This window comes from Mesorhizobium sp. WSM4809, from assembly GCF_055811655.1.
Genome location: NZ_JBVVQW010000007.1, coordinates 56640 through 110966, shown reverse-complemented (window position 1 = coordinate 110966; position 54327 = coordinate 56640). Strand labels below are relative to the sequence as shown.

Below are 54327 nucleotides of genomic sequence, written 5' to 3'. Positions count from 1 at the left end.
AAATCGCCATTCGCGTTTTTCGCGCGGCCAACGAACTCGGCCTCAAAACCGTGGCGATCTGGGCCGAGGAAGACAAATACTCCCTGCATCGCTTCAAGGCCGACGAGAGCTACCAGGTCGGACGCGGGCCGCATCTGACCCGGGACATGGGGCCGATCGAAAGCTATCTGTCGATCGAGGAGGTGATCCGCGTCGCCAGGCTGTCGGGTGCCGATGCTATTCATCCCGGCTACGGATTGTTGTCGGAAAGTCCCGAATTCGCCGACGCCTGTGCCGAAGCCGGCATTACCTTCATCGGGCCGAAGCCGGACACAATGCGGCGGCTCGGCAACAAGGTCGCGGCGCGCAATCTCGCCATCGAGGTCGGGGTGCCGGTGATCCCCGCCACCGATCCGTTGCCGGATGACATGGAGGCGGTCAAGAAACTGGCCAAGGGAATCGGCTATCCGGTGATGCTGAAGGCGTCATGGGGCGGCGGCGGCCGCGGCATGCGCGCCATCCGCGCCGAAGCCGACCTTGCCCGTGAAGTCACCGAGGGCAAGCGCGAGGCGAAAGCCGCCTTCGGCAAGGACGAGGTCTATCTTGAAAAGCTGATCGAACGCGCCCGCCATGTCGAGGTGCAGGTGCTGGGCGACACCCACGGCAATGCGGTGCACCTGTTCGAGCGCGACTGTTCGATCCAGCGCCGCAACCAGAAGGTCGTCGAGCGAGCGCCGGCGCCCTATCTCGAAATGTCGCAGCGCGAGGAGCTTTGCGGCCATGCGCTGAAGATCGCCCGCGAGACCAGTTACATCGGCGCCGGCACGGTCGAGTTCCTGCAGGATGCCGACACCGGCAAATTCTATTTCATCGAGGTCAATCCGCGCATCCAGGTCGAGCACACCGTCACCGAGCAGGTCACCGGCATCGACATCGTCAAGGCGCAGATCCACATCCTCGACGGCTTTGCCATCGGCACACCGGAATCAGGCGTGCCGGCGCAGAAGGACATAAGGCTGAACGGCCACGCGCTGCAGTGCCGCATCACCACGGAAGATCCCGAACACAATTTCATCCCCGATTACGGCCGCATCACCGCCTATCGCGGCGCAACAGGCTTCGGCATCCGCCTCGATGGCGGCACCGCCTATTCGGGCGCTGTCATCACCCGCTTCTACGATCCGCTGCTGGAGAAGGTGACGGCGTGGGCGCCGACGCCGGCCGAGACCATCGCCCGCATGAACCGGGCGCTGCGCGAGTTCCGCATCCGCGGCGTCGCCACCAACCTGACCTTCCTCGAAGCGATCATCAACCATCCGAGCTTCGCCGACAATTCCTACACGACCAAGTTCATCGACACGACGCCGGAACTGTTCCAGCAGGTCAAGCGCCAGGACCGCGCCACCAAGCTCATCAACTATCTCGCCGACGTCAGCGTCAACGGCCATCCCGAGACGCGCGGCCGGCCGCAGCCGAAGGCCGATGCGGCCGCACCCGTGGTGCCTTACCTCAACGGCAATGTGCCCGGCGGCAGCAAGCAGAAGCTGGATGTGCTCGGGCCGGAGAAGTTCGCCGCCTGGATGCGCGATCAGAGGCAAGTGCTGGTCACCGACACGACGATGCGCGATGGCCACCAGTCGTTGCTCGCCACCCGTGTGCGAACGCATGACATTGCCGGCATCGCCGGTACCTATGCGCGTGCCTTGCCGCAGCTTCTATCGCTGGAATGCTGGGGTGGCGCCACCTTCGACGTCGCCATGCGCTTCCTCACCGAGGATCCGTGGGAGCGGCTGTCGCTGGTGCGCGAGGCGGCGCCCAATCTGCTGTTGCAGATGCTGCTGCGCGGCGCCAATGGCGTCGGCTACACCAACTATCCCGACAATGTCGTGCAGCATTTCGTCAAGCAGGCAGCAAGCGGTGGCATCGACCTGTTCCGGGTCTTCGATTGCCTGAACTGGGTTGACAACATGCGCGTCGCCATGGATGCGGTCGGCGCCGAGGGCAAGCTGATCGAAGCGGCGATCTGCTATACCGGCGACATCCTCGATCCGGCGCGGGCGAAATACGACCTCAAATACTATGTCGGCCTGGCCAAGGAATTGCAGGCGGCCGGCGCCCACATCATCGCCGTCAAGGACATGGCCGGACTGTTGAAGCCGGCGGCGGCACGCGTGCTGTTCAAGGAGCTGCGCGAGGCGACCGACCTGCCGATCCATTTCCACACCCACGACACGTCGGGCCTGTCGGCGGCGACGGTGCTGGCGGCGGTGGAAAGCGGCGTCGACGCCATAGACGCGGCGATGGATGCTTTCTCCGGCAACACCTCGCAGCCATGCCTTGGCTCGCTCGTCGAGGCGCTGAAGGGCACAGAACGCGACCCCGGTCTCGACCCGCAATGGATCAGGAAGATCTCGTTCTACTGGGAAGCGGTGCGCAACCAGTACGCCGCCTTCGAAAGCGACCTCAAGGGGCCGGCTTCGGAAGTCTATCTGCACGAGATGCCGGGCGGGCAGTTCACCAATCTGAAGGAACAGGCGCGCTCGCTCGGACTGGAGACGCGCTGGCACGAGGTGGCGCAGACCTATCACGACGTCAATCTGATGTTCGGCGACATCGTCAAGGTGACGCCGTCCTCCAAGGTCGTCGGCGACATGGCATTGATGATGGTCAGTCAGGACCTGACCGTTGCCGATGTCGAAAACCCGGACAAGGATATCGCCTTTCCGGACTCGGTCGTCTCGATGCTGCGCGGCGATCTTGGCCAGTCGCCAGGCGGGTGGCCGACGGCGCTGCAGAGGAAGGCGCTGAAGGGCGACAAGCCGATCACGGTGCGGCCCGGTTCGCTGCTCAAGCCAGCCGACCTCAAGGCCAACCGCAAGGAAATCGAGGAGAAGCTCGAGCGCAAGCTGTCGGAGTTCGAATTCGCCTCGTGGCTGATGTATCCGAAGGTGTTCACGGATTTCGCCGGCGCGCAGGAAACCTATGGGCCGGTCAGCGTCCTGCCGACGCCGACCTATTTCTACGGCATGAAGCCGGAAGACGAGATCTTCGTCGACATCGAGAAGGGCAAGACGCTGGTGGTGCGCTGCCTGGCCATCGGCGATGTCGACGAGAAGGGCATGGTCACCGTGTTCTTCGAGCTCAACGGCCAGCCGCGTCGTGTCAAGGTGCCCGACCGGGCGCATGGCGCGTCCGCCGCCAAGGCCCGCCGCAAGGCCGAACCCGGCAACGAGGCGCATGTCGGCGCACCGATGCCGGGCGTCGTCTCGGCGCTTTCGGTGGCTGCCGGCCAGGCTGTGAAGGCCGGTGACGTGCTGCTTTCCATCGAAGCGATGAAGATGGAGACGGCGCTGCATGCCGAGCGCGACGGCACGGTCGCCGAGGTGCTGGTCAAGGCAGGCGACCAGATCGATGCCAAGGATCTGCTGATCGCTTTCAATTAGAGTTCGCAAAACGGACTGGCTGTCGGCTTCTGGCGGCAGCCCCTTGTGGCTTGGTCGATAACGGCTTGACCCGCCGCCGCCGGTCGGGCATCGAACCGGCTCAAATTTTGCCGCAGTCGTCCGCGAGTCGCGGAGCCGATGCTTTTGGAGAAAAATATGGCCGACGATATCACCGATACCAGCCAGACTGTTGCCGCCGGCCAGCTGCGTGCCTTCATCGAGCGCATAGAGCGGCTCGAGGAAGAGAAGAAGACGATTTCCGACGACATCAAGGAAGTGTTCGCCGAGGCCAAGGGCACCGGCTTCGACACCAAGGCGATGCGCACGATCATCCGGCTGCGCAAGAAGGACCAGGCCGAGCGTCAGGAAGAGGAAACCATCCTCGATCTATACAAGGCCGCACTCGGCATGGTGTAAGACTAGCCGGCCCCGGCACCGACGCGGTTGCCGGGAGATACGGTTTGAGCCATGAGCGAATTCGACTTCGGCGCCCGCCGCGCCTCTGAATTCCGCCAGCGCGGCTTCTGGACGCTGTTCGCCGAGCGGCATCCGGAAGAAAGGGCTCTGATGGCGAGGCGCGGACCCTGGTTCTGGCAGCGTGGGCTGCCCGACTTCGCCTTGGTTCTTTCCATGTATGTCGCGCCGGCGCAGAGCCAGGTCGGCGTCTTCTTCGGTCGCAACGAGAAGTTCGGCGCCACGCAGGCGTGGTCGCGGCTGAAGCCGTTTCAGCCTGATATCGAAGCCAGGCTGAAGCTCAGGCCGGAACAGAGTTGCGAGGACCTCGGCATCAATTCGATGTGGCGGGTGAACTGCTATGCCGAGGACAACTGGCCAGCCATGGCCGACTGGCTGGTGACCGAATGCTCGCGTATCGAGCGCGCGGTAACCGAAGTCCTGAGGCAGGGATAGACATCCGGTGTTGCCAGAGGGTATCGGCTCCTTTTTCCGCTCACGCTGGCAAGGCCAGGTGCCGCTCGACCGGCTGTTCTGGCGCGACCTTGTCCTCGTCGGCACCGCGGTCAGCATCGCCGCATCGGTGCTGGCGCTCGTTCTGCTCGGATTGAAGTTGCCGCTCGGGCTTGTGCTGGCAGTGCATTTCGCGTCGGTGCCCTACAGCCTGTTCCTGACCTTGGCGGTGTGGCGGACCACCGAAAAGATTCCCGGGGCCAAGGCCTGGATGATGACGCTGGGCGCCACGCTGTGGCTGGTGGCGATGATCGTGGTCTGATCGTCTGCCCAGAGGGGGCAATGGATACTTAAACGAAAAGGGCGACAGATGCCGCCCTTTCATAGTGTCGAACCCGGATGGCTCAGGCCGAAGGCTCGAATTTCAGCGCCACCCCGTTGATGCAATAGCGCAGGCCGGTCGGCGGCGGACCGTCCTCGAAGACATGGCCGAGATGGCTGCCGCAGCGGGCGCAATGGCATTCGGTGCGAACCATGCCGTAGCTGCGGTCGACGGTGTTTTCGACCGAGCCCGGCACCGGGTCGTTGAAGCTCGGCCAGCCGGTGCCGCTCTCGAACTTCAGCTTGGATTCGAACAAGGGCTGGTCGCAGCCGGCGCAGGAAAAGGTGCCGGCGCGCTTCTCGTAGAGCAAGGCGCAGCTTCCCGGCCGTTCGGTGCCGTGACCGCGCATGACGGCATACTGCTCCGGCGTCAGCCGGGCGCGCCATTCGGCGTCGGTGCGAGTTACAGGGTAGGTATGGGTGTCCATGTGATCTCCTCAGCCTTGCCGGCTCGTTGTTGATTGCAACCGGATATTCGCGTCAAGATAGGCATTTGTTACACGACTGCCCAGTGTCTGACGTTCCAAGGTTGAATTCCCCCTTCTTCAGGCGTCTGCGCCGCCCCTCACCTGCCTGCCGGCATCCTCTCCCGTAAACGGGGCGAGGGGCCCTGTCGTCCGCGATTTCGCCAATTGTCAGCGTTGCAAGAAAGGCGCCGGCGTAGCGGCCAGGCCCTCTCGCCCCGTTTACGGGGAGAGATGTCCGGCAGGACAGTGAGGGGCGGCGCCAACTTTCACGATTGATGGTCTCTGAGGTGATGGTTCCGCACCTCTGACAACTAATGCTTCCTTGAAAGCTGCTTGGTCGCGCCTTCGAGCCCGGCCAGCGTCAGCGGGAACATGCGGCCGCCGAAGATGTCGCGGATCATCGCAATCGAATGGGTGTAGCCCCAGTTCCTGGGGTCTTCGGGGTTCAGCCATACCGCGTTCGGCCATTGCTGCAGCAGACGGCCGAGCCAGACGCTGCCTGCCTCCGGATTCCAGTGCTCGACCGAACCGCCGGGGTGAGCGATCTCATAAGGGCTCATCGAGGCGTCGCCGACGACGATCACCTTGTAGTCCGGACCGTATTTGTGAAGGAGGTCGGAGGTCGGAATCACCTCGGCATGCCTGCGGCGATTGTCCTTCCACACGCCCTCATAGAGGCAGTTGTGGAAATAAAAATATTCGAGTTGGCGGAATTCGGCGCGGGCGGCCGAGAACAGCTCCTCGACGCTCTTGATGTGGTCGTCCATCGAGCCGCCGACATCGAAGAACATCAAAAGCTTCACCGCGTTGCGCCGTTCGGGCCGCGTCTGCACGTCGAGATAGCCATGTTCGGCGGTGGCGTGGATGGTGCCGGGCAGGTCGAATTCCTCCTCGGCGCCCTCGCGCACCCAGCGGCGCAAGCGCTTCAGCGCGATCTTGATGTTGCGGGTGCCGAGCTCGACGGCATCGTCGAAGTTCCTGAACTCACGCCTGTCCCAGACTTTCACGGCGCGACGGTTGCGGCTTTCATGCTGGCCGATGCGCACGCCTTCGGGATTATAGCCATAGGCGCCGAACGGCGAGGTGCCGCCGGTGCCGATCCATTTCGAGCCGCCCTGGTGGCGGCCTTTTTGCTCCTGCAGCCGCTGTTTCAATGTCTCCATCAGTTTCTCGAAACCGCCCAGCGCCTCGACCAGTTTTTTCTCTTCGTCGCTCAGGTGCTTTTCGGCGAGGCGGCGCAACCATTCCTCGGGGATGTTGGCGACATCGACGGCATCCAGCCCGCCCAGTGCTTCGATGCCCTTGAAGACATGCGCGAACACCTGGTCGAAGCGGTCGATATGGCGTTCGTCCTTCACCAGCGCCGCACGGGCGAGGTAATAAAAACCTTCGACATCATAGTCGACCAGCCCGGCTTCCAGCCCTTCGAGCAGCGACAGATATTCCCGCAGCGAAACGGGAACACGCGCAGCCTTCAGTTCGAGGAAGAAGGGGATGAACATTGTCTATCTACAGCAGATCATACTCGATGAAGCCGGTGCGGCGCGCGACATGGTCGTAGAGTTTGCGCGCGGTGGTGTTGGTTTCGTGCGTCATCCAGTAGACGTTCTTGACGCCGACTTTGTCGGCTTCCTGTCTCACCGCCTCGATCAGCGCAGCGCCGATGCCCTTGCCGCGCACGTCAGGGTCGGCGAACAGGTCCTGCAGATAGCAATTGTTTTTTTCCGACCAGCCGGAGCGGTGGTAGAGATAGTGGGTGAGCCCAACCGCCTTACCGTCCAGCGTGGCGATGAAGCCTTTCGGCTCGAACTCACCTTCGGTGAACAGCCGCTTCCAGGTGACGGCATAGACCTCTTCCGGCAGCTTCGTCTCATAGAAGGTGAGGTAGTCGGTCCACAGCCGCCGCCAATCGGCGTGGTCGGACTGCGCGAGCGGGCGGACGATAATCTCAGACATGTCATCTCCTCTGAAGGTTTGGCCGAGGCTGCCTGCCTGTTCGGCTGCGGGCAACGGTCCACAGGAGGGAAAGCGCTGCTGCTGACCTATTGCTGCCTTCGTGCCATGAACGCCAGCCGCTCGAACAAATGCACGTCCTGCTCGTTCTTCAGCAATGCGCCATGCAACTTGGGCAGGGCGTTCTTCGGATCGGCGCGCAGATCTTCCGGCGCGATGTCGTCGGCGACCAGCAGCCTTATCCAGTCGAGCGCCTCGGAAGTCGACGGCTTCTTCTTCAGGCCGGGCACGTCGCGGATTTCGTAGAACTGGGTCAGCGCCGCGCGCACCAGGTTCTGCTTGATGCCGGGATAGTGGACATCGACGATTCGGTGCAGCGTGTCGACGTCGGGAAAGCGGATGTAGTGGAAGAAGCAGCGGCGCAGGAACGCGTCCGGCAACTCCTTCTCGTTGTTGGAGGTGATGATGACGATCGGCCTGACGGCGGCGCGGATGGTTTCGCCGGTCTCGTAGACGAAGAACTCCATCCGATCGAGTTCCTGCAGGAGGTCGTTGGGGAATTCGATGTCGGCCTTGTCGATCTCGTCGATCAAAAGCACGATCTTCCTGCCGGCGGCGAACGCCTCCCAGAGCTTGCCGCGTTTGATGTAGTTCCTGATGTCGTTGAAGCGCTCGTCGCCAAGCTGGCTGTCGCGCAGCCGCGAGACGGCATCATATTCGTACAGGCCCTGCTGCGCCCGCGTCGTCGACTTGACGTGCCATTCGATGAGGTCGACGCCGAGTGCAGCAGCCACCTGGCGGGCGAGTTCCGTCTTGCCAGTGCCTGGCTCGCCCTTGACCAGCAAGGGCCGCTCCAGCGCGATCGCCGCGTTGACGGCCACCATCAGATCCTTGTCGGCGACATAGGCCGCCGTGCCTTCGAAACGCATTCTTGCTCCTCGGTTGGTCATGGCAACCGTAAGGACGCGGCTCACCCTGTGCAAGGGTGCGCCGGCCGCGGCGAATGGGCTTGAACCCTGATGGAAACATATGCCCGTCTCACTGGCGCTTAGCCGGCCGGCAGCCTATATTGGGCGGGACGGTCTGTGCTTCCCGGCAGGAGAACATTTTCCCCGGGGCCTTAACGATCCTTAGGGAGCTGTCCCTGGGAAGACCCGTGGGTTTTCTCACACGGCGCCCACCTACTTTGTAGGTTCCCGGGATCGCTCTCTCCACCGGTTGTGTGGATCGTCACTTACTGCCACGCGTCCCGCATTTCGGTGGATGATTGCGGTGGAAAACGTCGCTCCCAAAACTCCATCCAGATCTGACCTTTTCTACCCTGGCTGAATGACCTCTCTCAAAGACCTGAAAAAGCAGCTTCGCCGTGAGGCCCTCGGACGCCGCAACGCGCTCGATGAGTTCTGGCGGGTGGAGGTCGCGCTTGAAATGGCGGAGACGGCGCGCGATCATCTCCACGTCGAGCCGGGCCAGATCGTTTCCGGCTTTTGGCCGATGCGTTCGGAAGTCGACGTTCGGCCGCTGATGTTTGCCTTGCGCGAAAAGGGCGCACGGCTTTGCCTGCCGGCCATTCTCGACAAGACCACGATCGTCTTTCGCGAACTGGTGCGCGGCGCGCCGATGGTCGAGATGGGTTTCGGCACGGTCGGCCCCCACGAGGAAGCCGAGGTGCTCGACCCCTCGGTGATGCTGGTGCCGCTCGCCGCTTTCGATGGGCGCGGCCATCGCATCGGCTACGGTGCCGGCTATTACGACCGCGCCATCGCCAAGCTGATCGACAGGGGCCGGCCGCCGCGGCTGGTCGGCATCGCCTTCGACTGCCAGGAGGTGGCAATGGTGCCGGATGAGGAACATGACGTCGTCATTGCGGAAATACTCACCGAGAGCGGGTTGCGCCGCTTCGCGCCAAAATTGTAGATAAGTACAAGGGACGCATGATCTTCACTGGCGTCATGCAGCTTTCGCTGACCTTCGGTGCGGGATCATATGAGACTTCTCTTCCTCGGTGACATGGTTGGAAAGACAGGACGCACGGCGGTGTGGGAACAGCTGCCCGGACTGATCTCCGACTTCAAACTCGATTTCGTCATCGTCAACGGCGAGAACGCCGCCGGCGGCTTCGGCATCACCGAAGAGATCTTTCGCGAGACGATCGCGGCCGGTGCCGATGTCGTCACCACCGGCAATCATGTCTGGGACCAGCGCGACGCGCTCGCCTTCGCGCCGCGCGAAGAGCGCTTCCTGCGTCCCTCCAACTTTCCCAAGGGCACGCCCGGGCGCGGCTCCGGTGTCTATATCGCCAGGAGCGGCGCGCGCGTGCTGGTCGCCAACATCATGGGCCGGGTGTTCATGCATCCCGAGCTCGACGATCCGTTCCAGGCCGGCGAACGCGAGCTTGCCGCCTGTCCGCTCGGCGAGCAGGCGGATGCCGTGATTATCGACTTCCACGCCGAGGCGACCTCGGAAAAGATGTGCTTCGCGCATTTCGTCGACGGCCGCGCCAGCCTCGTCATCGGCACCCACACCCACCAGCCGACGGGTGATCACCAGATCCTCAACGGCGGTACCGGCTATATGTCCGACGCCGGCATGTGCGGCGACTATGATTCCTCGCTCGGCATGGACAAGGAGGAGCCGCTCAACCGGTTCCTGTCGAAGGTGCCGAAAGGCCGCTTCGAGGCGGCGACCGGACCGGCGACTTTGTGCGGCGTCGGCGTCGATATTTCAGACCGCACAGGGCTGACCGAGCGGATTGCGCCGTTTCGTCGCGGGCCACGGCTGGAGGAAACCGCACCGTCCTTCTGGTCGTGACATTGATATAGGCACGCTTAGTACCTAACTGCCGGCGACACTGCTCTAGATCGTTAAAAGAGGGGACGACCTCCATGCAGCTCATCGAATTCCTGGCGCCGCATTTTCAATTTGTTTCCGACCCGACGGCCTGGGTCGCGCTGCTGACGCTGATTGTGCTCGAGGTCGTGCTCGGCATCGACAATCTGATCTTCATCTCGATCCTGACCAACAAGCTGCCGGAAGCACAACGGGCCCGTGCCCGCCGGCTCGGCATCTCGGCGGCCCTGATCATGCGGCTGGTGCTGCTGGCCACCATTTCGATCATCGTCCAGCTGACCACGCCGGTGTTCACGGCCTTCGGTCACGGTTTTTCCTGGCGCGACCTGATCCTGATCGCCGGCGGCCTGTTCCTGGTCTGGAAGGCGACGAAGGAGATCCATCACACCGTCGATCCCGACGACCACAAGGATACGATGATGGGCGAGACGCTGCAGATCAGCCTTGCCGGCGCGATCTTCCAGATCCTGCTGCTCGACCTGGTCTTCTCGATCGATTCGATCATCACCGCCGTCGGCATGACCGACGAGATCGCCATCATGTACATCGCCGTGATCGTCGCGGTCACCGTGATGATGCTGGCGGCCGGGCCGCTGGCCAACTTCATCGCCAAGAACCCGAGCATCGTCATGCTGGCGCTGGGCTTCCTTCTGATGATCGGCATGACGCTGATCGCAGACGGCATGGGCTACCATGTGCCCAAGGGCTACATCTATGCGGCGATGGGCTTTTCGGCATTGGTCGAGGGGCTCAACATGCTGGCGCGGCGACGTAAGAAGTCGGGCGGCGGGCATTGAGGCAGACCCTGAATACCTAATGTCCTGGCACGCCCTTCGGGTGACGGTCGCCGATCAGGCCGAGCGTCAGGCCCTGTTCCAGCCACGCCTTGGCGCCGGCCAGCACCAGCGTGAAGCCGCCGGTTGAGCCGACGGCCTCTTTCACCTGCTCGTCGCCATCCCCGGCGAAGCCAAAATTGCGAACCTCGAGAAAGGTCGTCTCGTCGGGCATTTCGGTGAAGGTCCAGACCACCGCGGTCGGCGGATCGCTCCATTGCATGACGATCTTTTCATTCGCGACGATCTCGCTGACGTCGACGGTCGTCGAGACACCGTACATGCGCCACTCCCAGAGGACTTGCTTGCCGCTGTCCAGCCGGCCGCTGCCATGGGTGAACCAGAATTTCGTGGTTATGGCCGGATCGACGATGGCCTCGAACACATGGGCGACAGGCCGCCGGATCAGCATGCCGGCTTCGGCGGTTGGCTTTTCGCGGATGTCCATCGGATGCTCCTTTCGGGGTTCGGCGCTCACCAGGCGTCCGGTTCGCGCAGCATGTGAATAATGTTGGCAGGGTTGGTGATCCAGCCGCCGCGGAAGCCCTCGCCCAAGGGCTCAATGGCGTCGCAACGCACAACACCGGCCTTGGCGAAATGATCCGCAGCCATGGGGAAATCCTTGGTGAACAGCTCCAGCCACACCTCGGCCTGGCTCATCATCGGCGCCTCATCGATCCACAGGCGGTTGGGGCCAAGCTCGAAGCCGATGGCCGGTGCTTTGTCTGTGAACGGCTTCAGGCCGACGACGTCGCGGTAGAAGGCGATCGTCGCCTCATATTGGTGCGGCGGTACCTTCATGGCGATGTTGATGCCGCCGGTGATTTTCGTGGTCATAGCTGGCTCCGTTGTCGTGTTCGGCTGTTGTCGCCTTTGCTCAGGCTGGTCATGCGAGATTGATCTGCCAGGAGACCCCGAACCTGTCGTTGAGCCATGCGAAACGGCGGCTGAAGCCGTAATTGTCCGGTGGCATCAGGAACGCGCCGTCCTTGCCCAGCGTCCCGACAATTCGGTTCAGCTCTTCTTCTGAGGAACAGTCCACATAGAGCGAGACCGATGGCGTGAACGTGAAGGCGTGGTGCACGGGGCTGTTGAAGACCATGACTTCCAGCCCAGCGATCGACACCCGCGCCAGCTTGACCGTTCCTTGCGGGCCGTCTTCGCCGGGGCCGTAATTCGTGACGTCAAGCACGCTGCTGCCGGGAATGGTCTCGCAATAGAGGATCATTGCCTCTTCGGCCTTGCCCTCGAACATCAGGAATGGCGATACTTTCGTCATCGCAAGGTCTCCATCTTCCTTCTGTTGCTCGGATATCGGGTCGCTCAAACATTGGTCTCGTTGGCGGGTTCGCCCTTCATCTCGGCGCGGTAGTAGCCGTCGCGCAAATTGATGCCGTATTCGACATAGGCCTTCATGCAGGCCAGCATCTGCGACCAGCCCTCGCAATTGAGGTAGGACTTTTTCAGGCCGACCGCGCCTTCCGGCCAACCGCTCTCGGCGATGGTGACGAAGGTGCCGCCATCGTCCAGCGGCTCGAAATTCATCTCGATGCGGGTCTTGTAGGCGGGTTTGCCGTCGGCGTCGGTGGCATCCCAGCGCAGCACGATGCGGCTGTCCTTGACCACTTCGTCGACCTCGACCGGCACCTTGCCCCACCAGACGACGCCGGCGCCAGCTTCCAGCGGGGCGCTGGCGCCGCCGATCGTGGTGAAGTAGCCGCTCAGTTTCTTCGGTTTGACGACCGCGTCGAAGACGTCGGCGACCGGCTTGCCGATGCGTCCGGAGACACTGAATCCAAGTGACATATCCACAACTCCTTCCCTTGATCGGCCCAACAATATGTTATAGAAACATAACATGTCAAGCCAATCGCAAGACGACAATGTTTTCAAGGCGCTGGCGCATCCGCGCCGGCGTGAAATGCTGGATCAGCTGAAGGACACGCCGAAGACGACCGGCATGCTGTGCGAGGCCTTTCCCGACATCGATCGCTGCACCGTGATGCTGCATCTCAAGGTGTTGGAGGAGGCCGACCTGATCGTTGCGCGGCGCGACGGCCGCGAGCGCTGGAACCATCTCAACGCGCTGCCGATCAAGCAGATCCACGACCGCTGGATCAGCCAGTATGCCGGGCATGCCCTCAGCATCATCGACCGGCTGAAGTCGGACCTCGAGGCATGAGCGGCCGCAGCAGGTCATGTCTTACGCCGCATGCGCGGTGCGGCTGGACGAATTGAGCCGATTTATCTATAAGCCGGCCATTCCGACAGAGAACGCCGTGCTTCCACGAGGTGCACCTGAGACGCTCTGAAATTTTGAATTCGGGCATTGCGGAAACGAGGTCAGATCACTTCGCTTCGGGATGCTCTAGCCGAGAAGACGACAGGGGTGCCATGGCTGGCCATTCACAGTTCAAGAACATCATGCACCGCAAGGGCCGCCAGGATGCGGTGCGGTCTAAAATGTTTTCCAAGCTGGCGCGCGAAATCACCGTCGCCGCCAAAAGCGGGACGCCCGATCCGTCGATGAACCCGCGCTTGCGCCTGGCGATCCAGAACGCCAAGGCGGTGTCGATGCCGAAGGACAACATCCAGCGCGCCGTCAACAAGGCCTCGATGGGCGATGCCGAGAACTACGAAGCCGTGCGCTACGAGGGCTATGGCCCGGGCGGCGTCGCCGTCATTGTCGAGGCGCTGACCGACAACCGCAACCGTTCGGCATCCAATGTGCGCGCCGCCTTCACCAAGGCCGGCGGCGCGATGGGCGAAACCGGCTCGGTGTCGTTCATGTGGGACCGTGCCGGCGAGATCTACTATCCGGCATCGGCCGGCAGCGCCGACAAGATCATGGATGCGGCGATCGAAGCCGGCGCCGACGATGTCGAATCCGACGAGGAAGGCCACACCATCTATTGCGGCTTTGAGAACATGGGCGAAGTGTCGAAGGCACTGGAAGGCGCGCTCGGCGAGGCTGAATCGGTGAAGCCGATCTGGCGGCCGCAAAACAACGTTCCGGTCGACGAGGAGCGGGCACAGTCGCTGATGAAGCTGGTCGCCACGCTTGAGGACGACGACGACGTGCAGAGCGTCTACGCCAACTTCGAAGTCGACGACGAGACCATGGCCAAGCTCAGCGCGGCATGAGCGGAGCTCAGCCCATGAGCGAGCAGATCCTCCCCGCCATCCGCATCACCTACTGCACGCAGTGCCAGTGGCTGCTGCGCGCCGGCTGGATGGCGCAGGAACTGCTGTCGACCTTCGGCACGGACCTTGGTGAAGTGACGCTGGTGCCCGGCACCGGCGGCATCTTCACCATCTCCTGCAATGACGTGCTTGTCTGGGATCGCAAGCGCGACGGCGGCTTTCCGGACGCGGCCAAACTGAAGCAACTGGTCCGCGATGTCATTGATCCGGACCGCGACCTCGGCCATTCGGATCGAAAAACAAAGGCCTGAAGATCGGCACCGTCACTTGCGTCGCAACGCTCCGAAGGCGGCGCCGATGGCGATGCCCATAGCGATGCCGATTGGCAGATCATCCAAGGCGGTGCCGATCGCCGTGCCGACACCAACTCCGATTGCCATGCCGAAGGCCATATTGGAGTACTGATCCTTCATCCGTGCCTCCCCATCCCATCATTAACGCGTGGCGAACCAGAAGGATGCCAGCGCGGCTATGCCGCTGATGGTGCGGACATGGTTCCACATCACCCATTCATTGAGGTAGCGCGACTACAGGCTTGCGCCATTGCTGCTGGCCGGATCGACGGCGGCGAGCGCATCGTTCAGCGGGACGTTGAAGATCATCGTCACCACCACGATGCCGATGAGATAGAGCAGGCTGCCGGCAATCAGCCAGAGCGAGCCCGGCTGGCTCCAGCCCATCACCGCGCCGATGGCGACAAGGACGCAGACAAGCGCCGTGCCGAACAGGGCGGTCATGAACAGCGGCGTCACCGCGGTGACATTGATCGAATTCATCGCGGCGAGACCGCCGGCAGCGGGCATGCGGGCGAGACCCGGCATGACGAAGCTGGAGAAAGCAAAGAAGACGCCGCCGACGACGCCTGAGCCGATTGCGGCGATGAAGATGAGGGTGGGAAGAAGCTTCGCGATCATGTCAGTTGCTCCAGATGCCGGTTGCGGCGGTTTGCGTTGCGTAGGCGGAGAAGTCTCTTGGCTGGCGACCAAGCACGCGCTGGATGCCGTCGGTGAGCGACTCGTTGCGGCCGTCGAGCACCTGGGTGAACAGCTCATTGAGCAGCCAACCGAATTCGGGTGGTAGGTCCTGCGACGCGACAGCGGCAGTGAATTCGTCATGCGAGATCCTGACAAAGCGGATGTCGCGCCCGGCCGCCTTGGCAATCTCGGCGACCGCGTCTGCGAAGCTCAGCAGCCGCGGCCCGGTCAACTCATAGAGTTGGCCGACATGGCCTGGCTCCGTCAGCACGGCAAAGGCGGCGTCGGCGATGTCGTCGGCATCGACAAAGGGCTCGCCGACATTGCCGATCGGCAACGCCACTTCGCCTTCAGCCAGCAACTCGGTGAAGAAGCCTTCGCTGAAGTTCTGCGAGAACCAAGCGCAGCGCAGGATGGTCCAGTCGGCGCCCGAGGCCTTCAGCATCTCTTCGGCGCGCTGGGCTTCCGTTTCGCCGCGCCCCGACAGCAGCACCAGTCGGGTGACACCGTTTTGCACCGCGAGCCTGGCGAAGGCGTCGACGGTTTCAGCGGCGCCCGGCACGGCGATGTCGGGATAGTAGCTGATGTAGACGGCGCTGACGCCTTGGATTGCCGGTCCCCAGGTCGCTGGGACTTCCCAGTCGAAGCGCGGTGTACCGGAGCGCGAGCCGATCCGCACCGGCAGGTCGTGCGCCGTCAGCCGCTCGGCGAGACGGCGGCCGGTCTTGCCGGTGCCGCCGAGGATCAGAATTGGTTTGGTTGTCGGGTCAGTCATAACCGTTTCCTCTGTTTAAAATATGAATAATCCTCACATTTGCAAAATGTGATAAACCCTCGTATTTTGCGAGTCAAGCGATTTTGCTGGCATTGGAGTCAGTCATGGAAGACACGGCCGCGCCGGTTTCCCCGCGGGAGCAGATTGCTTCGCCGCGCCGGGCGCCCAGCCAGCAGCGCAGCCGCGAGCGGGTCGAGCGCATGCTGACTGCCGCCTCAGCGCTGATCGCCGAGCAAGGCAGCGACGCCATGCGCATGGGAGAGGTGGCGGAACGGGCAGGGGTGTCGATCGGGTCGCTCTATCAGTTCTTTCCGGACAAGCGGGCGATCATCTGGGCGCTGGCCGAACGCTACACCGCCGAAAGCCAGTCCTGCATTTCGGCAGCACTGGCTGGTGTCAGCGACGCCGAAGGGCTGGGCCGGGCGTTTTCGGAACTGGTCGATATCTATTACCGGCTGTTCCAGGCCGAACCGGTGATGCGCGACATCTGGTCGGGCACGCAAGCCGACAAGGCGCTGCGCCAGCTCGAACTCGCCGACAGCCGGGCCAATGCCGAGTTTCTGACCGCGGTGCTGAAACGGCTGCGGCCGGCAGCCGATCCGGTGGCGCTGGAAACGACGGCGTTCCTGATCTGGCAAATGGGCGAAGCCGCCATGCGGCTGGCGATCTCGGTCGATCGGCTGGAGGGCGACAGGCTGGTCGCCGCGTATAAGCGCATGGCGTTGCGAGAATTGCTGGCCGAGTAGGACAGTGCACTAGCGGCCAAAATAGTCCTTCAGCATTTCGCCGCGTTCATCTTCTGTGCACATCGCCATGCGGCCGAGATTGAACCGGCCGCGACAAAGCGCGACGACGGACAATGCGCAGTTCACCGTCTCGTCATCGGTGGAAGTTGCCAGATCCCGCAATGCCAAATGCAGAAGCGTTCGCCACGCTGCCCTGTAATGCGGTTCGATCCAAGCAAGAATCTTCGGGTTCCGGTCGTCGAGTAGGCGCGCTTCTTCGATGGTTGCGGCCAGACCATAGGCACCCCAATAAGCCGGAACGTGACCTTCGGAGATGCGAACGATTTCAACGACCGCTGCGTAAGACGCGTCTCCAACATCCCCCTGATGATGCAACTCATTCCAAAGCTCGTCCCAGACCGTTTTGTCATCATAGCGAAGGGCCAGTGTTCGCAAGGCCGGTCGAGGATCGTAGGCCACCTTGTATCCGCCTTTAAGGCTGGAACATCGATCGTCGTCGAGAATAAACATCTTGCCCTCCGAGAACCATTGCGTTCCACCAAGGCTGCCCCGTGGTCAACAAAAACCCGCCACAAGGGCGGGTTTTTGATCTGCGTAAAGGTCGTCGAGCTTAGATGCCGAAACCTTCGAAACGCTTCTTGAACTTCGACAGGCGGCCGCCGCGGTCGAGCAGGGTCTGCTGGCCGCCGGTCCAGGCCGGATGGGTGGTCGGGTCGATATCGAGGTTCATCGTGTCGCCTTCCTTGCCCCAGGTCGAACGGGTCGTGTATTCGGTGCCGTCGGTCATGACGACCTTGATGGTGTGGTAATCGGGATGGATGTCGGTCTTCATGGGTGCGGTTCCTGGCTTGCCGGCGCTGCCGACGGGCATAAGCCTGCGTCGATGCGCCCCTTTTTAAAACTCGAAGCCGCAGCTATTGAGGAGCCACGGCTTCTAAAACGGTCGGCGAGCCTATACATCAGCCGGAATTGAATCACAAGGCCGCGGCAAGCGCATATTGAGGCGCAGACCCCAAGGGCGGCTGGAGGAAACATCGGGATGGCGCAAATCACCAGCGCAGACGAGCGCCGGCGTTCGCTCAAGCCGCTCCGGCGCCTGTTCCCCTACATCACGCACTATCGCACACTGGTCGTCGGCGCCATCATCTCGCTGGTCATCGCCGCGGCAACCACGCTGGCGCTGCCGCTGGCGGTGCGGCGCATGATCGATCATGGTTTTTCGTCGTCCAGCACCACCTTCATTGCCGAATATTTCGCCGCCCTGGTGGCGATGGCCGCCGTGCTGGCGGCGGCGTCGGCCGGCCGCTACTATTTCGTCATCACGCTGGGCGAGCGCGTCGTCGCCGATATCAGGCGCGATGTGTTCGCCCATGTGACGACGCTGTCGCCTGCCTTCTTTGACACCGCCCAGTCCGGCGAGATCGTGTCGCGGCTTGCCGCCGACACGACACAGGTCAAGTCGGCGGTCGGAGCGACGGCCTCGGTGGCGCTGCGCAATGTCATCCTTGGTCTCGGCGCGGTGGGGATGATGGTCATCACCAGTCCGAAACTGTCGGGCCTGGTCATTGCAGCGATACCCGTGATCGTCCTGCCGCTGGTCGCTTTCGGCCGTTCGGTGCGGCGCAAATCACGCCAGGCGCAGGATACGCTGGCCGATGCCACCGCCTATGCCAGCGAGCAGATAGGCGCGGTGCGCACGCTGCAGGCCTTTACCAATGAGAAGCTGGTCACCGGGCATTTCTCGGCCGCGGTGGAAGCTGCTTTCGAGGCGGCACGCTCCTCGATCTTCGCGCGCTCCTTCCTTACCTTCTTCGCCATTTTCACCATCTTCTCGTCCGTCGTGGCGGTGCTGTGGTTTGGCTCGCGCGACGTGCTCGAAGGCTCGATATCGCCCGGTACGCTCGGCCAATTCCTGCTCTATTCGGTGTTCGCCGCCGGCGCGTTGGGCGCGTTGTCGGAAGTCTGGGGCGAGCTTGCGCAGGCGGCGGGCGCCGCCGAACGGCTGACCGAAATCCTGGCCGAGAAGCCGGCGATCCAGGCTCCCGCCGATCCGAAGCCGCTGCCGGCCGTCGCCAAGGGCGCGATCGCCTTCGACAATGTCTCCTTCTCCTACCCGGCAAGGCCGGACCGTGCCGCCGTGCATGGCTTGAGCTTTCAGGTCATGCCGGGCGAGACGGTGGCGATCGTCGGGCCGTCAGGGGCCGGCAAGAGCACGGTGTTTTCGCTGATCCTGCGCTTCTACGATCCCGAAACAGGCAAGATCCTGATCGATGGCGTCGATGTGCGCGAGGCTGATCCCGTTTCGGTCCGCCAGCGCATCGCGATCGTGCCGCAGGACGTCACCATCTTCGCGGCAAGCGCGCGTGACAATATTGGGTTCGGCCGGCCGGGAGCCAGCAAGGCCGAAATCGAGACGGCGGCGAAGGATGCACTTGCCGACGAATTCATCCTCAAGCTGGAAAAAGGCTATGACAGCCAGGTCGGCGAGCGCGGCGTGACGCTGTCAGGCGGCCAGCGCCAGCGGGTTGCGATCGCCCGCGCCATCCTGCGCGACGCCCCGATCCTGCTGCTCGACGAGGCCACCTCCGCCCTCGACGCCGAAAGCGAGACGCTGGTGCAGACGGCGCTGGAACGGCTGATGCAGGGCCGCACCACGATCGTCATCGCCCACCGCCTGGCAACGGTGCTGAAGGCCGACAGGATCCTGGTCATGGATGGCGGCTCGATCGTCGAGGAAGGCACGCATCAAAGCCTTGTCGCCAAGGGCGGCATCTATGCGCGGCTGGCCAAGCTGCAGTTCGAAACCGGCGCCAGTGCTTTCAGGGGCGCGGCTGAGTAGGCAGAAACATCTGCCGCTGTGCCGGCAAGCCGCTATACGGCTCCGTATCGCTGCTTCAGATGGTTCACGAAATAGGTGGCGTTGAGCTTTTCGCCGGTGGCGCGTTCGAGCAGGTCCGGCGTCGACCAGCGTGATCCCTGCGACCAGATTTTTTCGCGTCGCCACTCGTTGATCGCCTCGAAATTGCCTTTGGCGAGATCGTCATCGGCGGCAGGATGATCCCGCGTCAGCGCTGCCCATTGCTGCGCCGCCATCATCGCGCCCAGCGTATAGGAGGGGAAATAGCCGAAGGCGGCCCCTGGCCAATGCACGTCCTGCATCGGTCCGTCGGCGGGGTTGTCGATGGTGGAGAGGCCGAGATAGTCACGCATCTTGGCGTCCCAGGCTTCGGGCAGATCACCCACCTCCAGCCGGCCCGCGACGAGTTCCTGCTCCAGTTCGTAGCGCAGGATGACATGCAGGGGATAGGTCACCTCGTCGGCATCGACACGGATCAGGCCGCGCTCGACGCGATGCACATGCGGCAGGATATCGTCGAGCGACCAGGCTTCGCCGAGATGCTTTTCGACCACCGGCAGCGCCCAGTTCCAGAAGGCCGGGTTGCGGCCGAGCTGTTTTTCGACGAACAGGCTCTGGCTTTCATGCACGGCCATGCCGCGCGCCTTGCCGAGCGGCCAGTGCGACCATGCCTTCGGCAGGTTCTGTTCGTAGAGCGCATGGCCGGTCTCGTGCAACACGCCCATCAGCGCCGACAGGAAGTCTGTAGTCTTGTAGCGGGTGGTGATGCGCACGTCGCTCGGCACGCCGCCGCAGAAAGGATGGTGCGACACCGACAGCGATCCGTGCGTCAGGTCGAAGCCGACCGCCGCCATCATGGCAAGGCCGAGCTCGCGCTGCCGGTCGATCGCATAGGTGCCTGAGAGCGGCTTCAGCGGGCGCTTGCGCAGCCGTGCGTCCTGGATAGCCAGCGCCTCAGGCACGAAGCCTTTCAGAAAAGCCTTCAGGTCGGTGAACACAGGCGTGATGTCGGCGGTGCGGTTCCCAGGATCGTATTGCTCCATCAGCGCGTCATAGGGGGCTAGGCCGAGCACATCGGCACGCAGCGCCGCCTCCTCGCGCACCAGCGCCACGACGCCCTCCAGCGCAGGCTGGAAGCCCGCCCAGTCGTTCTTGGCGCGCAGGCCGCGCCACAGTTGCTCGCAACGCATGCGCGCGGTCGTCTGGCGTTCGACGAATTCGACCGGCAGGCAGGTCAGGTTGGTGTATTGCCGCCGCAGTTCCGAGACCGCAGTGCGCTGCTCTTCACCCAATGCTTCCTGCTCGGCCGCGGCGATCCAGTCCGCTATCTCCGGCGCCGTTGCCCTGGTGTGATACATGCCGGCGAGTGCCGACATCGCCTCGGCACGTTTCTCGCCACCGCCGACAGCCATGTGGGTGGCCTCGTCGGCGCCGAGGATGGCCAGCGCATGCTCAAGCGCTTCGAGCTTGTGGCCGAGGTCATCGAGTTTCTGAAAGGACATGGTGGCTTCCGTGATTGGGGACGGCGCGAAAAGACACCAACGCAAATGCGTTGGCAACCCTCGGATGCCGTCCGGCAGATGCACCTTGCGCAGGCGAGGCCGCGCATGAAATGCTGCCGGCAACACATCAAGGGGGAAAAAAATGATCGGCAACATCCTTGTCGGGCTGGTGGCCTTGATCCATGCCTACATCGTCTATCTGGAGATGGTGCTGTGGGACACGCCGCGCGGACACAAGGCTTTCAACCTGACCCCGGAATTCGCCAGTGCCTCGAAAGTGCTCGCCGCCAATCAGGGGCTCTATAACGGTTTCCTCGCCGCCGGCCTCATCTGGGGGCTTTACCTCGGGGCGGTCGGTTTCCAGGTCAAGGTTTTCTTCCTGCTGTGCGTGGCTGTTGCCGGCCTCTATGGCGCGGCAACGGTTGGCCGCAAGATCCTGTTCATCCAGACCGTGCCGGCGATTGCCGCGCTGATCGCGGTCTGGCTGGGCTGGTAAAAGGACGCCCGCGGGATGGCTCCCGAAAGCGCCAGGTGGTCCCTTCCTCTTGGACCGTTTCAGCCGCTGTGGTCTCAGCCGTTCGGGTAGTTGCCGCCGTCGTCGCCGTCGCCCATCAGGAAACCGCTGCCGGTATCGACCCTCAGGCGCTGGTCGACATTGTCGAGCCGGCGCAGCAGGTCATGATATTGCGCGGCCGGTATCCTGCCGTGATCGGACGCGGCGACTTTCTCTGCCGCCTGACCGATGTGGGCCGTGCGCATTTCCAGGCGTTCCGCCACGGCCGGGGTGATGTTGTTGGCCTGTCTTGCGTCCACGATGCCCTGCCGGACGCCCTGCACCTGTGCGATAAGCGCCTCGACACGCGGGCCAGTCATGTCGGTCGGATCGGCCGCGTCGAGAGCGCCCTTGTGATGGCCCGCGGCATAGGCGCCGGCAAGCGGAACGGCGATGAGGAGCGCCGTGAGTGTAGCAGTTCTAAGCGAGGTCTTGAAAGAGCGCATCACGCGTCTCCTCTTGTAGAGGAAGGCGGCGGTTGTCCGCCTGCCTTCCGGCCTTGGGCCGTCCGGTTCCGTCGCGTCGCGATGAGGGGGTTCATCGCCGGCGGTTCTCGGCCCGGGCGGCAAGTTAGGATCGCCCTGCGACAATGTGTAATTAAAAAAAGATAATCTTTTCAAGCCTTGTCGGCCTCTATCTGCGCCCTAGAGTTGAGCCGACGAACAAGTTCGCGTGATTTTGGATCAACGTTCGGTGAGCTTCAGTTCAATACGGCGGTTCTTATTGCGCGCCTCTTCGGTGTCGGCGGGGTCGAGCGGCTGGAACTCACCGAAACCGGCGGCTACGAGCCGGTTGGCAGGCACGCCGTTTTCGATCAGGAATTTCACCACCGAGGTCGAACGCGCCGTCGACAGCTCCCAATTGTCGCGGTAGCGGCCGGCGCCGGAGAGCGGCTTATTGTCAGTGTGGCCGTCGACGCGCAGCACCCAGTTGATCTCGGGCGGGATTTCCTTCTGCAACTCGATGATGGCGTCGGCGAGCTTCTTCATCTCGACCTTGCCGGCATCGTTGATCACCTCGGAGCCGGTCGGGAACAGCACTTCCGACTGGAAGACGAAGCGGTCGCCGACGATACGGATGTTCTCTCGGTCGGCGAGGATTTCGCGCAAGCGGCCGAAGAAGTCGGAGCGGTAGCGGTTCAACTCCTGCACGCGCTGTGCCAGTGCGACGTTGAGGCGACGGCCGAGGTCGGCGATCTTGGTGTTGGAATCGCGGTCGCGGATTTCGGAGACGTTGAGCGCATCCTCGAGCGCGCCGATCTGCTTGCGCAGTGCCGCGATCTGCTGGTTGAGGATCTCGACCTGGCTCAGCGCCTGCTGGCTGATCTGGCGCTGGCTGTCGAGTTCGCCGCCGAGCGCCGCGGCGCGCTGGTTGGCGGCGTCGCCAGCACCGGCGCCTTGCGCCAGCAACTGTTGGAGCCGGCTCCTTTCCGCTTGCGCGGCTGACAGCGACGCCTGCAGATTGGCCAGTGAATCATCCTTGTCCTGCGCCGTCGAGCGCTCCAGCGCCAGCAACTGGGTCAGCTCGTTGATCTGCGAGTTGAGGCGCGAGAGTGCCGTATCCTTGCCGGAGATTTCGCGTCCCAGCAGGAACTGCGCCAGCACGAAGACCGTGAGCAGGAACATGATGGCCAAAAGCAGCGTCGACAGCGCGTCGACGAAACCCGGCCAGTAGTCGATGCGGCGATCGGTGCGCCGGCCCCTGGCGAGTGCCACTTCAGTGAACTCCGGGCTTCTTCAGGGCATCGGCGATCTTTTCCAGCGTGTTGCGCATCGCCTTCTGCTCGTCGGACTGGGCTTCGACCCAGTCGCGCATGATCTGCTGTTCCGAGCGCATGTTCTTGACCAAGCCGGAAATGCCGTCGGCGAGATTGGCCATGGCGGTGGCGACGCGTGGGTTGGAGCCGCCGCCATTCTCCTGCATCGAGCGCAGCCGTTCCGACAGCACCCGGATCTCGTCGGAGGATTCGGTCTTGGCTGGGTCGGCGACGACGATGTCCGACGACAGGTCGGTCACCGAGGACAGCCAGTTTTCCAGTTCGGTGTAGAAGCGTGTCTGGGCGCGACCGGCCTGCAGGTCGAGGAAGCCGAGCACCAGCGAGCCGGAGAGGCCGAACAGCGAGGACGAGAAGGCGGTGCCCATGCCGGCCAGCGGCGCGGAAAGCCCCTGCTTCAGGGAATCGAGCACCGCGGCGGCGTCACCGGTGCCGGGATCGAGCGATTCGATGGTCTCGCGGATCGAACCGATGGTGTTCAACAGGCCCCAGAAGGTGCCGAGCAGGCCGAGGAACACCAGCAGGCCGACGAGATAGCGCGAGGTGTCGCGGCTTTCGTCGAGGCGGGTGGCGATGGAATCGAGCATGGTGCGCATCGAACTGGTCGAGAAGGCCGTCGCCGAGGAGCGGCCGATCATCGCCTTCATCGGCGCCAGAAGCACTGGTTCTGTCGTTTCCGAGCCGGCACGGAAGGAGTTGACCCAGCGCACTTCGCGAAACAGTCGCCCGACCTGGGCGAAGGCCAAAAGGATGCCGACCACCAGCACGCCGACGATCAGGCCATTGAGGCCGGGATTGCTGCCAAAAGCGGTTGAGATCTGTCGGGTGAGGATGGCGGCGATGAAGGCGACGATGACCAGGAAGATCACCATGGTGAGCAAAAAGACCTGCGGGCTCGATAATTTATACGGGTCGTAGATCAGGACATCAGAACGTCTGCCCATGCCGAAGGATCTGAGAAAAGCCATCCGTGCCCCGTTTCCGATGCCGCCGCCGATCACGTAAACCGCGACTCTAAACGGAATTGTGACCAAATTGAATGGCGCTTGGCAATATTGCCGCGTCGAGAATGTCAGAAGCGATTGATGACCAGACAGTCGACCATGGCGGCCAGATGCAGACCGGCGCCGGTGACGACGAAACCGTGCCACAGCGCGTTGTGGAAGCGCAGCCCCTTCCAGGCGAAGAAGATGACGCCGCAGGAGTAGACCATGCCGCCGGCGACGATGAGCGCTATCGATGTCGTCGGCAGCGTCTGGATAAGCGGCTTGACAAGGATGATGCCGCTCCAGCCGATGGCGAGATAGAAGCCGATTGCCAGCCGGTCGAAACGGCCGGGAAAGAACACCTTGATGGCAATGCCCAGCACTGCTGCGGTCCAGACCAGCACGATCATCCAGCGCGCCAGCGGCGAGCCTTCGAGCTGCGCCAGGAAAGGCGTATAGGTCGCGGCGATCAGCAGATAGATCGCGGCGTGGTCGAAACGCCGCAACACCCATTTTGCCGGCGACGACACCGGCCACAGATTGTAGGTCATCGACACCGAGAGCACGGTGAGCAGCGAAACCACGTAGAAGGCGGCGGCGATGTATTCGCCAGGTCCGACACGAAACGCCGCCAGCGCCAGCAGTGCCGACCCTGCCGCGATCGCCAGCACGATGCCGACCGCGTGGACGATACCGTCTGCGATCATCTCGGCACGCGAATAGTGCCAGCGTCCGATGAACGGGATATCGGGGTAGGGTTGGTTGTCTCTCACTAAGCCGGGTTCCTGCACCGCGCCCTTCAATTTGGGCGCATGCCGGGCAGTATTTCAAGCTTCCATTGCGGTTTTGCGACTGCGGCGCATCAGCGCGGCGTGGCTGTCAGCGGGAGGAGAGCGGCTTCTTCACGACCTTCAGCAAAGCGCGCTGGATGATCTCGTTGCCGGCGACGACCGAGCCGTTGTCGAGCATGTCCTGGCCGCCATCCATGTCGGAGACGAAGCCGCCCGCCTCGCGGATCAAAAGCAGCCCGGCGGCGATGTCCCAGGCCGACAGGCCGGTTTCCCAGAAGCCATCCATGCGGCCGGCGGCGACATAGGCGAGATCGAGCGATGCGGAGCCGAGGCGGCGGACGCCGGAAACCTCGGCCATGACATTGCGCAGTTCCACCAGGAAATTGCCGTGGTGGCCGCGGCCGAGATGCGGCATGCCGCAGCCGATCACGGTGTCGACCAGCTTGATGCGGCCGGCGACGCGCAAGCGGCGGTCGTTCATGAAGGCGCCGCCCCCGCGTTCGCAGGTGTAGAGTTCGTCCATCGCCGGATTGTAGATGACGCCGGCGACGATCTGGCCCTGGCGCTCCAGCGCGATCGAAACGGCAAAGAGCGGAATGCCGTGCAGGAAATTGGTGGTGCCGTCGAGCGGGTCGACGATCCAGCGATGCTGGCCGTCGTCGCCTTCAACCACGCCGCGCTCTTCCATCAGGAAGGAATAGCCGGGCCGAGCCTTGGACAATTCGGCAAAGACGATGTCCTCTGCCTTGCGGTCGGCCTGGCTGACATAATCGCCGGGGCCCTTCATCGAGACCTGCAGGTTCTGCACCTCGCCGAAGTCGCGCGACAGCGAGCGGCCGGCCTTCATTGCGGCCTGGACCATGACGTTGAGAAGGGCTGAGCGTGCCATAGTGCTTTTTCCCGGTGCTGCGCTTAAATTCTGCCTCGATGCATGTCGGTGACCCGGAACCCGGCCACTTTTGGGCGACATGCGTCAGTCGGCGCGGCGCACGTAAGTGATTTCGTTGGTGTCGACGATGATGCGCTCGCCGGCGCCGATGAAGGGCGGCACCAGGACGCGGATGCCGTTCTCCAGGATCGCCGGCTTGTAGGACGATGCCGCCGTCTGACCCTTCACCACCGGGTCGGCCTCGGTGATGGTCAGCGTCACATAGTCGGGCAGCGAAATGCCGATCGGCCGCTCTTCGTAGAGCTGGACCGTCACCATCATGCCGTCCTGCAGGAAGGCGGCGCGATCGCCGACGAAGTCCTTGTTCAATTCGAGCTGCTCGTAGCTCTGGGTGTCCATGAACACCAGTGCGTCTTCCTGCGCGTAAAGGAAGGAAAAATCCTTCAGGTCGAGCCGGATCTGTTCGACGGTCTCGGCCGAGCGGAAGCGCTCGTTGAGCTTGGTGCCGTTGATGAGGTTCTTCAGTTCGACCTGATTGTAGGCGCCGCCCTTACCGGGCTTGACGGTGTTGGTCCTGACCGCCACCCAAAGCCCGCCATCATGCTCGATGACATAGCCGGGACGGATTTCGTTGCCATTGATCTTGGCCATGATGAGATGATCCGGAATGATGCCAACGGCCACGCCGTCGGTATGGATGTTCGCTGGGAAAGCGATTTCGGGCTCCCAAGACCACAAATCGCCAGAAGAGGCAAGGGAGCGGGCAGGTCGGTGCCAGGCGAGGGGAGCCGAGGTTACACTTGCAATGACCGCGAGAACCGCCGTCAAGGCAGCCGGTTGGCCTTCTGCAGCGCCTGCTTGGTCTGGTCGTCGTCCAGCCCCTGCAGGAAGTCGTCCATCTGTGGGTCGATGAGGCCGGCACGGCGGGCGACGACGTACCAGGCGCCGGCAAGCACAAGGTCCGGATCGGTGCCGATGCCTTGCATATAGAGCTTGGCCAGGCGGTTCTGGGCGGCGACATTGCCGCCCTCCGCCGCCTGCTTCATCCAGCCGAAGGCGGATTTCAGGTCGCGCGCACCGCCGCGGCCTTCGATCATCCAGGCGGCGAGATCGATCTGCGCGGTGTCGTAGTTCTGCCTTGCGGCCTGCGCCAGCAGGCGCCTTGCCTGGGCGTCGTCACGTGGCTTGCCACCGACACCGTTGGCGTAGATCTGCGACATTGCATATTGCGCGTCCGCGAGGCCGGTCGCGGCGGCGCGCTCATAGTAGGAAACCGCCTTGGCCATGCCGGCGTCGCCGGGGTCCTGCTGGACCAGCATCTGCGCGAAATTGAATTGCGCCAGCCGGTTGCCGGCTTCGGCGGCGGCCTGCATCAAGGCGTAGGCCTCTTTTCCATCCTTTTTGACGTAGCGGCCGTCGAGCAGCATCAGCGCATACTGGAACTGCGATTCCGGCACACCCTGTTCGGCGGCCAGCGCGTACCATTTCGCCGCTTGCGCCGAATTGACCGGCACACCGAGCCCCCGCGACAGGATCTCGGCCACCAAGGTCTGCGCCGCCGGATCGCCGTTTTGCGCCCGGACCAATGCCAGATTGTAAGCTGTCTTGTAGAGACCGCGCTGGAAGGCGCCATAGGCCGCGTCGGCGGGTTTTGCGCCGAAGCGGTCGGGATTGACCGTGTCGGCCGACGGCAGCGGCGCGGGCTCGGCCGTGGTAGCGGGCTGCGGCAACGGCTTGTCGATCGGCTTGTCGGTGTGGACGCCGATTTCCGGCTTGGGCTGCGGCAGGGGGATGGTCTCCGCGGCGGCAGCCTGGACCATCAGCACCGCAAGCAGAGCCTGGAGGGGAAGCGTCGCCGAGGACATTTCAGTCCTCGAAGCGCGGCGCGGTCTCGTCGAGCAGCGCGTTGGCGGTGGCGACCGCTGTCCTGGGATCGGTGCCGTCGGCAAACACGGCGCTCGACAGCGCCACGAATTCAGCGCCGGTGGCGCCCACCGCTTCGACCGAGGCGATGTCGGATCCGGCCATGACGATGCAAGGGATCTGGATCATGTCCGCCCACCATGCGCCGAGCGACAGGTTGCGCGGGTGCGGTTCGGGCTTGTTGTCGTAACCGAAGCGGCCGAAGAAGATGTAGTCTGGCCGCGTTTCGCCAAGCTCGAGCGCGTCGTCACGTGTCTTGGCGCCGCCGGTGCCGACCATCATCTTTGCCTGGAAATGCTCGATCGTCTCGGCAAGTTCGGCCTTGGAGACCTCGACATGGATGCCGTCGGCCTGGACGCGGCCGGCTATGCGGGTGTCGCCGGCGATGATGACAGCAACGCCGGCGGCTTGCGCTGCTGGCACGATCTGTTCGGCGAAAGCCTGGAAGGAGGCTTCATCCATGCCGTTCTCGGGCAGGATCAGCGAAGCGACATCGCCGCCATCGAATGCCGCGACAATACGGGCCGCCGGCACGCCGGACGGCGCGATCAGCACGATGCGACAGCGATTGGGGGGCGTTGCTTCATTCATGGTTCTTCGGGTCCCGCGTTTCGCCTATGCCGGGCGAAGATGGTTGGATTGCGGCATAGAGCAAAGTGCCCGCTTTGAACAGGCGGGCAGCCGGGATCGCGATGTTTGACCCGCCGGGCATCCGGCGGGGCGCTTCATTTGATCGGGTGCGGGCTCGCCACGGGCGGTTTGCCCTTCCACAGCGTCCAGCCGAGATTCATGCCGGCGGCGGCGATCAGGATGGCGGTGGCGCCGACGACCTGACTCAGATGCAGCCGATGGCCGAAGGCGACGACATCGACCAGGATGGCGACGACCGGATAGATGAAGGACAGCGATCCCTGCAGATGCGTCGGCAGCTTCTGGATGGCGCCGTACATCAGTATGTACATCAGGCCGGTATGGACGATGCCGAGCGTCGCCAGCATGGTCCAGCTCCAGGCATCGGCCGGAAGCTCTGCAAGATTGGCGAAAGGCGCCAGCATGACGACGCCGACGCAGACCTGGATCAGCGCGATGAGGTGCGGCGGCGTGCCCTTGAGCTTCTTGGTGACGATGGCGGCGACGGCCCAGAAGAAAGCCGCGCCCAACGCCATGACGATGCCGGTGAAATAATCCGTGCCGATATCGCCGGCATCGGGAGCCGACTGCACGATCAGAACCATGCCGGCGAAGGCGATGGCCAGCCAGGTCAGCTTGGTCAGGGTCAGCCGCTCGGCGAAGAAAAGCGCACCGAAGCCGACCAGCATGAAAGGCTGCGTGTTGTAGACAGCGGTGGCGATCGAGATCGACGCGCGCGAGAATGCGCTGAACAGCAGCAGCCAGTTGACGACGATGGCGACGCCGCCGAGCGCGGCGATGCCGATGATGCGCAGCGACAGCCTGTTGCGCAGCAATCCCAGCCCGGCGCAGATGATGAGCAGCGTCAGCGCACCGAAAGCGCAACGCCAGAACACCACATCCATGATCGGCTGGCCGGACAGGACGACGAACCATCCGATCGTTCCCAGGATGGCCATTGCGGCTGACATTTCGACCGTGCCGCGCACCGTTTCGTTCACAACAAACCTCCATATCGGTTGAGCCGCCATAATCTCATGCTGCCGCGAAGCTTTCCATCTGATTGGAAAGGGTGTATGGCCGGTTGGCCTAATTATATTAGGAGAAAACTCCAAACTATCGGGAAAGAAAAAGATGCTGGACGATCTCGACCGAAATCTCCTTGAAATCCTGGTCAAGGATGCACGGACCTCGCTGAAGGAACTGGCCGCCCAGGTCGGGCTGTCGTCGCCAAGCGTTTCGGAGCGGCTGCGACGGCTCGAGGAGCGCGGCGTCATCCGGGCGTTCACTGTCGAGATCGATCCGCTGGCGCTCGGTTATACCCTGCAGGCGATCGTGCGCATCCGGCCTTTGCCGGGCAAGCTGCACATCGTCCAGAAGCTGATCGAGGAGATTCCCGAATTCGGCGAATGCGACAAGGTGACGGGCGATGACTGTTTCGTCGCCCGGCTGTTCGTGCGCTCGATCGGCGATCTCGACGGGATTTTGGACCGTATCGCCGACAAGGCGGAGACAAGCACCGCCATTATCAAGGCGCAGCCGATCCGGCGTCGGCCGCCGCCGCTTGACGCAACCGCCTCTCGGGATAGGGCAAAGGTCTTGCAGGCCTCCTGATCGAGTTGGGTGGAAAGCCGGTGGCCGGTTGGTTAGTGTGCCGGCCCAAACGAGGCCGGAACCATGGCGCAGAATATATACGATCGTGAGGATTTCTTCGCAGGCTACAGCCAGCTCGGCCGTTCGGTCGAAGGGCTGGAGGGTGCCGCCGAGTGGCCGGCACTGCGCGCCATGCTGCCCGATGTCGGCGGCTTGAGGGTCGTCGATCTCGGCTGCGGCTTCGGCTGGTTCTGCCGCTGGGCCCGCGAGCATGGGGCGGCGCAGGTGCTTGGCCTGGATCTGTCGGAGAAGATGCTTGCCCGGGCAAGGGCCGCCGGCCCCGATGCTGGCATAAGCTATGAGACGGCCGATCTCGATCGGCTCAGCCTGCCGGAAGCCAGCTTCGATCTCGTCTACAGCTCGCTCGCCTTGCACTATGTCGAGGATGTGTCGCGTCTGTTCGGGACCGTGCATCGGGCCCTGGCGCCTGGCGGGCGTTTCGTCTTTTCGACGGAACATCCGATCTTCATGGCGCCGACCAAACCCGGCTGGGTGATCGATAGCGAAGGCCGCAAGACGTGGCCTGTCGACCAATATCTGGTGGAAGGACCGCGCAGCACCGACTGGCTGGCCAAGGGCGTGGTGAAACATCACCGCACGATCGGCACCACCCTCAACGCACTGATCCGGTCCGGCTTCTCCATCGGCCATGTCGAGGAATTCCGGCCGACCGATGCGCAAATCGCAGCCAAGCCGGAACTGGCGGAAGAGCTCGAGCGGCCGATGTTCCTGCTGGTCTCGGCTCGGCGCTAGGCACTGGCCGGCGTCGGCCGAGTGTGCCGCCGCCACGCTCATATTTGCTGTCGCTCCGCCGGGCATTCTGGGCTATTCAAGCGTCGACCCGCTTTCCCTCCGGACCAGTCCCCCCTCCCATGTCAGGCCTGCTTCTCGATCCGTGGTTCTATGCGGCTGCCATTCCGGCGGTCATTCTGGTCGGCCTGTCCAAGGGCGGCTTTGGCGGCGCCGTCGGTTTCGTCGGCGTGCCGCTGATGGCGCTGACCATGCCGCCGGTGCAGGCGGCGGCCATCCTGCTGCCGATCCTGTGCCTGATGGACATCGTCTCGGTATGGACATGGTGGGGCGTTTACGACCGCAAGATGCTGGTCGACATGATGCCGGGCGCCGTCATCGGCATCGGCCTTGGCTGGCTGACGGCGGCACTGGTGACCGAAGAGGCGGTGCGGCTGATCGTCGGCGCCGTCGCCATCATCTTCGTCCTGCGCTGGCTCTATCTGCAGTTCCGCCATGGCGCCGATCACGCTGCCGCGCCCAACCGCGTCGCCGCCGCGGTCTGGGGCACGGTCGCCGGGTTCACCAGCTTCGTAGCCCATGTCGGCGGCCCGCCCTTCCAGGTCTATGCCTTGCCGATCCGGCTCGATCCGAAGGTTCTGTCGGGCACGGCGGCGATCTTCTTTGCCGCCACCAATGCGCTGAAGCTGGTGCCCTATTTCGCGCTCGGCCAGTTCGACACCGCCAACCTGACGGCATCGGCGGTGCTGATGCCGCTGGCGCCGCTGTCGACCATTGCCGGGGCCTGGCTGGTGCGCCGGATGCGGCCGGAAACCTTCTATCCCTTCACCTACGCAACCGTCGCGGTCGTGGCGCTGAAGCTGCTGTGGGATGGCATCGCAGGTCTGATGTAGAAAGGCGGCTGCGCCGCCGCCCGTCATCAGGGTAAGGCAGCGCTCGGCACGAGACGGCGGTTGCCGCCAAAGGCCAGTGTGGCGCCGATCAAGACGGCTAGCACCATCCCGGCAAGGATGCCGATGTCATGCACGGTCGGCTTGAGCACCATGTCGGCAATGATGACCACCATCACGGCATAGTCGAAGCGCGCCGCGCTCATCATACGCTGGCCGATGGCAAGAACCTCTGGTGTGACGCCCTCCCTGGCGATCATTGCGCCCATGCGCTCGCCGGTCGGTTTGAAGATGAACATGCCGATCGAAAAGGTCGTGGCGTAGCCGGCCAGGCCGATGAGGATCCACAGGTCGGAGAAGCCGACCCAGAACCAGCACATGATGAGGCCAAAAATCAGCGTCAGCATCGACACCGGCGCGAAGAACCTGCCGCCCAGCTGACCGCTGGCGCGCATTGCCTGCAGTTTTTCCTCTATGTTGCCCGCCCGCTCGGCAAGTATGCCCAGCAGGAACAGCACGAAGCCGCCTCCGACCCACAGAATGGCGGTAGTGACGTGGAGGAATTTGACGATCGTGTACCAGTCCATGGGTTGCTCCTGCAGTGTTCCGGTCAGGTTGCGGCGGCGCTGATTTGCGCCGGCCGTCAGAGGAGCGGGCGTTTAGCGTGGCGCCTGTTTCGGAACGATGTCGCGAAAAAACCGGATCTGTTTCAGGCAATGAAGAAGCGGCTGAGATAGTGAACGCGCTATCTGATTTCCTGCTAATGTACGAATCGTCGGGAGGGGTTGGCGCGACATCGTCCGGAAACATCGCTGATGCTAATGCGCCGACGCCGGGAGCCCGGTGGCGACAAAAGTCGTCTGACGATCAACCCATTCCCGCAAACGGGAAAAGGCAATTCGGGGGACAGACATGCAAGGGGTAGCACGGAATTTCTTCACACTGGCCGTCATCTATTCGCTGTGCGGCATGGCGCTCGGCCTGCACATGTCGATCAGCCAGGATCACGGCCAGATGCCGACTCACGCCCACACGATGGTGGCCGGATGGCTGATGTCGGCGGTCTTCGCCTTCTTCTACCATTTGTTCCCTGCCATCGGGCAAAAGACACTCGCCACCGTTCATTTCTGGCTGACTGCAATCAGCGGCATCGGCCTGCTGATCGGCCTCTACTTCCTGCTTGCCGGCAATGCCGCGATCGAACCACTGGTGGCGGCCTCTTCGATGGGCTTCTACGCAGCCATGCTGCTGTTCGCCTTCATCGCGCTGCCGGCCGTCTGGAGGACGGCCTGAGCTGGACCTGAGGTAAGGTGAGGCTGTGCCGGCGATCTGGAGGACAGCCTGAGCTAGCCTGAGGCCGGAAATGCTGTCCTGTTACGGCACAGTATGGCGGCGTTCGGCCAAAAAACATCCGCGCCGTTAAGGCTTCATTAAGCTTTACAGGTGTTTACTATGTTCATCCAGTGATCTGGATTCTTACCGAGTGGTTGGAGCCACTTTGTTTGACGCCTCCCTGTTAAACTCCTGAGAGCCGCCTTATCCGCGGCTCTTTTTTTGTCTTCATTTCTCTTTTTTGTCCGCATCTCAGCGGGGCCGCCCAATGGTGGCTCGCCGTTAACCTTCTGTTAAACATGTGCTTGCCTTCGCCGGTGACGAAGCGCATTTTCAAGCTTCAGTCAGATAGGGTTCCGGGTGTATCGGCAGGAAGCCGAATCGGCCGGTTGCAAGTGCAGGGGCGTATCAATGAACGAGCCTTCGAAGGGCAGTGCGAAAACCGTCAAGCTGGCGGAGCGCCGGGTTTTCTCGCAATCCTTCAAGCCGCTTTACCAGGAAGGCATGGGTCTGGTCGAACAGGCCGCCGAATATCTCGACGGCAAGGGCCGGGCCGAGGCAAAGAAACTGTCGCGGCTGGGCGCCACGCTCTATGCGGCCGAATCGATGAGGCTGACCACCAGGCTGATGCAGGTTGCGTCCTGGCTGCTTTTGCAGCGCGCCGCCAATTCCGGCGAGATGACCCGCGACCAGGTCGCGTCGGAAAAGTCCAAGGTGCGCCTCGACACCGCTTCCGCCCATGATGAAGCCGGCGGCTGGGCCGAGCTGCCCGAGGATTTCCTCGATCTCGTCACCCGCTCGCTGCGCCTCCAAGCACTGGTGCGCCGCATGGACGAGGAGATCTATGGCTCCGGGGCCGTGGTCGACATGCAACCGATGGCTCGCCGCCTCAATCCAGTTTCCGACCAGATCAGCCTGCTCAACACGGCTTTCGCTCGGGGTTAGACCCCGGTCTGTCTTCTGTTTCCGGTTTGTTCACATTTCGCTGGCATCGCTGTGGGCCGGAGGTAAAGTCGGCAAATGGCGGAAGCGATTCGCATCATCGGTATCGATCCTGGGCTTCGACGCACCGGCTGGGGCATCGTCGAAAGCCTCGGCAATTCGCTGCGCTTCATTGCTTCCGGGACCGTGAAGTCCGAGGATAAGGCGGCGCTGGCAACGCGGCTGTGCCAGCTGCATGACGGGCTCGCCGAAATCCTGCACAGCGCGATGCCGCACGAGGCGGCGGTCGAACAGACCTTCGTCAACAAGGACGCGGTGGCAACGCTGAAGCTCGGCCAGGCGCGTGGCATCGCCATGCTGGTGCCGGCGCGTGCGGGGCTTGTCGTTGCAGAATATGCGCCCAACGCGGTGAAGAAGGCGGTGATCGGCGTCGGCCATGGCGACAAGAAGCAGATCCACATGATGGTGAAGGTGCTGTTGCCGAAAGCCGTCTTCGATACCGAACATGCCGCTGATGCACTGGCCATCGCCATCTGCCACGCGCATCACCGGCAGAGCGTGGCCTACAGGATGGCGCTGGCCGGCTAGCTATGTTCTTGACTTGTTCACGCTGCAGGGATAAGTAATACCGCAGAGGTATTACCATGCGCGTGACCACCAAGGGGCAAGTCACAATCCCCAAGCCGATAAGGGACCGTCTGGGCATCGCCCCGGGCTCCGAGGTGGAGTTCGTGGCCACCGACGAGGGTGTTCGGCTGGTTGCCGTCAACGAGAACCTCTCCCAGGAAGAGAAATTGCGCAGGTTCAGCGATGTCCTCGACCAGATGGAGGGGACGTTGGATTTGGGAGGCATGACCACCGATCAGTACATGGAGTGGTTGAGGGGGCCGCGTGAAGATCTCGACGTTGATTGACACAAATGTCCTGATCGATGTTTGGGGGCCAGCCGGACCGATGAAAGGATGGTCGGCATCGGCAATCGCCTCCTGCCGCCGCGACGGCGCGTTGGTGGTCAACACGATCGTCTGGTCCGAGTTGGCGCCGCTGATTGCGACGGAAACGGCGCTTCGAAAAGCAGTCGACATGCTTGGAATGGATCGCGAACTTGTATCTTGGGACGCGGCGTTCCTTGCCGGCGTCACGCATTCCCGCTATCGCCGGGCCGGTGGCGTCAGGGAAAGAACCTTGCCCGATTTCTTTATCGGCGCTCACGCGACCGTCGCTGGACATCGTCTTTTGACCCGCGACGCTGCTCGTTACCGCAGTTACTTCCCGGAGCTCGACATCATCTCTCCTGAGACGCACCCATGAGAGCCCATCTTCCATGAAAGGTCTGGCATGATCGGCAAGCTCAAGGGCACGCTCGACGAGGTCGACGAGGATCATTGCCTCGTCGACATCCATGGCGTCGGCTACGTCGCCTATTGTTCGGTGCGCACGCTGGCGGCGTTGCCTTCGCCGGGCGAAGCGGTGGTGCTGTTTATCGAGACCTATGTGCGCGAGGACATGCTGCGCCTCTACGGCTTCCAGTCGGTGCTGGAACGCGAGTGGTTCCGGCTGCTGATGAACAATGTTCCGGGCGTCGGCGCCAAGGTGGCGCTGGCCATCCTGTCGACGCTGGCGCCGGCGGATCTCGCCAACGCCATTGCGCTGCGCGATATCGCCATGGTTTCGCGCGCGCCCGGCGTCGGCAAGAAAGTGGCCGAGCGCATCGTCACCGAGTTGAAGAACAAGGCGCCGGCCTATGCCGGAACCGCCTCGGGCACCATCGGCCTGAAACAGGAACTCGGCGACGGCGTGGCATCCGCGCCCATCACCGACGCGGTCTCGGCGCTGGTCAATCTCGGCTATTCGCGCGACACCGCCGCCAATGCTGTGGCGGCGGCGCTGAAGACGGCGGGCGAGGATGCCGATGCGCCAAAGCTGATCCGCTTCGGGCTGAAGGAACTGGCGCGGTGAACCGTCGCTTGTTCAGCTCCTTGCCGTGTGCAAGGAAGGCGTCATGAGCCTGTCGCCCCGCCTGATTGCGCCGGAAAAACGCGGCGAGGATGCCGAGCAGACCTTGCGGCCGCAGACGCTCGACGATTTCGTCGGCCAGGCGGCGGTGCGGGCCAATCTCAAAGTGTTCATCGAGGCCGCCAAGGGCCGCAACGAGGCGCTCGACCATGTGCTGTTCGTCGGGCCGCCCGGTCTCGGCAAGACGACGCTGGCGCAGATCATGGCGCGCGAACTCGGCGTCAATTTCCGCTCGACCTCGGGTCCGGTCATCGCCAAGGCGGGCGATCTTGCCGCCCTGCTGACCAATCTCGAGGAAGGCGACGTGCTGTTCATCGACGAGATCCACCGGCTGAGCCCGGCGGTGGAGGAAATCCTCTATCCGGCGATGGAGGATTTCCAGCTCGACCTGATCATCGGCGAGGGACCGGCGGCGCGCTCGGTCAAGATCGACCTCGCCCGCTTCACCCTGGTTGCCGCCACCACGCGGCTCGGCCTGCTGACCAATCCCTTGCGCGACCGTTTCGGCATTCCGGTACGGCTCAATTTCTACACGGTCGAGGAGCTGGAGCAGATCGTGCGGCGCGGCGCGCGCATCCTGCAGATGCCGCTCGGCGACGACGGTGCGCTGGAAATCGCGCGGCGTGCGCGCGGCACGCCACGCATCGCCGGCCGGCTCTTGCGCCGCGTGCGCGATTTCGCCTCGGTGGCCGGCGACGGCCACATCGACCGCAAGATCGCCGACGAGGCGTTGACCCGGCTGGAAGTCGATGCGCTCGGCCTCGACGCGCTCGACCGGCGGTATCTCAGCATGATCGCGCGCAATTTCGGCGGCGGGCCGGTCGGCATCGAGACGATCGCCGCCGGCCTGTCCGAGCCGCGCGACGCCATCGAGGACATCATCGAGCCCTATCTGATCCAGCAGGGCTTCATCCAGCGCACACCGCGCGGCCGCATGCTGACGGCCAATGCCTGGCGCCATCTCGGCCTCGACGCGCCGAAGGATCTGGCGCAGCAGCAGATCAACCTGTTCCAGGAAGAGTAATTTTCCAGTGCGCCGCCCGTCGTCTCGGGTATTGGCTCAGCACTGCGTCGGTACGTTTTTTGAATGCGCCCGGAATCTTCTCGGTCGATCTTGGCTGAGCGATCAATGCAGCCCGCGGATCACGTCCATCACATCCGGCTCGGCCTTGTCGCCATTGAAGGCGTCGACGATGCCGAAGGCGCCGCCATAACTCCACACCGACCATGAGAAGCCATGTGCTTCGGCACGCCCGATCATGTCCCTGACATAGGCGGCCCGGTACCCGGCGGGCATCACATAGGAATTGCCATATTCCTGGCGGATCATGCCGAACTCGCCCAGCGTGATGTTTTCGGGCCTGATGCCGTTGGCCTTCGCCCATGCCTCGACCTTTTTGAACGGCGCATCCATGAGGCCCAGCAACTTGTCGGGACTGTCCATGCTGGCGACCTGTTCGTCGAGATAGGCAAGCAGGCCGCTCTGCCGTGTCCACGGGGCCTCGGCCTTGATCCTGGCGCGGATGGTGTCGAGCGTCACGTCGAGCTGTGCCTTGGGCACCGCGGTCAACGGATAGGGCAGGCCAGTCACATAGGGGATGAAGTCGCCGGCCCAGGTCGCGCCCTGATGGGTGAGCAGGAACGGATCATAGGAGTGGAACGTCCAGATGACATTGTCGTCAGGGATCGTCTTGGGATCGATCTTCTCCAGCGAGCTCGCGGCGGAGTAGCAGGCGCCGGTCAGCACTAATGTCAGTTTCGTCGCCGAGGATCGCGCCGCGGCGAACAGTTTGCGTTGGCGGTCCGGCCACAGGCTGGTGCCGTCGCTGTCGCAGTCGACGATTGGTTCGTTCATTGGCTCAAAAGCGACCTGGGCGGGATTTTCGCCGGCCAGCGTGCGGGCCATCTTGCGGACCATCTCGAGATAGGCGTCGAAGGTCCGCGGGTCGTCCATCACTTGCGCCATGCCGATCTTGCGGCTGCCGCCGGCCGGGATCAGGTGCATGTCGACGATAACCTTCAGGTCGGCGCGGTTGATCATGCGCACGGAGTCCAGCACGCCGGCATAGAGATCGTCACGCAAGGTCACGGTCTGGTCGGACAGGAAGGGCGATGGATCGACCGGCATGCGCAGGAAATCGAAGCCGGCGTCCTTCAGTGCCTTGAGGTCGTTCTCCCCAAGGAATTTGCGCCATTCCGGATAGGGTAGGATGGCTTTGGCGTCGCCCCACTGGTCTTCGCCGGGCCATGTGACCCATTGGTCGAGGTTGAGGCCGCGCTTCATCGAGAATGTTGCGGCCTGGCCAGGCAGCGCCAAAGCCACGAGCACGAACAGCGCCGCCGTCAAACTCTTGATCATCGCCGTCAACAGTGCCATCCGATGTTATGTTCCGCGGGAAACTGGTGCCTCGTCGGGGCTGAAAAAGGAAGTGCAATGGGCGATCATGGTGAATCGGCGACGCTGCTGGCCGGGCTTTCCGGCGCGCTGACCACGTTCGGCCACCGGCTGATGGCGCGGGTCTATTATGCCGACACCGATTTCTCCGGCGTCGTCTACCATGCGCGCTATCTCGAATTCTTCGAACGCGGTCGCTCCGACTATCTCCGGCTGACCGGCGTGCACCACACAGAGCTTGCCGATGGCAAGCATGGCGAAAGAATAGTCTGGGTGGTGCGGCGCATGGAGATCGACTTTCGCGGCCCCGCCCGTATCGACGACATCCTGACGGTCGACACCCGCACCGACGAGATTTCCGGTGCGCGCATCTTCATGGCGCAGCAGCTCAAGCGTGGCGACGAACTGCTGGTCGAGGCCAAGGTCGAGGCGGCGATCATCGGTGAGAATGGCCGCCCAAGGCGTTTTCCCAGGGAATGGGTGGCGGCATTCATGCCGAGGGTGCGCTGATATTCAGGTGATGCCGGCCTGCAAACAGCAGCTTCCTGCGCTTCCCCGTTCTACCGCATCGCGGTAGAACTGTGCTCACGTACGAAAAGTACGCTCCGCTCCGGTTCTCGGAATCTACCGTTTTCGGCTCGGCCTGACCTGAATCTCAGCACACCCTAGGCGCAGCCATTGAATTGATGGCCTTGCCATTGGGCGTGGCAATGCGCCGCGCCTTATATACTAACCCATCCTTAACCATAACGGTTCATGAAGAGATTGGTGAAGATTGGCGTTATCGAACGCCTTCCTTTCACCAATATTTGCCCCGAAAAGGCCGATAATGGCACAGTTTGGGGTTGTTCCGGTAGCTTCGTGCGAACCGACCACAAGGGATGCCAGGGGCCAGCCGCCAGCTTCGCCCGGAAAATCTTAAGGACGTAACGATGGAAAATATCGCACTCGCCGACCCGGGCGCGCAATTGTCGGTTTGGTCGCTGTTCGTTTCGGCCAGCTGGGTGGTCAAGCTGGTCATGATCGGCCTGCTCTGCGCCTCGGTCTGGACCTGGGCGATCATCGTCGACAAGCTGGTTTCCTATGCCCGTATGCGGCTGGCGCTCAACCGGTTCGAACAGGTGTTCTGGTCGGGGCAGTCGCTGGAAGAGCTTTACCGCACGCTCGCCGATCGCAAGACAACCGGCATGGGCGCCATTTTCGTCGCGGCCATGCGCGAGTGGAAGAAGAGTTTCGAGAAGGGCGCCAAGTCGCCGCTCGGCCTGCAGACCCGCATCGACAAGGCGATGGACCTAGCGCTGACCCGCGAGATGGAAAAGCTGGAAGGCCGCCTAGGTTTCCTCGCCACCACCGGCTCGGCGGCACCTTTCATCGGCCTGTTCGGCACCGTCATCGGCATCATGACCTCATTCCAGGCGATCGCCGGCTCCAAGAACACCAGTCTCGCGGTGGTTGCGCCCGGCATTGCCGAAGCGCTGCTGGCGACGGCCATCGGCCTGCTGGCCGCCATTCCGGCCGTCATCGCCTACAACAAGTTGTCGTCCGACGCGAGCAAGATAGCCGTGCGCATGGAAGGGTTCTCCGACGAGTTCTCCGCCATACTCTCGCGCCAAATCGATGAAAAAGTGGCCCCCAAGGCCTGAGGAGTAGCAGATGGGTATGTCCATGGGCATGGGAGGACGGGGCGGGCGCGGCCACAGGCGGCGCGGCCGTCACCATGCACTGATGTCCGAGATCAACGTCACGCCGATGGTCGACGTGATGCTGGTGCTGCTGATCATCTTCATGGTCGCCGCACCGATGCTGACGGTCGGCGTGCCGATCGACCTGCCGGATACGCAGGCCAAGGCGATGAATGCCGACACGCAGCCGATCACCGTCTCGATCAACGCCGCCGGCCAGATCTATCTGCAGGAAACCGAGATCCCGATCGAGGAGCTGGTGGCCAAGCTGCAGGCGATCTCGAAGACCGGCTATGAGGAGCGCATCTTCATCCGCGGCGACAAGTCCACCGACTATGGTACGGCGATGAAGGTGATGGCCCGCATTTCGGCCGCTGGCTACAAGAACATCGGCCTGGTTTCACTGCAGGAACAGGACCAATAGACGCGCTATGAAGACCGGCCTCACCACATCGGTGATCTTGCATGCGGCGGCGCTGACCTTCGGCCTGTTCACGCTGACGGCGCCGGCGGCACTTCCGTCGTCCGACGTCGAGTCGGTCGCGGTCGATATCGTGCCCATGGAAGCCATTGCGCAGACGTTGCAGGGCGACAAGAAGGCCGTGATGCATGAAAAACCGGCACCCGTGCCGACGCAGCGCCCGGACATCGTTCCGGACGCGCAGAAGGTCGGCGAGAACAGCGTCGACACCGACAAGCCGATAACGCCGGAAGCCAAGCCGAAGCCCGTCGACATGACCTCGGCTCCGCCGCCCGCGCCGACCCCGATCGAAAAGCCGAAGCCCGAGGACGTGCCGAAGCCGCAGGAAAAGCCTAAGCCCACCCCGGCAACGGAAGTGGCGCCGGCGCCGACGCCCAAGGAAGAGGTTAAGCCCGAGCCGGTCAAGCAGGCCGACCCCAAGCCGACACCGGCCAAGCCGGCGCCAACCCCGCCACCGCAGGACAAGACCGCAGCCATCGATCCGACGCCCGACGCCGTCGCTGAAGCCATAGCGCAGGAGCCGCCCGCCGAGGCGACGCAGCTGCCGGATTCCGCTCCCGCGCCGGAAGCGCGGCCGAAGCCGCAGCCGGCGCAGGCCGAAAGCGCCAAGGCGCCGGAACGCAAGAACGCCGACAAGCCGGTCAAGGAAGCGTCGTCGAAGCCGAAGTCCGACGACAAGCAATTCAACGCCGACGAGATTTCGGCGCTCCTAGACAAGCAGAAACCATCCGGCGGCGGCGCCAAGCGCTCGACCCAGCAGGCGTCGCTCGGCGGCGACAAGGATCAGGGCCAGAAGCTTTCCAGGTCCGAAATGGGTGCCCTGGAAAGCCAGCTTGGCGGCTGCTGGACCCTTCCCGCGGGCCTTGAAGGTTCCGAGAACTTCGTCGTCGTGGTGCGGTTCAACCTGGATGCCTCCGGCAAGCTGGATGGACGCCCGGCGGTCGAAACGTCGAGCGGAAACCGCCAGTTCGACGAAAGTGCCGTTCGTGCGGTGCAAAAATGCGATGTCACCGGCCTGCAGGTTCCCGCCGGCAAGCAGGACATCTGGGCCGACGTCCGCGTCACCTTCGATCCAAGGGAGATGCTGGGCCTCTAAGGCGGCCCGCGTATCCGGAAATCAGTACGAGAAGCGAGAAGACATGAAATCAATCCTCAAGCCGCTCCTGATGGTCGCAGCAATGGCGATGGGCATGACCGCTGCCAGCACGTTGCCGGCGCTGGCGCTGGTCGAGCTCAACGTCAACAAGGGCAATGTCGAGCCGCTGCCGATCGCCATCACGGATTTCCAGGGCGGCGACGCGCTTGGGGCGCAGATTTCGCAGATCGTCACCGCCGATTTGAAGCGTTCGGGTCTGTTCGCTCCGATCGACAAGAGCGCCTTTATCGAGAAGATCACCAACCCCGATGCAGCACCGCGCTTCGACGACTGGAAGGTGATCAACGCGCAGGCGCTGGTCACCGGCAGCGTCAGCAAGGAAGCCGACGGCCGCATCCGCGCCCAGTACCGGTTGTGGGATACCTTTGCCGGCCAGCAGATGGCCGGCGAGCAGTTCTTCGCCAACGACGCCAATCAGCGGCGTGTCGCCCACATCATCGCCGACGCCATCTATGAGCGGCTGACCGGCGAAAAAGGCTATTTCGACACCCGCGTCGTCTTCATCGACGAATCCGGCGCCAAGAATGCGCGCAAGAAGCGCCTCGCGATCATGGACCAGGACGGCGCCAATGTGCGCTATCTCTCGGACGGCAGGTCGATCGTGCTGACGCCGCGTTTCTCGCCGAACCGGCAGGAAATCACCTATATGTCGTATGAAAGCGGCCAGCCGCGGGTCTATCTGCTGCAGATCGAGACCGGCCAGCGCGAACTGGTCGGCAATTTCCCGGGCATGACCTTTGCGCCGCGCTTTTCGCCCGACGGCCAGAAAGTCATCATGAGCCTGCTGCGCGACGACGGCAATTCCAACATCTTCGCCATGGACCTGCGCAGCCGCTCGACGACGAGGCTGACCAACTCGACCGCCATCGACACCTCGCCGTCCTATTCGCCCGACGGCAGCAAGGTGGTGTTCACCTCCGACCGTGGCGGCCGCGCGCAGATCTACGTGATGGGCGCCGACGGCTCGGGCCAGACCCGCATCTCCTTTGGCGACGGCGTCTATTCGACACCGGTATGGTCGCCGCGCGGCGACCTCATAGCCTTCACCAAGCAGACCGGCGGCGAATTCCAGATCGGCGTCATGAAGACCGACGGCTCGGGCGAGCGCATCCTGTCCTCCGGCTTCCAGCAGGAGGGGCCGACCTGGGCGCCGAACGGCCGCGTGCTGATGTTCTTCCGCGATTCCGCCGGTGGGCCCAAACTGGTTTCGGTCGATCTGACCGGACGCAACGAGCAATCGATCCCGACGGCGAACTTCGCTTCGGACCCGGCCTGGTCGCCGCTGCTTGAATAGAGGAATTGAGGAACTGGGGAATTGAAGAACTGAAGAATGGAGAAGGCGGGCGGCTACATTAATCGCGCGAAGGATCTAGAGGTATATAAGCGCGCTTATGTGGTTTCTCTTGACGTCCATAAAGCTACGCTCGCTTTCCCGAAAATGGAGCAATACGCACTGGCTGATCAGTTGCGTCGCTCCAGCAAAGGAATCTGCGCCAATTTGGCTGAAGGATTTGCCAAGCAGACTCACTCCAAACCCGAATTCGCGCGGTTCATTTCGATGGCAATGGGGTCATGCAGCGAGGTGGAGACGTGGATTTCCTATGCGTTCGACCTTGGATACATCAGCCAGGCACAACACGACGATTGGCTGCGATCCTATGCCCATATCTACGGCATGCTGATCAATCTGAGAGAAAAGCTGAAGTGAATTCTCTCTTCAGTTCCTCAATTCCCCAACTCTTCAATTCCTCATTTCCATCTCTTTGTCGCGTTTTGGCCGTATTTACGCCTAGGGTCCGCGTGAAATGTGGCTTCAGGCCAAAACGGCTGCGGACGGGCAGCTTAAACCAAAATTTAACCGTGTTTCTTGAATGCCGGTTAACCCAAACGTGGTTACTGGGTGATCGCCAAATCACTCAAATTAGATCACTCGAAATACGAAGGAGAGGCGGCATGGGCCGTATTGCAGCACTTACCAGAAACCCGGTCATGATCGCGCTGGTGGCGATGCTCGCCATCGCAGGTTGCGCCTCGAAGAAGACGCCGAACAACGCGGCCGATCTTGGCCTTAACGGCGCCGGCGCCGCAACACCCGGTTCGGCGCAGGACTTCACCGTCAACATTGGCGACCGCATCTTCTTCGATACGGACTCGACCTCGATCCGTGCCGACGCTCAGACGACGCTCGCGCGCCAGGCGCAGTGGCTGAACCAGTACAAGCAGTATGCCATCGTCGTCGAAGGTCATGCCGACGAACGCGGCACACGTGAATACAATCTGGCGCTCGGCGCCCGCCGCGCCGCCGCCACCCGTGACTTCCTTGTCGCCAAGGGCGTCTCGGCCAGCCGTCTCAAGACCATTTCCTACGGCAAGGAACGTCCGGTCGCGGTTTGCGACGACATCTCCTGCTGGTCGCAGAACCGCCGCGCGGTCACCACGCTTAGCGGCGCTGGCTCCTGAAGCATCACGCAGCCGACCGGCGCGTCAAGAACGGCGGCCGTCTAGCGGTAAAAATGCAACATACCTGTGCGAAAGGCGGCCCTGGGGCCGCCTTTTTCATATCCGGACGCTCGAAACAAAATTTGGCCGAAGTCTCGGCTCCTGCTATGAGCCGAGGGCGCTTGGCTGGTCCCATTCTGATTGGAAGGCGCGAACAAGCTAACGAAATCACTGCGAGAGGCACATGCATTTGAGATCGGTTCTGAGCGGCACGCTTGCGCTGCTGCTCCTATCAGGCATCACCGCCCTGGCTAGCGGCACCGGGGCGAGCGGCACGGGGCAATCAACCGACAGCGGCTTTACCTTCCATCTTCCCAGTGTCGAATTGCCCAACCTTTTCGGTCAAAAGAAGAAACCGGACCAGGTTCAGCTGGTGCAATCCGATCCTGCCGCTGTCACCAGCCTGGAAGAGCAGCTGCGGCAGATGAACGGCAAGATCGAGGAACTCAATTTCCAGGTCCTGCAGATGCAGGAGCAGATCCGCAAGCAGCAGGAAGACAATGAATTCCGCTTCCAGCAGCTGGAAGGCGGCGGCACGCAAGGCGGGCAGCCGCCGGCGCAGAAGAAATCGGACGCCACCACCGGCACCGACAACGATGTGGCGGCGGCCCCGGCGATACGGGCGCCGGCCGATGCCGGCGCCGCGCCCGCCAACGATCAGTCGGCAGGCGGCAAGACGGTCGAGGATGTCATCGTCGAATCTCCCGACGGCAACCCCGGAAAGGTTATTCCCGGTACGGGAGCGCCGGAAAAGAATTTCGGCACCATCACCGTCGACAAGAACGGCAATGTGATCGATGCCGGCGGCAACACGCAATCGACCGCGCCGGCGCAGGACACCGCGCCAGTCGCCGGGGCGGCGCCCAAGGCCGGAAAATCCGATACGGTGGTCGCGGCGTTGCCCGCCACCAACAACCCGGAAGAGCTTTACCGCAACTCCTACCAGTTCATCCTCTCGGGCGACTACGGCACCGCCGAGCAGGGTTTTCGCGACCACATCGCCCGCTTCCCAAGGGATGCGAAGGCGGCGGACGCGCATTACTGGCTGGGCGAGTCATTGCTCGGCCAGCAGAAATACCGCGACGCGGCCGAGACGTTCCTTGCCGCCAGCAAGGACTACCCCAAGGCCAAGAAAGCTCCCGACATGTTGCTGAAGCTCGGCGTGTCGCTGGTCGGCCTCAAGCAGCATGACGTTGCCTGTGCCACCTTCAGCGAGGTCGGCAAGCGTTACCCTGATATTTCCAGTGCGCTCAAGGAACGCGTCAAGCAGGAGAAGGCTCTGGCTGCCTGCTGATCCTTGTCCTACATGTCGTTGTCCTGAAACCGGGATCACTTTTGGGCGACATGCATTATGCTCGACACCGAGCCGGACCTTTCGACTAACCCTTTTTCGCATATCGATTTTACCAGCGGCGCTGTTGCGGCCGTGTCCGGCGGCAGCGACTCGACCGCCCTGCTCCTTCTTCTCAGACACCATCTCGACCGTAAGGCGCCGGCAACCAGGCTGCTGGCGGTAACGATCGACCACGGTTTGCGGTCCGGTTCGGCTGCGGAAGCGCAAACAGTGGCGAAGCTGTGCGCCAGATTCGGAATTTCACACCGCATCCTGACATGGTCGGGCCCCAAGCCATCGACCGGCCTGCCCGCGGCTGCTCGCGAGGTGCGCTACCGGCTGCTGGCCGAGGCGGCACAAGCTGAAGGCATCGGCCTGATCCTCACCGGCCATACCGCCGATGACCAGGCAGAGACGGTGCTGATGCGGCAAGCGCGCGAAGAAGGATTGGCGCGGGACGGGGGCCAAGGCCATGCCGAAATGGCAGGCCGGGGACTTGCCGGCATGGCGCCGGCCACCTTGTATGACTGGCGCGAGTGGATTGTTCGGCCGCTTCTCGGGTTGCGGCGCGAGGCGCTGCGCGACGTCCTGCGGCGTGAGAATGTCGGCTGGGCCGACGACCCCACCAATATCGACGCGGCCTTCGAGCGGCCGCGTGTGCGGGCCGCCCTTGCCGACAGCAACGGTGCGCAGCGCATCGACGATGCACTGGCGCTGGCCGCGCATGAGGGCCGCGCGCGCAGTCAACTCGGCCTCGCCGCCGCAAGTTTGATCGGCGATTTCGCGACCAGGCTGTCCTGCGGGCTCATTCGTCTTGATCCGCTCTTGCTGAACACAGGCGACGAGCGAGCGGCCGTCTATGCGTTGCGTATCCTGCTGGCCATGACCGGCGGAATTGCCTTCCTACCGGATCAGGCCCGCAGCGAGGCTCTGTTCGGTCGGCTGAGGGCTGGATTTCTTTGCGCCACATTGTCGCGGACGGTTGTCGATTCCCGGCGCTCCGGCATCTTCCTGCGCCGCGAGGCGCGCGGCCTGCCCGCCGCCGCAACCCTTACTGGCAGCACCCTGTGGGATGGCCGCCGGCGCATCACATTGAACGACAGCAGCAGCGCATTGTTGATTGCCCCGCTAGGCACGGCAGCGGCGAAGCGGCTGGCGACGGGCCAAGGAAAAGCCCCGCCGAGCCTGATGCGCGCCGCGCTCGCGGCCGAACCGGCGTTGTGGCACGCCGGGGAATGCCTTGGTTTGCCTGGATATGGACTGAAGTCTGCGATGATGGAAGTGCGGCCGGTCGTTACCCCCTTTGCCCGCTTCCTGCCTTCCTTCGACCTGGCGCCGGCGCAGGCCGTCGCCGGGCTGATTGGCGCGGCCCCGGTCCCGCCCTTGCCTTTCAGCGGCCATAGTGCCGGCTGATGGTTGCGCGAAAGCTTAACCCAGACGTGCTGTTATGCTTGGCAAGGGGAGGTGCTCTCCCTATGTTAGGCGCAAGTTTCCTCTCATGACGCGTGTCCGCCCCGCGGACGCCAACGGGACAATTGATGAATCCGAACTATCGCAACCTCGCGCTCTGGGCGATCATAGCGGTCCTGCTCATAGCCCTGTTCAATCTGTTCCAGACGCCGCAGACGCGAGGGGCTTCCAGCGATGTGCCTTATTCGCAGTTCCTGCAGGATGTCGCGGCGGGCCGGGTCAAGACGGTAACCATCGCGGGCGCCCGCATCAGCGGCACCTACACCGACAATGCCAGCGGCTTCCAGACCTATTCGCCCGGCGATCCTTCGCTGGTCTCGCGGCTGCAGGACAAGAACGTCACCATCAATGCGCGGCCTGAAACAGACGGTTCCAATTCGCTGTTCGGCTATCTGATCTCTTGGCTGCCGATGATCCTCATACTCGGCGTCTGGATATTCTTCATGCGCCAGATGCAGTCCGGCTCCGGCCGCGCGATGGGCTTTGGCAAGTCGAAGGCCAAGCTGCTCACCGAAGCGCATGGCCGCGTCACCTTCCAGGATGTTGCCGGCGTCGACGAAGCCAAGGAAGATCTGGAAGAGATCGTCGAGTTCCTGCGCGATCCGCAGAAATTCCAGCGGCTCGGCGGCAAGATTCCGCGCGGCGTGCTGCTCGTCGGCCCTCCGGGAACCGGCAAGACGCTGCTCGCCCGCTCGGTTGCCGGCGAAGCCAATGTGCCGTTCTTCACCATTTCCGGTTCTGACTTCGTCGAGATGTTCGTAGGCGTTGGTGCAAGCCGCGTCCGCGATATGTTCGACCAGGCCAAGAAGAACGCACCCTGCATCATCTTCATCGACGAAATCGACGCTGTCGGCCGTCATCGCGGCGCCGGCCTCGGCGGTGGCAACGACGAACGCGAGCAGACGCTGAACCAGCTGCTGGTCGAGATGGACGGCTTCGAATCCAATGAAAGCATCATCCTGATCGCCGCCACCAACCGGCCCGACGTGCTTGACCCCGCCCTGCTCAGGCCAGGCCGCTTCGACCGCCAGGTCGTGGTGCCGAACCCTGACATCGTCGGCCGCGAGAAGATCCTCAAGGTGCATGTGCGCAACGTGCCGCTGGCGCCCAATGTCGACCTCAAGGTGATCGCGCGCGGTACGCCGGGCTTTTCCGGCGCCGATCTGATGAACCTCGTCAACGAATCCGCGCTGATGGCGGCACGGCGCAACAAGCGCCTCGTCACCATGGCCGAATTCGAGGACGCCAAGGACAAAATCATGATGGGCGCCGAGCGCCGCTCGTCGGCCATGACCCAGGCCGAGAAGGAGCTGACCGCCTACCATGAGGCCGGCCACGCCATTCTCGCGCTCAACGTGCCATCGGCCGATCCGCTGCACAAGGCCACGATCATTCCACGCGGTCGCGCGCTCGGCATGGTCATGCAGTTGCCCGAAGGCGACCGCTATTCGATGAGCTACAAATACATGATCTCGCGTCTCGCCATCATGATGGGCGGCCGCGTCGCCGAGGAGTTCAAGTTCGGCAAGGAGAACATCACCTCCGGAGCCTCTTCGGATATCGAGCAGGCGACCAAGCTGGCCCGCGCCATGGTCACGCGCTGGGGCTTTTCCGACAAGCTCGGCCATGTCGCCTATGGCGACAACCAGGAAGAAGTGTTCCTCGGCCATTCGGTGGCGCGCACGCAGAACGTCTCGGAAGAAACGGCGCAGATCATCGACGCCGAAGTGCGCCGCCTGATCGACGAGGCCTATTCGTCGGCGAAGACCATCCTGACCAAGAAGAAGAAGGAATGGATCGCGCTGGCGCAGGGCCTGCTGGAATACGAGACGCTATCCGGCGAGGAGATCAAGCAGTTGATCGCCGGCCACAAGCCTGCGCGCGACCTTGGCGACGACACGCCGCCCAGCCGTGGCTCGGCCGTGCCGAAGTCCGGCGGCCGGCGAAAGAAGGGTCCTGAGCCCGAAGGCGGCATGGAACCGCAGCCATCGAGCTGAGCTTGACCACTGATTTCATCGAACGCCGCGGCTTGCTCCGCGGCGTTTTTTGTTTTTGGCGTTGGGGAGGAGTTGTCCGCGACCTCGCATCTGCGACGGTGACGATTGGCGAAAGCCTAGGTGATAGCCAATCTCCCCCGCAAGGGGGGAGATTGGCAACGTCGCCGCTGGCGTGTCCTCGAAGGCAACAAAAAGGCCCCGCGAACCCTGCGGTTCGCGGGCCTTCTCTTCTTCAGATGTCTTGTCGCTCAGCTCTTCAGCTTGGCATTGCACAGGCTGTAATAACCGCCGCCCTTCTGGATCCAGCGAAGGCCGTTCAACGTGCCCGCGTCCTTGTTGCCATGGTAGCCCTGCAGACAGGTCTTCATGCGCGCCTTCGCGGGCTTTTCGGTCTTGAACTCGCCGGCCAGAGTGGTCGGGAATGTCACGCCCGCGGGCGCTACAGTGGGGGCGACCGCCGCGCTGGTTTCCTTTTTCGTCTGCGGCTCGGTTTTGACCGTATCCTCGCTGACACTGTCCGCTGCTGATGTCGCGCACTTCTCCTTGCGAAAAGCCGTCCAGTCCATGCCGTTCAGAGTGCCGCCTTCCTTGGCTGTTCGATAGGTCTCGCCGCATTCCTTCATCGTCAGTGCGCTTGCGGGGGCGACGCTCCAAGCGACAAATGCGGTCGCAGCCAATACCGCCAATCTCAAACTGTGCATAAGACCCTCCTGGTTGATAATAAGTTGACGTCTTTTTGTATATGGTTTGTTCTTGATATGTTCAACCAGAATCTTTGCGGACTACCGATGAGCTTGGCGGTGGGCAGTGTAGGCGAATTGATGATGCCGGCAGCCCGGCGACATGCAGATGCGAGCAAGGCAGTGTGCGTCTTCGCGCAACAAAAAAGGCCCGCGCATCTTGCGATGCGCGGGCCTTTGTTTGGAGACTATGGCTAAGCGATCAGCTCTTCAGCTTGGCGTTGCACAGGCTGTAGAAGCCGCCGCCCTTCTGGATCCACTTCAGGCCGCCGAGCGCGTTGGCGTCCTTGAGGACATAGTACTGGTCGAGGCAGGTGTGCATGCGGCCCTTTCCGGGGGTCTCGCTGGCATATTTCGCCGAGATCGCGGACGGGAACTTGACGCCCTTGGGCGCAGCCGTCGTCGGCTTCGCCGGCTCCTTGGTGTAGCTGGCCTCGTCGGCGGCCGGCACCGTGTCGTCATCCGATGCGCCGGCGCCGCATTCGGTCTTGCGGAAGTCGTTCCACTTCATGCCCTTCAGCGTGTTGGCCGTCTTGGCGGCCTGATACTTGGTGCTGCATTCGGCCATGCTCAGACCCTTGCCGTCGGCGGGGGCCGCGGCAGCCTTGGTGGTTGCCGGCTTGGCGGCGGCAGCGGCGGATGCACCGGCGGCGCATTCGGACTTGCGGAAGTCGTTCCACTTCATGCCGTTCAGCGTGCCGGCAGCCTTCGCCGCCTGGTATTTGGTGCTGCATTCCTTCGCCGTCAGGCCCTTGGCCGTGCTGTCGTCCGCAGCGGCGGCAGCCTTGGCCGCCTTCGTCTCGGCAGCCTTCTTGGTATCGGCCGGCTTGGCGTCGGTCGTCGCGGCGGCGTCGGTGCCGCACTGAGCCTTGCGGAACTGGTTCCAGGTCGCGCCGGCGAGTGTCCCCGCATCCTTGGCGGCGTTGTATTTCGTGCTGCACTCGGCCATCGTCAGTGCGTTGGCTGGCGCGGCCAGGAACAAGGTTGCGACGGCGAGGCCGGTCAAAGTGGCAAGTCGGTGGATGAGCATAGCGTTTCTCCGTTGCAGCAGCCCATGATACGTCCCTGCAAATCAATATCGCTCAACGGGCGGTTGCGCCAGATGCTAAGTGGCGTATATATCGCCGAAAACCGGTTTCTCCCGATAAGGTGATGAAATCGTTGTCCGTTGTCTGGTTCAGAGCAAGATTTTCCTGGTGCATCCGCGCTGAAAGGCTCGCATGACTTGTATGTTGCAACATGGCAGTCTGGGCATGTCAGGTTGCGGCCACGTGTGTGCAGTGCACAACAATGGTTTTCTAAGGATTGGTAACGTATAATCACACAATGTGATCATAGCGCCCTGGCCAATTGTGGCATGACGTGCCGGGGAAGAAACGTCGAGGAAGCTGACTAGCATGGCAGGGAATTATTTCGGCACGGACGGCATTCGCGGACGCGCCAACAAGTTTCCGATGACGGCTGAAATCGCTATGCGGGTCGGCATGGCCGCCGGCCTTTCCTTCCAGCGCGGCAGCCACCGACATCGTGTCGTGCTCGGCAAGGACACCAGGCTTTCCGGCTATATGATCGAGAATGCCATGGTCGCCGGTCTTTGTGCCGCCGGCATGGACGTGTTCCTGCTCGGCCCGATCCCGACGCCGGCTGTCGCCATGCTGGTGCGTTCGCTGCGCGCCGATATCGGCGTCATGATCTCGGCCTCGCACAACCCCTATTACGACAACGGCATCAAGCTGTTCGGACCCGACGGCTACAAGCTCTCCGACGAAATCGAGGAGCGCATCGAGAGCATGCTCGACAAGGATATCGAACTGGCGCTCGCCGATTCCGACGGGCTTGGCCGCGCCAAGCGCGTCGACGGGGTGCATGACCGCTACATCGAATTCGCCAAGCGCACCTTGCCGCGCTCGATGTCGCTCGCTGGCTTGAGGATCGTTGTCGATTGCGCCAATGGCGCGGCCTACAAGGTGGCGCCCGAGGCGCTGTGGGAACTGGGCGCCGAAGTCGTCGCCATCAATGTCGAGCCCAACGGCTTCAACATCAACAAGGAATGCGGCTCGACCCATCCGGCCGGCCTGCAAAAGAAGGTGCACGAAGTGCGCGCCGACATCGGCATCGCGCTCGACGGCGACGCCGATCGTGTCGTTATCGTCGATGAAAACGGCGCGATCGTCGATGGTGACCAGATCATGGCGCTGATCGCCGAATCCTGGCACCAGAGCGGGCGGCTTGCCGGCGGTGGTGTCGTCTCAACCGTGATGTCCAATCTGGGCCTCGAACGCTTCCTCGGCGACATGAAGCTGCAATTGCACCGCACCAAGGTCGGCGACCGTTATGTCGTCGAGCATATGCGTGCGCATGGCTTGAATGTCGGCGGCGAACAGTCGGGTCATATCGTGCTGTCCGACTTTTCGACGACCGGCGACGGCCTGGTCTCGGCGCTGCAGGTGCTCGCCTGCATCAAGCGGCAGGGGCGGCCGGTCAGCGAACTGTCGAAGAAATTCGAACCCGTGCCGCAACTCCTGAAGAACGTCCACATTTCCGGCGGCAAGCCGCTTGAGGAGGCGCCGGTCAAGGCCGCCATCGAAGACGCCCGCAACCGCCTCGGCAAGACCGGACGGCTGGTTATCCGGCCATCAGGGACAGAGCCGCTGATCCGCGTGATGGCCGAAGGCGACGACCCGCAATTGGTCGAGTCCGTGGTCAATGGCATCGTGGACATCATCTCGGAAACGCGCAGCGCCGCTTGATCCCAGCGCGTCCAGCAGGACGTGGATCGGACAACCAAGCGCGCCGCGCTCCTTTAACCGGTCCAAGGCCCGCCTCTCGGCGGGCTTTTTCTTGTCAGCCGCCACTTTGCCGGTGTCTGTAAATCTCGCGCCGATCCCTAGAAGTTTCGAGATTCGTGGTTAAGCAACAGGGTTAAACGCCTTTTAACCTTTGCAATTCATTATCCACGACTGAAAGCCAATCGCATTTCGGGCGGGTTCGCCGTTCCGAGCTTCTCAGGGGTGACAAGCATGTTCAAGACAGCAAGAAAGGCCCTGCTCGCCTTCCTGTTCGCAGGCCTGGCAGGGCCGTTGTTCGCGGCCGACCTGCCGGAACCGATGGTCGAAGAGGCTCCGCCTCAGGCCATCTACGAGCAGCCGGTCGAGGTCGGCGGCTGGTATATCCGCGGCGATATCGGCTATCATAAGTCGAAGGTAGGTGACATTGACTACATCACTTACGGAGCCGAGCCTTGCCCTTGCGGACCTCCTGTCGGAGTCGCCGGCAGCAAGTCCTTCGACTACGGCAAGCTCAAGGGCGGCTTCTCGCTCGGCGCCGGCGTCGGCTACAAGATCAACGACCGCTTCCGTACCGATCTGACCGCCGACTATTGGTTCAAGTCGAACTTCAATGGTGGCACCTCGGATGCCACCACGACCTCGACCGAAGTGTCGAAGATGAGCGCCCTGCTGCTGCTCGCCAACGCCTATGTCGATATCGGCACCTGGCACGGCATCACGCCCTATGTCGGCGCCGGTATCGGCGGTGCCCGGGTCAAGTGGGATACCGTCTACGACCCGAACACCACCGAGACCAACCCCGGAGCATCCAACTGGCGCTTCGCCTACGCAGTCATGGCCGGCGCCTCGTACTGCCTCACCGACAAGGTCATCCTCGACGCCGGCTACCGCTTCTCCCATATCCAGGGCGGCCGCATGTTCGAATTTGATACGAGCAGCGCGGGGCCGGGCTTCGATCACGGCTTCAATACCCACGAAGTGCGCGGTGGCCTACGCTATCAGTTTGGCGGCAGCAACGGTTGCGCCGCGCCGGTCGTTGCCTACCAGCCCGAACCTGAGCCGATCTACACCAAGTAACAGCATCGACATTACTTGAATTCTTCACAAACCGCCCGGCCTCAGCCGGGCGGTTTTTCGTTGGGCCGCCTGGAACAAACAGCGGAAATGAATTCGCTAACGCTCTGTTAGCCTTAACCGGCACTTAACCACTATGGTTAACAATGCTTCTTGAAACGATGGCTGACGCTGCGATTGCGGGCTGCCAAATTCGGGAGTCGGGGACCATGAAACTTACATCGCGTATGGCGCTGGCGCTCGGTGCACTGGCCTTCCTGCCGCTGACGCCGGTGCATGCGGCCGACTACGATCCGCCGATCTATGTCGACCAGGCACCCGACTACGTGCCTGTCGAGGTCGGCTCCGGCTGGTATCTGCGCGGCGATATCGGCTACGCCTTCAGCCATCCTTTCGAACACGAGGAGACCTCGAGCGGGCCTCTGAACAGCTTCACATCCGACAGCAGCCTTTTTACCGGCAGCATCGGCATGGGCTACCACGTCAATGACTATCTTCGGGTGGAGTTGAACGGTGGTATTCTGCCTACCAACAAATTTAGCGATCATCAAAATCTGGCCACGACCTGCGGCGGCTCGACGCTCGTAGACGACGGTTTTGGGACCATCAATTCCGTAGCGGCAACGCAAGCGTGCGATCTCATTAACAACGGCACCAACAAAGGCTACAGCCTCATGGCCAACGGCTATGTAGATCTTGGCACCTATGTCGG

General features: G+C 62.8%; 62 protein-coding genes, 1 other RNA gene and 1 pseudogene (2 of these 64 running past the window's edge). 37 read left to right on the top strand and 27 right to left on the bottom strand.

Annotation, left to right across the window (positions count from 1 at the left end; all coding sequences use genetic code 11):
* The 4 genes from pyc to AC0L24_RS19440 all read left to right on the top strand — a co-directional run.
* On the top strand, positions 1 to 3422 hold the 3' portion of the coding sequence (gene pyc / locus AC0L24_RS19455; RefSeq protein ID WP_127808995.1) for a pyruvate carboxylase. Its footprint begins 37 nt before the window's first position; 3422 of the gene's 3459 nt are visible here — the last part of the coding sequence; the start codon falls outside the window, past its left edge; the stop codon is at positions 3420 to 3422.
* Positions 3423 to 3578: 156 nt separating this feature from the next.
* Positions 3579 to 3839 (top strand): DUF2312 domain-containing protein, encoded by a 261-nt coding sequence (locus AC0L24_RS19450; RefSeq protein ID WP_013529099.1) that lies wholly within the window; start codon positions 3579 to 3581, stop codon positions 3837 to 3839.
* 51 nt (positions 3840 to 3890) lie between these two features.
* On the top strand, positions 3891 to 4331 hold the full coding sequence (locus AC0L24_RS19445) for a hypothetical protein (protein WP_127327606.1): 441 nt from the start codon (positions 3891 to 3893) through the stop codon (positions 4329 to 4331).
* 7 nt (positions 4332 to 4338) lie between these two features.
* Entirely contained in the window at positions 4339 to 4650 is a 312-nt protein-coding gene (locus AC0L24_RS19440) for a hypothetical protein (protein ID WP_127270382.1), read from the top strand.
* Positions 4651 to 4732: 82 nt separating this feature from the next.
* Here the strand turns inward: AC0L24_RS19440 and msrB are convergent, their stop codons facing one another.
* The 4 genes from msrB to AC0L24_RS19420 all read right to left on the bottom strand — a co-directional run bounded on the left by msrB (position 4733) and on the right by AC0L24_RS19420 (position 8058).
* A complete protein-coding gene (msrB, locus tag AC0L24_RS19435) occupies positions 4733 to 5137 on the bottom strand; it encodes a peptide-methionine (R)-S-oxide reductase MsrB (RefSeq protein ID WP_127270383.1) in 405 nt (134 codons plus the stop codon).
* 350 nt (positions 5138 to 5487) lie between these two features.
* Complete coding sequence (locus tag AC0L24_RS19430) at positions 5488 to 6678, bottom strand: vWA domain-containing protein (RefSeq protein WP_127808996.1); 1191 nt, start codon at positions 6676 to 6678, stop codon at positions 5488 to 5490.
* A gap of 7 nt (positions 6679 to 6685) precedes the next feature.
* Positions 6686 to 7132: a GNAT family N-acetyltransferase gene (locus AC0L24_RS19425; RefSeq protein WP_127808997.1), complete on the bottom strand. Its 447-nt coding sequence runs from the start codon at positions 7130 to 7132 to the stop codon at positions 6686 to 6688.
* A gap of 86 nt (positions 7133 to 7218) precedes the next feature.
* Positions 7219 to 8058: an AAA family ATPase gene (locus AC0L24_RS19420; protein WP_127808998.1), complete on the bottom strand. Its 840-nt coding sequence runs from the start codon at positions 8056 to 8058 to the stop codon at positions 7219 to 7221.
* Positions 8059 to 8206: 148 nt separating this feature from the next.
* On the opposite strand from AC0L24_RS19420, the gene ssrS reads away from it, so the two are divergent.
* From ssrS to AC0L24_RS19400, 4 genes are all read left to right on the top strand, one after another.
* Positions 8207 to 8362, top strand: a non-coding RNA gene (gene ssrS, locus AC0L24_RS19415) — 6S RNA.
* A 96-nt stretch (positions 8363 to 8458) separates the two neighbouring features.
* Positions 8459 to 9046, top strand: a complete 588-nt coding sequence (locus AC0L24_RS19410; RefSeq protein WP_473564065.1) for a 5-formyltetrahydrofolate cyclo-ligase — start codon at positions 8459 to 8461, stop codon at positions 9044 to 9046.
* A gap of 69 nt (positions 9047 to 9115) precedes the next feature.
* Entirely contained in the window at positions 9116 to 9940 is an 825-nt protein-coding gene (locus AC0L24_RS19405) for a TIGR00282 family metallophosphoesterase (protein ID WP_127319132.1), read from the top strand.
* A gap of 74 nt (positions 9941 to 10014) precedes the next feature.
* A complete protein-coding gene (locus AC0L24_RS19400; RefSeq protein ID WP_127269216.1) occupies positions 10015 to 10776 on the top strand; it encodes a TerC family protein in 762 nt (253 codons plus the stop codon).
* A 16-nt stretch (positions 10777 to 10792) separates the two neighbouring features.
* Here the strand turns inward: AC0L24_RS19400 and AC0L24_RS19395 are convergent, their stop codons facing one another.
* Genes AC0L24_RS19395 through AC0L24_RS19380 form a run of 4 tightly spaced genes read right to left on the bottom strand, consistent with a single transcriptional unit; the run spans position 10793 to position 12618 of the window.
* Positions 10793 to 11260 (bottom strand): SRPBCC family protein, encoded by a 468-nt coding sequence (locus tag AC0L24_RS19395; RefSeq protein ID WP_127808999.1) that lies wholly within the window; start codon positions 11258 to 11260, stop codon positions 10793 to 10795.
* A gap of 26 nt (positions 11261 to 11286) precedes the next feature.
* On the bottom strand, positions 11287 to 11649 hold the full coding sequence (locus AC0L24_RS19390; protein WP_127269214.1) for a hypothetical protein: 363 nt from the start codon (positions 11647 to 11649) through the stop codon (positions 11287 to 11289).
* Between the two features lie 49 nt (positions 11650 to 11698).
* Entirely contained in the window at positions 11699 to 12091 is a 393-nt protein-coding gene (locus AC0L24_RS19385; protein WP_127809000.1) for a VOC family protein, read from the bottom strand.
* A gap of 44 nt (positions 12092 to 12135) precedes the next feature.
* The gene (locus AC0L24_RS19380; RefSeq protein WP_473564063.1) at positions 12136 to 12618 is read right to left on the bottom strand and encodes an SRPBCC domain-containing protein; all 483 of its coding nucleotides are present in this window, start codon (positions 12616 to 12618) and stop codon (positions 12136 to 12138) included.
* A gap of 52 nt (positions 12619 to 12670) precedes the next feature.
* On the opposite strand from AC0L24_RS19380, the gene AC0L24_RS19375 reads away from it, so the two are divergent.
* The 3 genes from AC0L24_RS19375 to AC0L24_RS19365 all read left to right on the top strand — a co-directional run bounded on the left by AC0L24_RS19375 (position 12671) and on the right by AC0L24_RS19365 (position 14267).
* The gene (locus AC0L24_RS19375; protein ID WP_127399198.1) at positions 12671 to 12994 is read left to right on the top strand and encodes an ArsR/SmtB family transcription factor; all 324 of its coding nucleotides are present in this window, start codon (positions 12671 to 12673) and stop codon (positions 12992 to 12994) included.
* Positions 12995 to 13206: 212 nt separating this feature from the next.
* A complete protein-coding gene (locus tag AC0L24_RS19370; protein ID WP_023811824.1) occupies positions 13207 to 13956 on the top strand; it encodes a YebC/PmpR family DNA-binding transcriptional regulator in 750 nt (249 codons plus the stop codon).
* A 14-nt stretch (positions 13957 to 13970) separates the two neighbouring features.
* Positions 13971 to 14267 (top strand): Rdx family protein, encoded by a 297-nt coding sequence (locus AC0L24_RS19365; RefSeq protein WP_127218697.1) that lies wholly within the window; start codon positions 13971 to 13973, stop codon positions 14265 to 14267.
* Between the two features lie 12 nt (positions 14268 to 14279).
* Here AC0L24_RS19365 and AC0L24_RS19360 read toward each other — a convergent pair whose 3' ends face one another.
* The 3 genes and pseudogenes from AC0L24_RS19360 to AC0L24_RS19350 form a co-directional block, all read right to left on the bottom strand.
* Positions 14280 to 14429: a glycine zipper domain-containing protein gene (locus AC0L24_RS19360; protein ID WP_292702657.1), complete on the bottom strand. Its 150-nt coding sequence runs from the start codon at positions 14427 to 14429 to the stop codon at positions 14280 to 14282.
* A 21-nt stretch (positions 14430 to 14450) separates the two neighbouring features.
* Positions 14451 to 14930, bottom strand: a pseudogene (locus AC0L24_RS19355) (anthrone oxygenase family protein).
* Between the two features lies 1 nt (position 14931).
* Complete coding sequence (locus AC0L24_RS19350) at positions 14932 to 15765, bottom strand: NAD(P)H-binding protein (RefSeq protein ID WP_292702594.1); 834 nt, start codon at positions 15763 to 15765, stop codon at positions 14932 to 14934.
* A gap of 104 nt (positions 15766 to 15869) precedes the next feature.
* Between AC0L24_RS19350 and AC0L24_RS19345 the strand changes: the two genes are divergently transcribed.
* A complete protein-coding gene (locus tag AC0L24_RS19345; protein ID WP_292702651.1) occupies positions 15870 to 16511 on the top strand; it encodes a TetR/AcrR family transcriptional regulator in 642 nt (213 codons plus the stop codon).
* Between the two features lie 9 nt (positions 16512 to 16520).
* Here the strand turns inward: AC0L24_RS19345 and AC0L24_RS19340 are convergent, their stop codons facing one another.
* Together AC0L24_RS19340 and rpmE are read right to left on the bottom strand one after the other, a co-directional pair.
* The gene (locus tag AC0L24_RS19340; RefSeq protein ID WP_127809006.1) at positions 16521 to 17021 is read right to left on the bottom strand and encodes a hypothetical protein; all 501 of its coding nucleotides are present in this window, start codon (positions 17019 to 17021) and stop codon (positions 16521 to 16523) included.
* A 100-nt stretch (positions 17022 to 17121) separates the two neighbouring features.
* Positions 17122 to 17343, bottom strand: a complete 222-nt coding sequence (gene rpmE / locus AC0L24_RS19335) for a 50S ribosomal protein L31 (protein WP_013529118.1) — start codon at positions 17341 to 17343, stop codon at positions 17122 to 17124.
* Positions 17344 to 17550: 207 nt separating this feature from the next.
* Between rpmE and AC0L24_RS19330 the strand changes: the two genes are divergently transcribed.
* A complete protein-coding gene (locus tag AC0L24_RS19330) occupies positions 17551 to 19350 on the top strand; it encodes an ABC transporter transmembrane domain-containing protein (RefSeq protein ID WP_127809007.1) in 1800 nt (599 codons plus the stop codon).
* A gap of 32 nt (positions 19351 to 19382) precedes the next feature.
* Here AC0L24_RS19330 and AC0L24_RS19325 read toward each other — a convergent pair whose 3' ends face one another.
* The gene (locus AC0L24_RS19325; RefSeq protein WP_127397800.1) at positions 19383 to 20870 is read right to left on the bottom strand and encodes a carboxypeptidase M32; all 1488 of its coding nucleotides are present in this window, start codon (positions 20868 to 20870) and stop codon (positions 19383 to 19385) included.
* Positions 20871 to 21012: 142 nt separating this feature from the next.
* On the opposite strand from AC0L24_RS19325, the gene AC0L24_RS19320 reads away from it, so the two are divergent.
* Positions 21013 to 21366: a DUF1304 domain-containing protein gene (locus AC0L24_RS19320; protein WP_127397799.1), complete on the top strand. Its 354-nt coding sequence runs from the start codon at positions 21013 to 21015 to the stop codon at positions 21364 to 21366.
* A 74-nt stretch (positions 21367 to 21440) separates the two neighbouring features.
* On the opposite strand, the gene AC0L24_RS19315 is transcribed toward AC0L24_RS19320, so the two are convergent.
* The 9 genes from AC0L24_RS19315 to AC0L24_RS19275 all read right to left on the bottom strand — a co-directional run bounded on the left by AC0L24_RS19315 (position 21441) and on the right by AC0L24_RS19275 (position 29417).
* Positions 21441 to 21869 carry a hypothetical protein gene (locus tag AC0L24_RS19315; RefSeq protein WP_127269091.1) on the bottom strand — a complete coding sequence of 143 codons (429 nt, stop codon included), beginning with the start codon at positions 21867 to 21869 and terminating at the stop codon, positions 21441 to 21443.
* Between the two features lie 237 nt (positions 21870 to 22106).
* Complete coding sequence (locus AC0L24_RS19310) at positions 22107 to 23138, bottom strand: peptidoglycan -binding protein (RefSeq protein WP_127327624.1); 1032 nt, start codon at positions 23136 to 23138, stop codon at positions 22107 to 22109.
* Between the two features lies 1 nt (position 23139).
* Positions 23140 to 24165 (bottom strand): MotA/TolQ/ExbB proton channel family protein, encoded by a 1026-nt coding sequence (locus tag AC0L24_RS19305; RefSeq protein ID WP_127396703.1) that lies wholly within the window; start codon positions 24163 to 24165, stop codon positions 23140 to 23142.
* A gap of 104 nt (positions 24166 to 24269) precedes the next feature.
* Complete coding sequence (gene trhA / locus AC0L24_RS19300) at positions 24270 to 24956, bottom strand: PAQR family membrane homeostasis protein TrhA (protein WP_245482697.1); 687 nt, start codon at positions 24954 to 24956, stop codon at positions 24270 to 24272.
* A gap of 106 nt (positions 24957 to 25062) precedes the next feature.
* Positions 25063 to 25863: an inositol monophosphatase family protein gene (locus AC0L24_RS19295; RefSeq protein ID WP_013529126.1), complete on the bottom strand. Its 801-nt coding sequence runs from the start codon at positions 25861 to 25863 to the stop codon at positions 25063 to 25065.
* Between the two features lie 84 nt (positions 25864 to 25947).
* Positions 25948 to 26514 carry an elongation factor P gene (gene efp, locus AC0L24_RS19290; protein WP_013529127.1) on the bottom strand — a complete coding sequence of 189 codons (567 nt, stop codon included), beginning with the start codon at positions 26512 to 26514 and terminating at the stop codon, positions 25948 to 25950.
* Positions 26515 to 26687: 173 nt separating this feature from the next.
* Positions 26688 to 27728: a tetratricopeptide repeat protein gene (locus tag AC0L24_RS19285; RefSeq protein ID WP_127270840.1), complete on the bottom strand. Its 1041-nt coding sequence runs from the start codon at positions 27726 to 27728 to the stop codon at positions 26688 to 26690.
* Position 27729: 1 nt separating this feature from the next.
* The gene (locus AC0L24_RS19280; RefSeq protein WP_127272276.1) at positions 27730 to 28377 is read right to left on the bottom strand and encodes a thiamine phosphate synthase; all 648 of its coding nucleotides are present in this window, start codon (positions 28375 to 28377) and stop codon (positions 27730 to 27732) included.
* A gap of 134 nt (positions 28378 to 28511) precedes the next feature.
* Positions 28512 to 29417, bottom strand: a complete 906-nt coding sequence (locus AC0L24_RS19275) for a DMT family transporter (RefSeq protein ID WP_127268482.1) — start codon at positions 29415 to 29417, stop codon at positions 28512 to 28514.
* Positions 29418 to 29550: 133 nt separating this feature from the next.
* Here AC0L24_RS19275 and AC0L24_RS19270 point away from each other — a divergent pair, with 133 nt between their 5' ends.
* From AC0L24_RS19270 to AC0L24_RS19260, 3 genes are all read left to right on the top strand, one after another.
* Positions 29551 to 30030 (top strand): Lrp/AsnC family transcriptional regulator, encoded by a 480-nt coding sequence (locus AC0L24_RS19270; RefSeq protein WP_127268483.1) that lies wholly within the window; start codon positions 29551 to 29553, stop codon positions 30028 to 30030.
* Between the two features lie 63 nt (positions 30031 to 30093).
* On the top strand, positions 30094 to 30822 hold the full coding sequence (locus tag AC0L24_RS19265; RefSeq protein ID WP_127809011.1) for a class I SAM-dependent methyltransferase: 729 nt from the start codon (positions 30094 to 30096) through the stop codon (positions 30820 to 30822).
* Between the two features lie 119 nt (positions 30823 to 30941).
* The gene (locus AC0L24_RS19260; protein WP_126066730.1) at positions 30942 to 31712 is read left to right on the top strand and encodes a sulfite exporter TauE/SafE family protein; all 771 of its coding nucleotides are present in this window, start codon (positions 30942 to 30944) and stop codon (positions 31710 to 31712) included.
* Between the two features lie 26 nt (positions 31713 to 31738).
* Here the strand turns inward: AC0L24_RS19260 and AC0L24_RS19255 are convergent, their stop codons facing one another.
* Positions 31739 to 32296 (bottom strand): DUF2269 family protein, encoded by a 558-nt coding sequence (locus AC0L24_RS19255; protein ID WP_473564062.1) that lies wholly within the window; start codon positions 32294 to 32296, stop codon positions 31739 to 31741.
* A gap of 325 nt (positions 32297 to 32621) precedes the next feature.
* Here AC0L24_RS19255 and AC0L24_RS19250 point away from each other — a divergent pair, with 325 nt between their 5' ends.
* The 7 genes from AC0L24_RS19250 (at position 32622) to ruvB (ending at position 37023) form a co-directional block, all read left to right on the top strand.
* Positions 32622 to 33002, top strand: coding sequence for a hypothetical protein (locus AC0L24_RS19250; RefSeq protein ID WP_127320882.1), 381 nt, complete (start codon positions 32622 to 32624; stop codon positions 33000 to 33002).
* Positions 33003 to 33452: 450 nt separating this feature from the next.
* Positions 33453 to 33986 carry a protease adaptor protein RcdA gene (rcdA, locus tag AC0L24_RS19245; protein WP_127809013.1) on the top strand — a complete coding sequence of 178 codons (534 nt, stop codon included), beginning with the start codon at positions 33453 to 33455 and terminating at the stop codon, positions 33984 to 33986.
* A gap of 75 nt (positions 33987 to 34061) precedes the next feature.
* Positions 34062 to 34571: a crossover junction endodeoxyribonuclease RuvC gene (gene ruvC / locus AC0L24_RS19240; RefSeq protein ID WP_127320884.1), complete on the top strand. Its 510-nt coding sequence runs from the start codon at positions 34062 to 34064 to the stop codon at positions 34569 to 34571.
* 56 nt (positions 34572 to 34627) lie between these two features.
* Positions 34628 to 34897, top strand: coding sequence for an AbrB/MazE/SpoVT family DNA-binding domain-containing protein (locus AC0L24_RS19235; RefSeq protein ID WP_127268490.1), 270 nt, complete (start codon positions 34628 to 34630; stop codon positions 34895 to 34897).
* Complete coding sequence (locus AC0L24_RS19230) at positions 34875 to 35294, top strand: type II toxin-antitoxin system VapC family toxin (protein WP_127809014.1); 420 nt, start codon at positions 34875 to 34877, stop codon at positions 35292 to 35294. Before AC0L24_RS19235 ends, AC0L24_RS19230 begins: the two co-directional genes overlap by 23 nt.
* Positions 35295 to 35321: 27 nt before the next feature.
* Positions 35322 to 35942, top strand: coding sequence for a Holliday junction branch migration protein RuvA (ruvA, locus tag AC0L24_RS19225; RefSeq protein WP_127809015.1), 621 nt, complete (start codon positions 35322 to 35324; stop codon positions 35940 to 35942).
* 43 nt (positions 35943 to 35985) lie between these two features.
* Complete coding sequence (ruvB, locus tag AC0L24_RS19220; RefSeq protein WP_127809016.1) at positions 35986 to 37023, top strand: Holliday junction branch migration DNA helicase RuvB; 1038 nt, start codon at positions 35986 to 35988, stop codon at positions 37021 to 37023.
* A gap of 102 nt (positions 37024 to 37125) precedes the next feature.
* On the opposite strand, the gene AC0L24_RS19215 is transcribed toward ruvB, so the two are convergent.
* Entirely contained in the window at positions 37126 to 38376 is a 1251-nt protein-coding gene (locus AC0L24_RS19215) for a glycoside hydrolase family 5 protein (RefSeq protein WP_473564061.1), read from the bottom strand.
* A gap of 57 nt (positions 38377 to 38433) precedes the next feature.
* Between AC0L24_RS19215 and ybgC the strand changes: the two genes are divergently transcribed.
* From ybgC to ftsH, 10 genes are all read left to right on the top strand, one after another.
* On the top strand, positions 38434 to 38904 hold the full coding sequence (gene ybgC / locus AC0L24_RS19210) for a tol-pal system-associated acyl-CoA thioesterase (protein WP_127809018.1): 471 nt from the start codon (positions 38434 to 38436) through the stop codon (positions 38902 to 38904).
* Positions 38905 to 39326: 422 nt separating this feature from the next.
* Complete coding sequence (gene tolQ / locus AC0L24_RS19205; protein WP_013529145.1) at positions 39327 to 40037, top strand: protein TolQ; 711 nt, start codon at positions 39327 to 39329, stop codon at positions 40035 to 40037.
* Positions 40038 to 40047: 10 nt separating this feature from the next.
* A complete protein-coding gene (gene tolR, locus AC0L24_RS19200; protein WP_023811855.1) occupies positions 40048 to 40500 on the top strand; it encodes a protein TolR in 453 nt (150 codons plus the stop codon).
* A 7-nt stretch (positions 40501 to 40507) separates the two neighbouring features.
* Positions 40508 to 41653, top strand: coding sequence for a TonB family protein (locus AC0L24_RS19195; protein WP_127809019.1), 1146 nt, complete (start codon positions 40508 to 40510; stop codon positions 41651 to 41653).
* A 43-nt stretch (positions 41654 to 41696) separates the two neighbouring features.
* The gene (gene tolB, locus AC0L24_RS19190) at positions 41697 to 43007 is read left to right on the top strand and encodes a Tol-Pal system beta propeller repeat protein TolB (RefSeq protein WP_127270138.1); all 1311 of its coding nucleotides are present in this window, start codon (positions 41697 to 41699) and stop codon (positions 43005 to 43007) included.
* Positions 43008 to 43043: 36 nt separating this feature from the next.
* Positions 43044 to 43421: a four helix bundle protein gene (locus AC0L24_RS19185; RefSeq protein WP_127809020.1), complete on the top strand. Its 378-nt coding sequence runs from the start codon at positions 43044 to 43046 to the stop codon at positions 43419 to 43421.
* A gap of 245 nt (positions 43422 to 43666) precedes the next feature.
* On the top strand, positions 43667 to 44173 hold the full coding sequence (pal, locus tag AC0L24_RS19180; protein ID WP_109664780.1) for a peptidoglycan-associated lipoprotein Pal: 507 nt from the start codon (positions 43667 to 43669) through the stop codon (positions 44171 to 44173).
* Positions 44174 to 44396: 223 nt separating this feature from the next.
* Positions 44397 to 45506, top strand: a complete 1110-nt coding sequence (gene ybgF / locus AC0L24_RS19175) for a tol-pal system protein YbgF (RefSeq protein WP_127809021.1) — start codon at positions 44397 to 44399, stop codon at positions 45504 to 45506.
* 57 nt (positions 45507 to 45563) lie between these two features.
* On the top strand, positions 45564 to 46958 hold the full coding sequence (gene tilS / locus AC0L24_RS19170; RefSeq protein WP_127809022.1) for a tRNA lysidine(34) synthetase TilS: 1395 nt from the start codon (positions 45564 to 45566) through the stop codon (positions 46956 to 46958).
* 125 nt (positions 46959 to 47083) lie between these two features.
* Complete coding sequence (ftsH, locus tag AC0L24_RS19165) at positions 47084 to 49012, top strand: ATP-dependent zinc metalloprotease FtsH (protein WP_127380665.1); 1929 nt, start codon at positions 47084 to 47086, stop codon at positions 49010 to 49012.
* A gap of 248 nt (positions 49013 to 49260) precedes the next feature.
* Here ftsH and AC0L24_RS19160 read toward each other — a convergent pair whose 3' ends face one another.
* Complete coding sequence (locus AC0L24_RS19160) at positions 49261 to 49713, bottom strand: hypothetical protein (protein ID WP_256747422.1); 453 nt, start codon at positions 49711 to 49713, stop codon at positions 49261 to 49263.
* 241 nt (positions 49714 to 49954) lie between these two features.
* A complete protein-coding gene (locus AC0L24_RS19155; RefSeq protein ID WP_473564060.1) occupies positions 49955 to 50782 on the bottom strand; it encodes a hypothetical protein in 828 nt (275 codons plus the stop codon).
* Between the two features lie 367 nt (positions 50783 to 51149).
* Between AC0L24_RS19155 and glmM the strand changes: the two genes are divergently transcribed.
* The 3 genes from glmM to AC0L24_RS19140 form a co-directional block, all read left to right on the top strand.
* A complete protein-coding gene (gene glmM, locus AC0L24_RS19150) occupies positions 51150 to 52502 on the top strand; it encodes a phosphoglucosamine mutase (RefSeq protein ID WP_127267139.1) in 1353 nt (450 codons plus the stop codon).
* 270 nt (positions 52503 to 52772) lie between these two features.
* Positions 52773 to 53618 carry an outer membrane protein gene (locus tag AC0L24_RS19145; RefSeq protein ID WP_128289270.1) on the top strand — a complete coding sequence of 282 codons (846 nt, stop codon included), beginning with the start codon at positions 52773 to 52775 and terminating at the stop codon, positions 53616 to 53618.
* A gap of 206 nt (positions 53619 to 53824) precedes the next feature.
* On the top strand, positions 53825 to 54327 hold the 5' portion of the coding sequence (locus tag AC0L24_RS19140; RefSeq protein ID WP_128289269.1) for an outer membrane protein. 358 nt of this gene lie beyond the right edge of the window; 503 of the gene's 861 nt are visible here — the first part of the coding sequence; the start codon lies at positions 53825 to 53827; its stop codon lies beyond the right edge, outside the window.

Bases quoted from the DNA above. Each gene is read 5' to 3' on its own strand.
- AC0L24_RS19280 (WP_127272276.1), bottom strand. From the start codon at position 28,377: ATGAATGAAGCAACGCCCCCCAATCGCTGTCGCATCGTGCTGATCGCG.
- AC0L24_RS19185 (WP_127809020.1), top strand. From the start codon at position 43,044: ATGGAGAAGGCGGGCGGCTACATTAATCGCGCGAAGGATCTAGAGGTA.
- rcdA (WP_127809013.1), top strand. From the start codon at position 33,453: ATGAACGAGCCTTCGAAGGGCAGTGCGAAAACCGTCAAGCTGGCGGAG.
- AC0L24_RS19145 (WP_128289270.1), top strand. From the start codon at position 52,773: ATGTTCAAGACAGCAAGAAAGGCCCTGCTCGCCTTCCTGTTCGCAGGC.
- AC0L24_RS19265 (WP_127809011.1), top strand. From the start codon at position 30,094: ATGGCGCAGAATATATACGATCGTGAGGATTTCTTCGCAGGCTACAGC.
- AC0L24_RS19320 (WP_127397799.1), top strand. From the start codon at position 21,013: ATGATCGGCAACATCCTTGTCGGGCTGGTGGCCTTGATCCATGCCTAC.
- ybgF (WP_127809021.1), top strand. From the start codon at position 44,397: ATGCATTTGAGATCGGTTCTGAGCGGCACGCTTGCGCTGCTGCTCCTA.
- AC0L24_RS19160 (WP_256747422.1), bottom strand. From the start codon at position 49,713: ATGCACAGTTTGAGATTGGCGGTATTGGCTGCGACCGCATTTGTCGCT.
- AC0L24_RS19195 (WP_127809019.1), top strand. From the start codon at position 40,508: ATGAAGACCGGCCTCACCACATCGGTGATCTTGCATGCGGCGGCGCTG.
- AC0L24_RS19395 (WP_127808999.1), bottom strand. From the start codon at position 11,260: ATGGACATCCGCGAAAAGCCAACCGCCGAAGCCGGCATGCTGATCCGG.
- ruvC (WP_127320884.1), top strand. From the start codon at position 34,062: ATGGCGGAAGCGATTCGCATCATCGGTATCGATCCTGGGCTTCGACGC.
- AC0L24_RS19270 (WP_127268483.1), top strand. From the start codon at position 29,551: ATGCTGGACGATCTCGACCGAAATCTCCTTGAAATCCTGGTCAAGGAT.
- AC0L24_RS19155 (WP_473564060.1), bottom strand. From the start codon at position 50,782: ATGCTCATCCACCGACTTGCCACTTTGACCGGCCTCGCCGTCGCAACC.
- AC0L24_RS19365 (WP_127218697.1), top strand. From the start codon at position 13,971: ATGAGCGAGCAGATCCTCCCCGCCATCCGCATCACCTACTGCACGCAG.
- AC0L24_RS19315 (WP_127269091.1), bottom strand. From the start codon at position 21,869: ATGCGCTCTTTCAAGACCTCGCTTAGAACTGCTACACTCACGGCGCTC.
- AC0L24_RS19410 (WP_473564065.1), top strand. From the start codon at position 8,459: ATGACCTCTCTCAAAGACCTGAAAAAGCAGCTTCGCCGTGAGGCCCTC.
- AC0L24_RS19340 (WP_127809006.1), bottom strand. From the start codon at position 17,021: ATGTTTATTCTCGACGACGATCGATGTTCCAGCCTTAAAGGCGGATAC.
- msrB (WP_127270383.1), bottom strand. From the start codon at position 5,137: ATGGACACCCATACCTACCCTGTAACTCGCACCGACGCCGAATGGCGC.
- glmM (WP_127267139.1), top strand. From the start codon at position 51,150: ATGGCAGGGAATTATTTCGGCACGGACGGCATTCGCGGACGCGCCAAC.
- ftsH (WP_127380665.1), top strand. From the start codon at position 47,084: ATGAATCCGAACTATCGCAACCTCGCGCTCTGGGCGATCATAGCGGTC.
- AC0L24_RS19250 (WP_127320882.1), top strand. From the start codon at position 32,622: ATGCAAGGGGTAGCACGGAATTTCTTCACACTGGCCGTCATCTATTCG.
- tilS (WP_127809022.1), top strand. From the start codon at position 45,564: ATGCTCGACACCGAGCCGGACCTTTCGACTAACCCTTTTTCGCATATC.
- AC0L24_RS19385 (WP_127809000.1), bottom strand. From the start codon at position 12,091: ATGACGAAAGTATCGCCATTCCTGATGTTCGAGGGCAAGGCCGAAGAG.
- AC0L24_RS19330 (WP_127809007.1), top strand. From the start codon at position 17,551: ATGGCGCAAATCACCAGCGCAGACGAGCGCCGGCGTTCGCTCAAGCCG.
- AC0L24_RS19370 (WP_023811824.1), top strand. From the start codon at position 13,207: ATGGCTGGCCATTCACAGTTCAAGAACATCATGCACCGCAAGGGCCGC.
- AC0L24_RS19260 (WP_126066730.1), top strand. From the start codon at position 30,942: ATGTCAGGCCTGCTTCTCGATCCGTGGTTCTATGCGGCTGCCATTCCG.
- ybgC (WP_127809018.1), top strand. From the start codon at position 38,434: ATGGGCGATCATGGTGAATCGGCGACGCTGCTGGCCGGGCTTTCCGGC.
- AC0L24_RS19375 (WP_127399198.1), top strand. From the start codon at position 12,671: ATGTCAAGCCAATCGCAAGACGACAATGTTTTCAAGGCGCTGGCGCAT.
- rpmE (WP_013529118.1), bottom strand. From the start codon at position 17,343: ATGAAGACCGACATCCATCCCGATTACCACACCATCAAGGTCGTCATG.
- AC0L24_RS19285 (WP_127270840.1), bottom strand. From the start codon at position 27,728: ATGTCCTCGGCGACGCTTCCCCTCCAGGCTCTGCTTGCGGTGCTGATG.
- AC0L24_RS19325 (WP_127397800.1), bottom strand. From the start codon at position 20,870: ATGTCCTTTCAGAAACTCGATGACCTCGGCCACAAGCTCGAAGCGCTT.
- AC0L24_RS19405 (WP_127319132.1), top strand. From the start codon at position 9,116: ATGAGACTTCTCTTCCTCGGTGACATGGTTGGAAAGACAGGACGCACG.
- AC0L24_RS19255 (WP_473564062.1), bottom strand. From the start codon at position 32,296: ATGGACTGGTACACGATCGTCAAATTCCTCCACGTCACTACCGCCATT.
- AC0L24_RS19430 (WP_127808996.1), bottom strand. From the start codon at position 6,678: ATGTTCATCCCCTTCTTCCTCGAACTGAAGGCTGCGCGTGTTCCCGTT.
- AC0L24_RS19295 (WP_013529126.1), bottom strand. From the start codon at position 25,863: ATGGCACGCTCAGCCCTTCTCAACGTCATGGTCCAGGCCGCAATGAAG.
- AC0L24_RS19360 (WP_292702657.1), bottom strand. From the start codon at position 14,429: ATGAAGGATCAGTACTCCAATATGGCCTTCGGCATGGCAATCGGAGTT.
- AC0L24_RS19215 (WP_473564061.1), bottom strand. From the start codon at position 38,376: ATGGCACTGTTGACGGCGATGATCAAGAGTTTGACGGCGGCGCTGTTC.
- AC0L24_RS19390 (WP_127269214.1), bottom strand. From the start codon at position 11,649: ATGACCACGAAAATCACCGGCGGCATCAACATCGCCATGAAGGTACCG.
- AC0L24_RS19450 (WP_013529099.1), top strand. From the start codon at position 3,579: ATGGCCGACGATATCACCGATACCAGCCAGACTGTTGCCGCCGGCCAG.
- AC0L24_RS19305 (WP_127396703.1), bottom strand. From the start codon at position 24,165: ATGGCTTTTCTCAGATCCTTCGGCATGGGCAGACGTTCTGATGTCCTG.
- AC0L24_RS19345 (WP_292702651.1), top strand. From the start codon at position 15,870: ATGGAAGACACGGCCGCGCCGGTTTCCCCGCGGGAGCAGATTGCTTCG.
- ruvB (WP_127809016.1), top strand. From the start codon at position 35,986: ATGAGCCTGTCGCCCCGCCTGATTGCGCCGGAAAAACGCGGCGAGGAT.
- AC0L24_RS19350 (WP_292702594.1), bottom strand. From the start codon at position 15,765: ATGACTGACCCGACAACCAAACCAATTCTGATCCTCGGCGGCACCGGC.
- pal (WP_109664780.1), top strand. From the start codon at position 43,667: ATGGGCCGTATTGCAGCACTTACCAGAAACCCGGTCATGATCGCGCTG.
- AC0L24_RS19235 (WP_127268490.1), top strand. From the start codon at position 34,628: ATGCGCGTGACCACCAAGGGGCAAGTCACAATCCCCAAGCCGATAAGG.
- tolR (WP_023811855.1), top strand. From the start codon at position 40,048: ATGGGTATGTCCATGGGCATGGGAGGACGGGGCGGGCGCGGCCACAGG.
- AC0L24_RS19400 (WP_127269216.1), top strand. From the start codon at position 10,015: ATGCAGCTCATCGAATTCCTGGCGCCGCATTTTCAATTTGTTTCCGAC.
- ruvA (WP_127809015.1), top strand. From the start codon at position 35,322: ATGATCGGCAAGCTCAAGGGCACGCTCGACGAGGTCGACGAGGATCAT.
- efp (WP_013529127.1), bottom strand. From the start codon at position 26,514: ATGGCCAAGATCAATGGCAACGAAATCCGTCCCGGCTATGTCATCGAG.
- AC0L24_RS19380 (WP_473564063.1), bottom strand. From the start codon at position 12,618: ATGTCACTTGGATTCAGTGTCTCCGGACGCATCGGCAAGCCGGTCGCC.
- tolQ (WP_013529145.1), top strand. From the start codon at position 39,327: ATGGAAAATATCGCACTCGCCGACCCGGGCGCGCAATTGTCGGTTTGG.
- AC0L24_RS19425 (WP_127808997.1), bottom strand. From the start codon at position 7,132: ATGTCTGAGATTATCGTCCGCCCGCTCGCGCAGTCCGACCACGCCGAT.
- AC0L24_RS19420 (WP_127808998.1), bottom strand. From the start codon at position 8,058: ATGCGTTTCGAAGGCACGGCGGCCTATGTCGCCGACAAGGATCTGATG.
- AC0L24_RS19445 (WP_127327606.1), top strand. From the start codon at position 3,891: ATGAGCGAATTCGACTTCGGCGCCCGCCGCGCCTCTGAATTCCGCCAG.
- tolB (WP_127270138.1), top strand. From the start codon at position 41,697: ATGAAATCAATCCTCAAGCCGCTCCTGATGGTCGCAGCAATGGCGATG.